The sequence below is a fragment of the Pseudomonas sp. yb_2 genome, from assembly GCF_043103905.1.
Classification (GTDB): domain Bacteria; phylum Pseudomonadota; class Gammaproteobacteria; order Pseudomonadales; family Pseudomonadaceae; genus Aquipseudomonas; species Aquipseudomonas alloputida.
This window is the reverse complement of sequence record NZ_JBICKH010000033.1, coordinates 111,601-167,341: the sequence shown is the minus strand read 5'-3', so window position 1 is coordinate 167,341 and position 55,741 is coordinate 111,601. Positions and strand designations below refer to the sequence as shown.

The following is a 55,741-nucleotide window of genomic DNA, read 5'->3' as shown; positions in this document are numbered from 1 at the left end:
GGTAAACCCGCTCCTACAGGTATTACGCCCATTTCAAATGTGGTGCAGTACCTGTAGGAGCGGGTTTACCCGCGAAAGGGCCGGCGCAGTTTGTAGAGATGCATCATTTTTTCGACGGGCTTTATGACTCTGATTCTAGGTATCGACCCCGGCTCGCGCATCACCGGCTATGGCGTGGTACGCCAGACCGCCCGTGGTTGCGAGTACGTGGCGTCGGGCTGCATCCGCACCGGCAGCGGTGAGCTGCACGAGCGGCTGCAGATTGTTTTTCGTGGTGTCAGTGAAATCATTGCCCAGCACGGCCCGGTGACCATGGGCATCGAACGGGTGTTCATGGCCCGCAACGCCGATTCGGCGCTCAAGCTTGGCCAGGCACGTGGCGCGGCTATCGTCGCCGCCGCCGAGGCCGGCCTGGAGATCGCCGAGTACAGCGCCACCCAGGTCAAGCAGGCCGTGGCCGGCACGGGCGGGGCCAACAAGGAGCAGGTGATGATGATGGTCATGCACCTGCTGAAATTGACGCAAAAACCGCAGATCGACGCTTCCGATGCCTTGGCCATCGCTCTGTGCCACGCCCACACCCGCTCCAGCCTGGTGCCGCATGGCTTGACCACAGCGCGGCGACGCGGCGGGCGCTTGCGTCTGTAAGCGCTTCATGCGCTGATACACATTTTGTTCGGGTGTTACATTCACCCGCTGCATTTGCTGATAGGGTTGAGCGGTCTTTGACCGGCTCCCCGAGAGGAAGGATCGGAACGTGATTGGACGTTTGCGCGGCACCCTGGCGGAAAAACAACCGCCTCACCTGATTATCGACGTCAACGGCGTGGGTTACGAACTGGAAGTTCCCATGACCACGCTGTACCGTCTGCCCAAAGTGGGTGAAACCGTCACGGTGCATACCCACCTGGTCGTGCGCGAAGATGCCCACTTGCTCTACGGCTTTGCCGAAAAGCGCGAGCGCGAGCTGTTCCGCGAGCTGATCCGCCTGAACGGCGTAGGGCCGAAGCTGGCCCTGGCGCTGATGTCCGGGCTGGAAGTGGATGAACTGGTGCGCTGCGTGCAGGCCCAGGACACCTCAGCCCTGGTGCGCGTACCGGGCGTCGGCAAGAAAACCGCTGAGCGCTTGCTGGTCGAGCTCAAGGACCGTTTCAAGGCCTGGGAAACCTCGCCGGCCATGTTCACCCTGGTGTCCGATGGGCCTTTACCGGTCGCCAGCGAGTCCAGTGCCGAGGCCGATGCAGTCAGTGCCTTGGTCTCGCTGGGCTACAAGCCGCAGGAAGCCAGCAAGGCAATTGCCGCGATCAAGGACAAGGCCGGCCTGAGCAGTGAAGAGCTGATCCGCCGCAGCCTGAAAGGGATGATTTCCAAGTGATCGAAGCCGACCGCCTGATCGCCGCCAGTGGCCGCGACCGCGAAGAAGTCCAGGACCGTGCGATTCGCCCGCTGAGCCTGGACGAGTACATCGGCCAGCCGGTGGTGCGCGAGCAGATGGCGCTGTTCATCCAGGCCGCCCGCGGCCGCGGCGAGTCGCTTGACCACACGCTGATCTTCGGGCCGCCCGGTCTGGGCAAGACCACCCTGGCCAACATCATCGCCCATGAAATGGGCGTGTCGGTAAAGAGCACCTCTGGGCCGATTCTCGAGCGCCCCGGCGACCTGGCAGCCATGCTGACCAACCTCGAGCCGCACGACGTGCTGTTCATCGACGAAATCCACCGCCTGTCGCCTGTTGTCGAGGAGGTGCTGTACCCGGCCATGGAGGACTTCCAGCTCGACATCATGATCGGCGAAGGCCCCGCAGCCCGTTCTATCAAACTCGATCTGCCACCCTTCACCCTGGTGGGGGCTACTACCCGTGCCGGCATGCTGACCAACCCACTGCGTGATCGCTTCGGTATCGTCCAGCGCCTGGAGTTCTACAACGACAAGGATCTGAGCACCATCGTCAGCCGCTCGGCCAACATCCTTGGCCTGGCCATCGAAGACCAGGGTGCCTACGAGATCGCCCGCCGTGCCCGTGGCACGCCGCGCATCGCCAACCGCCTGCTGCGCCGCGTGCGTGACTATGCCGAGGTACGCGGCAAGGGCCAGATCACCAAGGCCGTGGCTGACATGGCGCTGAACCTGCTGGATGTCGACGAGCGTGGTTTCGACCATTCGGACCGTCGCCTGCTGCTGACCATGATCGAGAAGTTCGATGGCGGCCCGGTGGGCGTGGACAACCTGGCTGCAGCCATCAGCGAAGAGCGTCATACCATCGAAGATGTGCTTGAGCCGTACCTGATTCAGCAGGGCTACATCATGCGCACGCCACGCGGCCGCGTGGTCACCCGGCATGCCTACCTGCACTTTGGGCTGAATATTCCCGGGCGCTTGGGGGAGGGGGGCGATTTTTCCGAGCCAGGCGATGAATGACAGATCGAAAGCGACTTTTTGTGGTCCTACCGCTGGCATGCCCCTGGTGCGCTGGCAATAAGACATTAATGAAGAAAAAACAGTTGCCACAGCGGATTGGCAAGCTGAGGAGTAAGCACTAGAGTATGCGCGCGCAAAATCAGCTCGAACCGTTCGCACATCGGTGTCGCGTCTATTACGAAGATACCGATGCGGGCGGCGTGGTGTATTACGTCAACTACCTGAAATTCATGGAGCGCGCGCGCACCGAACGCCTGCGGCACCTGGGCTTTTCCCAGTCGCAACTGGCTGAAGACAACCTGCTGTTCGTGGTCCATTCCAGCGAAGCGCGCTATCACGCGCCGGCGCGGCTGGATGACGAATTGCGGGTGACCGCGCAGGTCCTTGAACTCAATCGCGCCAGCTTGCGTTTCGTACAGCAGGTCTGGCGGGAAAAGGATGAAACGCTGCTTTGCGAAGGGCAGTTCCTGGTGGCTGCCGTGCGCGCCGACACTTTCAAACCCCGAGCCCTACCCCCCCAGCTGCGCGACGCCTTTGCGGCGGACGGCTCGGGTAATCAATCGAATGCAGGAGAATAAGCGTGGAAGCTAACGTCGTCGACCATACCTCCATGTGGAGTCTGGTCAGCAATGCCAGCGTGGTGGTACAGCTGGTAATGCTGACCCTGGTGGCCGCCTCGGTCACCTCATGGATCATGATCTTCCAGCGCAGCACCATGCTGCGCGCCGGTCGTCGTGCGCTGGATGCCTTCGAAGAGCGCTTCTGGTCGGGTATCGACCTGTCCAAGCTGTACCGCCAGGCAGGCAGCAACCCAGACCCGGACTCCGGCGTGGAGCAGGTGTTCCGTGCCGGTTTCAAGGAGTTCTCGCGCCTGCGCCAGCAACCGGGTGTTGACCCGGACGCCGTCATGGAAGGTGTTGGCCGTGCCATGCGCGTGGCCATCTCGCGCGAGGAAGAAAAACTCGAGCAGAGCTTGCCGTTCCTGGCCACCGTTGGTTCGACCAGCCCGTACATCGGCCTGTTCGGCACCGTGTGGGGCATCATGAACTCCTTCCGCGGCCTGGCCAGCGCCCAGCAGGCCACCCTGGCTACCGTTGCTCCGGGCATCGCCGAAGCACTGATCGCTACCGCCATCGGCCTGTTCGCGGCAATCCCGGCTGTTATTGCCTACAACCGTTTCGCCGCGCGCAGTGAAGTACTGATCGGCCGTTACTACACCTTCGCCGACGAGTTCCAGGCGATCCTGCACCGCAAAGTGCACACCAGCGAAGAGTAATCAGGTAGAAGCCCATGGCCCGAGTTCGCCACAAACGCAAGCCCGTCGCCGAGATGAACGTGGTGCCCTACATCGACGTGATGCTGGTGCTGCTGGTCATCTTCATGGTGACGGCGCCCATGCTCAACCAGGGCGTGAAGGTCGACCTGCCCAAGGTTTCCAGCGAAGCCTTGCCGCAGGACAACAACGTCCAGATCCTCACCATCTCCATCAAGGCCGATAAAACCTATTACTGGAACCTCGGCAGCGAAGTCGATACCGACAAGCAGATGGACAAAGCCATGACCTTGCCGGCCATGACCGACGCCGTGACCAAGATCATTGCTGCCGGCCGTGACCAGGGCAAGCAGACCCAGGTGTTCATTCGTGGCGACAAGGCTGTCGACTATGGCGCGGTCATGGGTGCCATGGGCGGGTTGCAGAAGGCCGGTGTCGGTAACGTTGGCCTGATTACCGAGGCGCCCTGATGCAACAGCGAGAGCCATCCGCCTCGGAAAGCTACTTCTGGCCCAGTGTCTGGGCCATCGGCCTGCATGTGCTGGTGTTCGCCCTGCTGTTCGTCAGTTTTGCCATGACGCCGGAGCTGCCGCCTTCCAAGCCGATCGTTCAGGCTACCCTGTACCAGCTCAAGTCCAAGAGCCAGGCAACCACCCAGACCAATCAGAAGATTGCCGGGGAGGCGAAGAAAACCGCTTCGCGCCAGACCGAAGTCGAGCAGCTGGAACAGAAGAAGGTCGAGCAGGAGGCCGTGAAGGCCGCGGAACAAAAGAAAGCTGACGCCGCTCAAAAGGCCGAAGAGGCCCGCGAAGCCGCCGAGGCGAAAAAAGCCGAGGATGCTGCCAAGGCCGCTGAAGCCGCCAAGGCTGCCGAGGCCAAGAAAGCTGCCGAAGCCAAGAAGGCCGACGAGGCGAAGAAAGCTGCCGAGAAACAGCAGGCCGACATCGCCAAGAAGAAGGCCGAGGACGAAGCCAAGAAAAAAGCCGAAGAAGAGGCCAAGAAAGCGGCCGCTGAAGAGGCGAAGAAGAAAGCCGCCGAGGACGCCAAGAAAAAGGCAGCCGAAGAGGCCAAGAAGAAAGCAGCCGAGGACGCCAAGAAGAAAGCGGCGGCCGAGGACGCGAAGAAGAAGGCAGCTGAAGAGGCCAAGAAAAAGGCCGCTGCAGATGCCCAGAAGAAGAAGGCACAGGAAGCGGCCCGCAAGGCGGCAGAAGACAAGAAAGCCCAGGCACTGGCCGAGCTGTTGTCCGATACCACCGAGCGGCAGCAGGCGCTGGCCGACGAGCAGGGTGACCAGGTGGCCGGCGACTTCGACGACCTGATCCGCATGCGCGCGGCCGAGGGCTGGGCACGTCCGCCTTCCGCGCGCAAGGGCATGACGGTGGTCCTGCAGATCAACATGTTGCCGGACGGTACCATCACCAGTGTCAGCGTGGCCCGGTCCAGTGGTGACGGCCCGTATGACAGTTCGGCGGTGGCTGCGGTGAAGAACATTGGTCGTTTGACCGAGATGCAGGGTATGAAGCCGAGCGATTTCAACCAATATCGTTCGTTCAAGATGACATTTACACCTGAGGATCTAGCGTTGTGATTAAACGTCTGAGAGGACTGCTGGTCATGCTCTGCTGCGTGGCAGGCATGGCGGTGGCAGAAGAAAAGAACATCCTGGTTACCAGCGGCAGCGACCGGGCCACGCCCATCGCGGTAGTGCCGTTCGGTCTGCAGGGCGGTAGCGTGTTGCCTGAAGACATTGCCGACATCATCGGCAACGACCTGCGCAACTCTGGCTACTACTCGCCAATTCCGCGGCAGAACATGATCAGCCAGCCGTCGCAGGCCAGCGAAGTGATCTTCCGTGATTGGAAAGCGCTGGGTGCACAGTACGTGATGGTCGGCAGCATCGTGCCGTCGGGCGGTCGCCTGCAGGTGCAGTACGCGCTGTTCAACGTCGCCACCGAGCAGCAAGTGCTGACCGGCAGCGTGGCGGGCAGCACCGACCAGCTGCGCGACATGGCGCACTACATTGCCGACCAGTCGTTCGAGAAGCTCACCGGCATCAAGGGCGCGTTCTCTACGCGCATGCTGTACGTGACGGCCGAGCGTTTCTCCACCAACAACACCCGCTACACCCTCCAGCGTTCGGACTACGACGGTGCGCGTGCGGTGACCCTGCTGCAATCGCGTGAGCCGATCCTGTCGCCGCGCTTTGCGCCAGATGGCAAACGTATCGCCTACGTTTCGTTCGAGCAGAAGCGCCCACGTATCTTCGTGCAGAACATCGATACTGGCCGCCGCGAGCAGGTGACCAACTTCGAAGGCCTGAACGGTGCGCCAGCCTGGTCGCCGGACGGTTCGCGCCTGGCGTTCGTACTGTCCAAGGACGGCAACCCGGACATCTACGTGATGAACGTGGCCTCGCGCCAGATCAGCCGTGTTACTGCAGGCCCGGGTATCAATACCGAGCCGTTCTGGGGTAAAGATGGCAACACCCTCTACTTCACTTCCGACCGTGGCGGCAAACCGCAGATCTATAAACAGTCGGTCAGTGGTGGTGGTGCCGAGCGCGTAACGTTCGTAGGTAACTACAACGCCAACCCGAAACTTTCGGCGGACGAAAAGACCCTGGTAATGATTCATCGCCAACAGGGCTTTACCAACTTCAAAGTGGCGGCACAGGACTTGCAACGCGGAAGTGTAAAGATTCTGTCTGAAACAAGTCTTGATGAGTCTCCCACTGTTGCGCCAAACGGCACCATGCTAATCTACGCCACCCGCCAGCAGGGCCGGGGAGTCTTGATGCTCGTGTCGCTGAACGGCCGCGTGAGGCTCCCACTTCCTACCGCTCAAGGCGAAGTCAGAGAACCGTCCTGGTCCCCTTACCTGAACTGATTGCGGCGTAATACATTTTGCTTAACACACTGGGGTTTCATTAGGAGTTTCACGATGGAAATGCTGAAGTTTGGTAAATTTGCTGCGCTGGCTCTGGCCATGGCCGTAGCTGTAGGTTGCTCCTCGAAGGGCGGTGATAACGCAGGCGAAGGCGCTGCTGTAGACCCTAACGCTGGCTACGGTGCCAACACTGGCGCTGTTGACGGCTCCCTGAGCGAAGAAGCCGCCCTGCGCGCAATCACCACCTTCTACTTCGAATACGACAGCTCGGACCTGAAGCCAGAAGCCATGCGCGCTCTGGACGTTCACGCCAAGGACCTGAAAGCCAACGGCAACCGTGTTGTTCTGGAAGGTAACACCGACGAGCGCGGCACCCGCGAGTACAACATGGCTCTGGGTGAGCGTCGTGCGAAAGCCGTTCAGCGCTACCTGGTTCTGCAGGGCGTTTCCCCTGCTCAGCTGGAACTGGTTTCCTACGGCGAAGAGCGTCCAGTTGCTACCGGCAACGACGAGCAGTCCTGGGCTCAGAACCGTCGCGTAGAACTGCGTAAGTAAGTTCTTATGCGTATGTGCCGCCGTGTAGTAACCGTCCTCGCACTCAGCCTGCCGCTTGCGGCCTGGGCTGAGGTCCCTGTAGTAGATGACAACGCAGGCAGCTATCCGCCTGCGGGTTATGGCACGAGCGGCGCCTATGCCGGGTCAGGGGCTTCGGCCCCTGCCTCTGCACAGGGCCAGCTGTTCATGCAGCTGCAACAGATGCAGGATCAGCTTTCCCGCCAGCAAGGCATCATCGAAGAGCTGCAAAACGATGTGTCCCGCATGAAGCAGGAAAACCTGGAGCGTTACCAGGACCTGGACCGTCGCATCAACAGTGGCGCTGCGCCTGCCGCAACCCCTGACAATTCCTCCGGTGGTGGCGCGTCCAATGCCGCCCCCGATGCCGCAGCAGGTGCTGCTGCGCAACAACCGGCCGGCAGTAGCCAGCCCGGTGATCCGGCGAAAGAGAAGCTCTATTACGACGCAGCTTTCGACCTGATCAAACAGAAAGACTTCGACAAGGCCAGCCAGGCGTTCAACGCCTTCCTGCGCAAGTACCCCAACAGCCAGTACGCCGGTAATGCCCAATACTGGTTGGGTGAAGTGAACCTGGCCAAGGGTGACCTGCAAGGCGCCAGCCAGGCCTTTGCCCAGGTCAGCCAAAAGTACCCGAAGCACAGCAAGGTGCCAGATTCGCTGTACAAACTGGCTGATGTCGAGCGCCGTATGGGCCATACCGACAAGGTAAAAGGCATCCTTCAGCAGGTCGTGACCCAGTACCCCGGCACCTCTGCCGCTCAACTGGCCCAGCGTGACCTGCAGAAGCTCTAGGCGTTGTCGCTGTACCGCTCGAAAGAAACCCGCGCCAGTCGCGGGTTTTTTCGTTAGAATCACTGCCCTTTTTTCGTAAACACGCTGCTGCGGATAACGCTATGTCGAGTCCGCGACAGTGCCTGACGGAGGCGGACAGCCTGTTTAGCTGTCACGCCCGTGGCGAGCATGCAAGACACATTACGCATCACCGAAGTCTTTTACTCTTTGCAGGGTGAGACGCGAACGGCCGGGCTGCCCACGGTATTTGTGCGCCTCACCGGTTGCCCCCTGCGTTGCCAGTACTGCGACAGTGCCTATGCCTTCAGTGGCGGTACCGTACGCACCCTTGATTCGATCCTCGAACAAGTGGCCGGCTTCAAACCGCGCTACGTCTGTGTCACCGGTGGCGAACCACTGGCCCAGCCCAACGCCTTGCCGTTGCTGCAGCGGCTGTGTGATGCCGGTTACGAGGTGTCGCTGGAGACCAGCGGCGCGCTGGATATTGCCGGCACCGACACCCGCGTCAGCCGTGTGGTCGACCTGAAAACCCCAGGCTCCGAAGAGTCGCACCGTAACCGCTACGAGAACATCGAGCAGCTGACACGCAACGACCAGGTCAAGTTCGTCATCTGTTCCCGCGAGGATTATGACTGGGCGGTATCCAAGCTGATCCAGTACAACCTGGCAGAGCGTGCCGGTGAGGTGTTGTTCTCACCCAGCCATCATCAGGTGAACGCCAGTGACCTGGCTGACTGGATCGTTGCTGACAACCTGCCTGTACGCTTCCAACTGCAGCTGCACAAGCTGCTGTGGAACGACGAGCCCGGACGTTGATTGAGGAGCACGTACACATGACAGAAAAACGCGCAGTAATCCTGTTGTCCGGCGGCCTGGATTCGGCCACCGTGGTTGCCATGGCCAAGGCCGAAGGCTACAGCTGCTACACCATGAGCTTCGACTACGGCCAGCGTCATCGTGCCGAGCTGAACGCCGCTGCCCGCGTGGCCCGCGACCTGGGTGTGGTCGAGCACAAGGTGATTGGGCTGAACCTCGACGGCATCGGCGGTTCTGCATTGACCGACAGCAGCATCGACGTGCCGGAAGCCCCGGGTGAAGGCATTCCGGTCACTTATGTGCCGGCGCGCAACACCGTGTTCCTTTCGCTGGCCCTGGGTTGGGCCGAAGTACTGGAAGCGCGCGACATCTTCATTGGCGTCAACGCCGTGGATTACTCCGGCTACCCGGATTGCCGACCCGAGTTCGTCGAGGCCTTCGAGCGCATGGCCAACCTGGCGACCAAGGCTGGCGTAGAAGGGCAGGGCTTCCGCATCCAGGCGCCGCTGCAGAACATGAGCAAGGCGCAGATCGTGCAGGCCGGTATGGCCCGTGGTGTGGACTACAGCCTGACCGTTTCCTGCTACCAGGCCGACGATGACGGCCGCGCCTGTGGCAAATGCGACAGCTGCCGCCTGCGCGCCGATGGTTTCAAGGCCGCCGGTATCGAAGATCCGACTCGGTATTTTTGAAAAAATCGTGATGGGGTGTTGAATTCTCGTTAGAAATCAGTATTATACGCGCCATCAAATGGGTCGTTAGCTCAGTTGGTAGAGCAGTTGGCTTTTAACCAATTGGTCGTAGGTTCGAATCCTACACGACCCACCATACGCAGTACGTGAAAGCCCGCTACCAGAAATGGTCGCGGGCTTTTTCGTTTGCGCTACGGGTTTCGGAAAAAGGGCGCAGAGCGCCCACCAATTACTCGGCCCATTCCGGGTCGCCAGTGAACACCACTGTCAGCCAGCGGTCCGGCCCTTCTCCGCCTACCGCGTCGCCAATCTCGTTGCGCCAGGCATCCCATTCATCGATGGTCTTCGCCGCCATGGTTTTGGGCACGATGAAATACAGCTCGATCTCCCGCGAACGCCCGACCTTGGCGACATAGGCGCGGTAAGATTGCAGGCCATGGCGGGCGACGAAGGCCTTGGCCACCTCATCTACGTGCAGCTTGAGGTCGCCAGGGGTGACCAGGAAGATTTCAGACAGCGCCTGACGCACCACCGACATCGGCAACGGCACGATCACCAGGCACACCAGCGCCAGCACCGCCGGGTCAATATAGGGTGATACCCATTCCAGCGCAGTGCCCTGCACGGCATAACCAAAACAGAAGGCAATCAGCAGTGCGGCCGTGATGCTGGCCGACATCACCCAGCCCTTGACGTCCATGCGCACGAAGTCTGACTTCAGTTTGCGGTTGGCGCGGGCCTCGATGACGGCGATGGTCACACAGGTGATCACCGTCAGCGCCGCGTAGACCATGGCAATGCCGAACTCCAGGTGGCGCCCGCCTTGCAGCAGGCTGCTGACGGCGTTGATCAGCGCGTAGATGGCCACGCCGCCGAGCAGAATGCCGTTGAGTGCCAGTACCATGGGCTCCAGGTGCCAGAAACCCATGGTGAAGCGCTCGCGCAGCTTGCGCGACATCTGCACGCTGGTGGTGTGCGAAGTGATCAGCTTGACCACCACCAGCGACAGCCCGCTCATGCTGGCGTCGACCAGCGAGTATACGCCGTCGAAGACGATGGAAAACGAGCCGGAGGCAAGGCCGAAGGCGATGCCGATGGTGGCGATGAACAGGGTGGCGGCGATCGAGGTGCGTAAAAGTCCTTGTTCGCTGGTGATGTCGAAGAAGGTGGATCGGGTTGGATTAGGCATAAGTTGTGCTCAAGAATAACAATGGTGCGGTGCCTGTCAGGGCCTCTTCGCGGGCACGCCCGCTCCCACAGGAACTGCACAGCCCCTTAGGGTTACGCCGAACCTGTGGGAGCGGGCGTGCCCGCGAAGAGGCCCTGACAGGCTAAACGCGAAACTGCTCCATTAGCGCTTGCTGCTGGTTGGCCAGCCGGTTCAGGGCCTGACTGATGCGTGCCGATTCATCGGCCTGCCCGGCCAGTGATTCTGTCACGTCTCGAATGCCGGCCACGTTACGGTTCACTTCCTCGGCTACCGCACTCTGCTCTTCCGCCGCCGAGGCTATCTGCAGGTTCATGTCGCTGATCACCGCCACGGCCTCGCCAATACGCTGCAGTGCCGGTAATGCCTGCTCCATGCGTGCGGCGCTGTCCAGGGCCTGGCGTTGGCCAGCATGCATGGCCCCGACCACGTCCTGTGTGCCTTGCTGAAGGCCTTCGATGACCTGGCGAATTTCCTCTACCGAAACCTGCGTGCGCTGGGCCAGGCCGCGCACCTCATCGGCAACCACGGCGAAGCCACGCCCGGCTTCGCCTGCGCGGGCCGCTTCGATGGCGGCATTCAGTGCCAGCAGGTTGGTTTGTTCGGCAATGGTGCGGATCACTTCAAGCACCGAGCCGATTTGCCCGCTGCGGTCTTCCAGTGCGCGTGCCTCGTCCATGGCAGTGTTCATGCCGGCGGCCAGGCGGTCGATGCCCTGGCGCGTGCTGTCCACCAGTTGCAACCCTTCCTGGCTGGCCTGATCCGCGGCGCGTGCGGCCTGGGCCGCCTGCGATGCGTTGTGGGCGACATCCAGGGCGGTGGCGCTCATTTCGTTGGCAGCTGTAGCCACCTGTTCGATTTCGCGATGCTGTTGCTGCATGCCGTCGCTGGTCTGGCTGGCAATGGCGGCCGATTGGTCGGCGGTATTGCGGGCCTCCTGCAGCGAGCCTTTGACCTGGGCAATGACCGGTTGCAACTTGTCGAGGAAGCGGTTGAACCAGCCGGTGAGCTGGCCCAGTTCATCCTGGTGGGCGTAGTCCAGGCGACGGGTAAGGTCGCCTTCGCCACTGGCAATGTCTTCCAGGCGTGCAGCCACGGCCAGGATTGGCCGGGTAACGCCGCGCGCGGTCAGCCACACCAGCAGCAAACCGGCGATAGCCGTGCCAAGGCCTATCAGCAGGCTGGTGAGGTTGGCGTTCTGGTTATGGGCATCAAGGCGCTGGTTGAGGGCGACAGCAGGGGCCTGCAGCACGCTTTCCGGCAGTTCCAGCACTACCTGCCACGGGGCTGTGTCAGGGATTGGCGTGAAGGGGTGGGCCACGCGCAGCAGGCCGTCGGCTACCGCCTTGTCCATGGGCTTGCCGAGCACGCTGTCGTCGCGACTGTTGCCGGCCAGCAGGCCGGCGGCGGTGGCGATGCTCACCTGGCCCTGGCCGTCGAACAGATCGCGGCGGCCGTTCACGCTCAGTTGCTGCAGGTTGGCCAGGCCGATGTCCACGCCGACCACGCCGACTACCTTGCCGTGTTCCAGCAATGGCAGAGCGATGCTGCTCATCAGCACCTGACGGCCGTTGACCTCGTCGAGGTACGGTTCGAGCATGCAGGTCCTGGCGGTGTCCTGCGGGCAGGTCAGCCAGCGGTTCTTCGCCGCGCCGTTGCTGCCGATGCTGGTGTCGCCGAGCATCGTTTCCGGCATGGCTTCAAGTTCCAGGGTGCCGGGGCTTGGTTGGGACCAGTACAGCGAGAAACGCCCGCTGTCATTGCTGCCCATGGCGTCCTGGCCGAGGTAGTGGCTGTCCTGCTGGTCCAGGGTATTGGGTTGGAACACCAGGTACAGGCCAATCACATCCGGGTTGCCGGCCAGGCTGGCACGCGCCTGGCGGGTCAGTTCGGCGCGCAGGTCGCTACCACCACGGTCCTTCAGCACCTGTACCAGGCGGGCAAAGCCATTGCCGTACTGGTAGGCGTCCATGAAGTAGCGCTGGATACGCAAGGCCTGGGTTTCGGCGTGGGCCTGCAGGCGCTGGCGGGCGCTGTCTTCGAGCATGGCAGTGTTGGCCTGGTTGACCAGGGCGGCGCTGCGATGGGCCTGGGTCAGCGAGGTGGCTACCAGCAAGGCGACAATGGCCAGCAGGCACAGGCCGGCGAGGAGTGTTATCTTCCACTGGATGGAGAGGCGACGCAGCGGCATGGGGGCTTTCCTTTTCGAACAAATGCAACGCCCGCGATCAGGCGCGGGCGTTGTTGGCAGCGTGGGTCATTCGGCGACGTAGTTGGGCGGTGCCGCGCGGAAGGCTTTGGTCAGCCAGCCCAGGTAGACCAGCCCGAGCGCAGCCCAGATACCGCCAAACATCAGCGAATGTGCGTTCAGGTCCAGCCACAGCGAGACGATGATGCAGAAGCCGATGGTCGGCAGTACCAGGTACTTCAGCTGGTTGGCCAGGCCTTTACGGTTGCCTTCGCGCAGGTAGCAGTGGTTGATCACCGACAGGTTGACGAAGCTGAACGCGACCAGGGCGCCGAAGTTGATGATGGAAGTGGCGGTGACCAGGTCGAAGAAGATTGCCGACAGCGAAATCAGCCCTACCACGGCAATGTTCAGCACTGGCGTCTTGTAGCGCGAATGCAGGCGGGCGAAGACGCTGGCCGGGATCACGTTGTCGCGGCCCATTACATACAGCAGGCGTGACACGCTGGTTTGCGAGGCCAGGCCCGAGGCGATGGTGTTGATCACGGTGCAGGCGATGAAGATCGACTGGAAGAGCTTGCCGCCAACGTACAGGGCAATTTCCGGCAGGGCTGCTTCCTGGTCGTGGAAGCGGGCCATGGTCGGGAAGTAGGCCTGGATGAAGTACGACACGGTGATGAACACCACACCGCCAATCAGTGCGGTGAGGAAGATCGCCCGGGGAATGGTCTTGGCCGGATCGCGGGTTTCCTCGGACAGGCAGGTGACTGCGTCAAAGCCCAGGAACGAGAAGCACAGGATGGTCGCACCGGCGGCCAGGGCGCTGAACTGGGTCTGGCTGTCGGCGAACGGTATCAGGCTCCAGGTGGTACCCAGCCCTTCACCCTGGTCCAGGCCGCGTACGCACAGGTAGATGAACACGGCGATGATCGCCACCTGCACACCCACGAACAGCAGGTTGAAGTGCGCCACCAGGTTCACGCTGCGCATGTTGATCAGGCTGATCAGGGTGACGAAGCCGGCCACCCACATCCACTCAGGCACTTCCGGGAACATGGCCGAAAGGTACAGCTTGGCCAGTAGTGCGTTGACCATCGGCAGCAGCAGGTAGTCCAGTAACGAAGACCAGCCCACCAGGAAGCCCACGTGCGGGTTGATCGCGCGCTGGGTGTAGGTGTAGGCCGAGCCCGACTGCGGGAAGCGTTTTACCAGGGTGCCATAGCTCACCGCGGTGAACAGGATGCCAGCCAATGCCAGGATGTAGGCGCTGGGTACATGGCCAGCGGTGATCCCGCTGACGATGCCGAAGGTGTCGAACACGGTCATCGGGGTCAGGTAGGCCAGGCCGATGATGATCACGTGCCAGAGGCGCAGGGTTTTGCGAAGTTGGCCGTTGCCGGAAGCGCTGTGGTCAGGCTGCATGCTGGCATGGCTCCTGCTGCTTGGCGTAAACGACGGGCACGGTGTATTGCGCATGCGGCAAGGGCGAGCGGGTGGGCTCCATGTTGTTCACCTTTTATGTTGGAGCGGCGGAAGGCGCGGTGGGGGCGCGCAAAGTGGTGAAAATAAAAAACGATGGGTAGGTTGGTGTCAAGTTAAACATGACAAGATGTTGCCAGATTGAAATATCTATCGATTAAATACGGGGTTTGTTCGGTTTTTGCGCGTTTTTTTGCGATTATGATCAATTTGTGTGTTCGTAAAAATTAACGATCCCTTTGCTTGCCGCAGCGTGATGTCGGATGTGTCCGAAAAATGGCATTTCTCGACCTGGGCCAGCACTCGGCCCAATCGGGGGTGGTACTCTTCAATTTCTGCGTGGCCTCTGGCCGCCTTCGAAGCCCTTACGGACAGCAATCGGTTCTATTCATGAAGAAATCAGTTGGCATCCTTTCCGGCCTGGCTATCGCCATTGCCGTCGCAACTACCGCAGGCGCCTGGTACACCGGCAAGCAGCTGCCGGCAGAGCTGGACAACGCCCTTGCACGCAGCAACGCCGAACTCAAAAAGGCCCTGGTCAGTACCGGTGGTAGCATGAGCATCGAGCGTGTGTCGCTGGAGCAGCATCTCTTCAGCAGCACTGCCCAGTACCGGCTCAAGGCTCGCGACATCAATGTGGGGCAGGGCGAGGTGATCAATTTTGACGTGGGCGTGACCGACCAGATCGAGCACGGCCCGTTTCCGTGGTCGAGGGTCAGGTCACTGAAGCTGATGCCGGTAATGGCGGTCAGCAACAGCACGCTGCAGAAGGATGACGCCGTTGCGCCATGGTTCGCCGCTGCGGGTGAAAAGGCCCCGATCAGCGCGCAGACCAGCCTGGGTTACGGCGGCAATGTGGTCAGCCAGGTTCAGCTGGCGCCGCTCAAGTTTGACGAAGCGGATGGCAACAGCCTTGACTTCTCGGGCATGCAGTTCGAAGTCAGTGGGGACAAGGAGGGCAAGGCCTCGAAGTTCCACGGCCAGGCCGACAGGCTGGTGATGAAATGGGTGCATGACGACCAGCCGCCGGCCACCTTCGAGCTCAAAGGGCTGACGTTTGGCGGTAACCTCGCAGCCACCGCGCACGATGCCATCTATGTCGGCAACGTCGATATGGCGTTGGCCGAAACCAAGGTCATCCTTGGGCCGAAACAGCAGGTGCTGCTGATCAAGGGCCTGGAACAGAACGCCTTGCAAACCCTCGAAGGCACGGACACCGTAGGTGGTCGCGCGGAGTACAAGGTCGGTGACATCAGCTGGGATGGCCGCGCGGTAGGCAAGGCGCAGATGGCGGTGAGCGTGACCTCGGTCAACGCCCCGGCGCTGCAGGCCTTGTCGAAGTGGTACCAGTCGCACTTGCCGGAGTTCGAGGCCGCCAGTGCGGCTGGCCAGCCGGTACCGCAGATCCAGATGGACGACGCCGAAAAGGCCCGCTTCCAGGGTGACTTGCAGAAATTGCTGGCCGCCAAGCCCAAGCTGGCGGTGGAAAACCTGTCGTTCAAGACCGCCAATGGCGAGAGCCGCTTCAACCTGTCGATGGACCTCGCCGCACCGGCCAGCTTCGACCTGCCGCCGGACCAGCTGAGCAAGCAGATTATCACTGAGGTGAAAGGCAAGCTGTCGCTGTCCAAGCCGATGATCGGTGACCTGGCGACCTTGCAGGCGTTGCTGGATGGCCAGACCGACGCCCAAGCGATTGCCATGCAGTCGAGCCAGGCGGGGGAGATGGTCGGCATGATGGCGCTGCAGAGCGGCATGGCCACCGTGCAGGGCGATGATGTGGTCAGCAGCCTGCACTATGCCGATGGCATGGTCGATTTCAATGGCCGAAAAATGACCGTTGAAGAATTTGCCATGTTCATGGCGGCGCATCTGGGGGCCCTGTCGCCGCAGGGGTGATGGTTTCTCCTGTTGCGGCCTCTTCGCGGGTGAACCCGCTCCTACGAGGATTTCACAGTGTAGGGGCGGGTTCACCCGCGAAGGGGCCCGCACAAGCACTACAAAAACCCCTTTAGTAATCGCTGGATTGTCTGTAGCCTTCGGCCTCCGATAATAATCCGCGCCCGCAGAGGGCCGTGGCGGTCAACATGCCGTCCGGCACCCTTAGCCGATCTGCCAGGGCCGGGTGATACACTCGATTTGACGCGCAAGCGCGCCTGCAGGTCCAGCTATCATGACCCAGATTTCCGAACGCCTTTTGGTTCAGGCCCACCTCGACGCCAAGCAGCCCAACCCGCTGACAGCCGAGCAGGAGGCCGAATACCGTGCGGCCATCGCTGTCGAGCTCAAAGCCCAGAATGCCGTGCTGGTTGCCCATTACTACTGCGACCCGGTCATCCAGGCGCTGGCTGAAGAAACCGGCGGCTGCGTGTCCGACTCGTTGGAAATGGCCCGCTTCGGCAAGAACCACCCGGCCGAAACGGTCATCGTGGCCGGTGTGCGCTTCATGGGCGAGACGGCAAAAATCCTCACCCCGGAAAAGCGCGTGCTAATGCCGACACTGGAGGCCACCTGCTCGCTCGACCTGGGTTGCCCGGTGGAAGAGTTCTCGGCCTTCTGCGACCAGCACCCTGAGCGCACCGTGGTGGTCTACGCCAACACGTCCGCAGCGGTGAAGGCACGCGCCGATTGGGTGGTGACTTCGAGCTGCGCGCTGGAAATTGTCGAAAGCCTGATGGACAACGGCGAAACCATCATCTGGGGCCCGGACCAGCACCTGGGCCGTTACATCCAGAAGCAAACCGGTGCCGACATGCTGCTGTGGGACGGTGCCTGCATCGTTCACGAAGAGTTCAAGTCGCGCCAGTTGGCTGACATGAAGGCGCTGTACCCGGATGCTGCGATCCTGGTGCACCCCGAGTCGCCGGAAGCGGTGATCGAGCTGGCCGACGCGGTGGGTTCCACCAGCCAGCTGATCAAGGCTGCCCAGACCCTGCCGAACAAAACCTTCATCGTCGCCACCGACCGCGGCATCTTCTACAAGATGCAGCAGTTGTGCCCGGACAAGGAATTCGTCGAAGCCCCCACCGCCGGCAACGGCGCGGCATGCCGCAGCTGTGCGCATTGCCCGTGGATGGCGATGAACACCCTGGAGCGGGTGCTGGATTGCCTGCGTAACGGCACCAACGAAATTTTCGTTGACCCGGCGCTGGTGCCCAAGGCGATCAAGCCGCTTAATCGCATGCTGGACTTTACCCAGGCGGCGCGGCTGAAGCTGTCTGGTAATGCCTGACGCCAGACCGCGTCATACTCTTCGCGGGCTCGCCCACTCCCACAGATATTGCACCGTTTACCAAGGCGGTGGAGTACCTGTGGGAGCGGGCTTGCCCGCGAATCGCCTTCAGCGCCCCATCATTTCCTGAACCATGCGCCGCTGCTCCATGATCTCGCGCTGGCGCTGGTCAATCTGTGAGGCCAGCGGGAAGTTACCGCCCGCCCGACGCTTGGCGTAATCCAGCTGCTGGATTGCCTGATCAAAGTCGCCTACAAGGGTGAAGTACTCGGCACGCGCCCGGTGCAAGCCAATGGTATTGCCCGATAAGCCACGCACCTCGGCCATGTCGTACCACACATCCGGGTCATCCGGCCGACTCTTCACCAGCTCGTTCAACACCTTCTCGGCCTCAGCCGGCTTGTTCTGTTTCACCAGCAGGTCGGCACGCACCTGTTTCAACGGGTAGTTGCCCGGGTACAGCCCCTGCATCCGTTCGGCGCGCTGCTGGGCGTCGGCAAGACGGTTGTTGGTGATGTCCAGGTCGATCTGCGCCAGGTTGTAGGTGATGTCGTTGGGCGCCTTGGCCAGCAGCGGCTTGAGCATTTCACGGGCCTCGTTCAATTGCCCGCCCTTGATCTGTGCCAAGGCCAGGCCATAACGTGCGGCGTCCAGCTTTGGGTCTTCGTCCAGTTGGGCGCGGAAGCGCTTGGCGGCAAGCCCCGGTGTGCCCTCGTAGATCAGTGCCACCCGGGCGCGGATCAGTTGGTAGCGCATGCTGTCTTCAATGCCACCCTTGGGCGCCTGGTCGGCGCGGTTACGGGTGTCGGCAATACGTGATTCGGTCACCGGGTGGGTCAGCAGGAATTCCGGCGGTTTGGCGTCATAGCGATACTGGCGTGCCAGGCGCTCGAACATGGTCGGCATGTTGCGTGGATCGTAGCCGGCTTTTTCCAGGTTCTGGATACCGATGCGGTCGGCTTCCTGTTCATTCTGGCGCGAGAAGCGCCGTTGCTCCTGAATGGCCGCTGCCTGGGTGCCGGCAATCATGCCGATGCCCGCATCGCCGGCACCACCTGCGGCCAGCACGATGCCGGCCAGCAGCGCCGCCATCATCGGCAACTGCATGCGCTGCTGGGCCTCGACACCCCGCGCGAAGTGGCGTTGCGACAAGTGCGCCAGTTCGTGGGCCAGTACCGAGGCATATTCGCCCTCGGTCTGGGCGTTGAGGAACAGCCCACCGTTGACCCCGACAATGCCACCCGGGGCGGCAAAGGCGTTCAGCTCGCGGCTGTCGATCAGGATGAATTCCAGGCGCCGGTCCTGCAGCTGGCTGGTTTCGGCCAGCTTGTACACGCTGGTTTCGACATAGTCCTTGAGCTGTGGGTCATTGAGCTGATTGACCTGGCCGCGCAGCAGGCTGAGCCAGGCACGGCCCAGTTGGTGCTCCTGTTGCGGCGAGACGATCGCAGAACTGGCATCACCCAGTGATGGCAGGTCGTCAGCATGGCCGGGAAGGGCCATCAGGCAGGCCAGCGTCAGCAGGGTAGGGCGCAGTAGATTCATGCATGAAGCTCGCGTCGGATCAAAGATACCTACTGTAGCGGGCTCACACGTTGACGACCAGTGGCGCTATCCTAGCCAGCCATGCCAAGAAGCAGCCTGGCGATGCCTTTGGAGACCCTGCGATGAGTAACACCCTGACCTGCGACGCCGAACTGGACGCCAGCGGGCTGAATTGCCCTTTGCCACTGCTCAAGGCCAAGATGGAGCTCAATCGCCTGGCCAGTGGCGCGGTGCTCAAGGTTATCGCCACGGACGCAGGCTCCCAGCGTGACTTCCGCACTTTCGCCCAATTGGCCGGTCATACCCTGCTGCAAGAAACGGCCGAGGCCGGTACCTACACTTACTGGCTGCGCAAGGCCTGAGTCTTTTCCAAGGATCGTCAATGTTCAAAGTGCTTCGCGACTGGGTGCAGCGCTACTTCTCCGATGAGGAAGCGGTGGTGCTGGCGGTCCTGTTGTTCCTGGCTTTTACCGCCGTGCTCACCCTGGGCGGTATGCTCGCGCCGGTGCTGGCGGGCATGGTGCTGGCGTTTCTGATGCAGGGGCTGGTCAACGCCCTGGAGCGCGTGCGCGTACCTACTCGGCTGGCGGTGATGCTGGTGTTCGCCTTGTTCATGGGCGCACTGGCGGTGTTCATGCTGGTGCTGGTACCGCTGCTGTGGCACCAGCTGATCACGCTGTTCAACGAGCTGCCGGGCATGCTCGGCAAGTGGCAGTCGTTGTTGCTGCTGCTGCCGGAGCGCTATCCGCATCTGGTGTCGGACGAGCAGGTATTGCACGCCATTGAGTCGGTGCGCGGTGAAATTGGCAAGTTTGGTCAATGGGCGCTGACCTTCTCGCTGTCCAGCCTGCCACTGCTGGTCAATGCCATGATCTATCTGGTGCTGGTGCCGATTCTGGTGTTCTTCTTCCTGAAGGATCGCGAACTCATTGGCCGCTGGGTCAGCGGCTACCTGCCGCGCCAGCGCACCTTGCTGAACCGGGTGGGCAGCGAGATGAACCGGCAGATCGCCAACTACATCCGTGGCAAGGGTATCGAGATTCTGATCTGCGGCATTGCCACTTACATCGCCTTCATCAGCCTGGGGCTCAATTACGCAGCGCTATTGGCGTTGCTGGTGGGGCTGTCGGTGGTGGTGCCTTACGTGGGCGCGGTGGTCGTGACCGTGCCGGTGACCCTGATTGCGCTGTTCCAGTGGGGCTGGGGTGACCAGTTCATCTACCTGATGACGGTGTACGCGATCATCCAGGCGCTGGATGGCAATGTGCTGGTACCGCTGCTGTTCTCCGAAGCGGTGAGCCTGCACCCGGTGGCGATTATCTGCGCGGTGCTGCTGTTTGGCGGGCTATGGGGGTTTTGGGGGATATTCTTCGCCATCCCGCTGGCGACGCTGATCAAGGCCGTGCTGGATGCGTGGCCCAAGCAGGAGCCTAGCGTTTCACCGATGCTTTGAATGTAATTGGGGCTGCAAGGCAGCCCCATTCAATTTCAAGCCTTGTTCAAGGCTTGGGCGGCCGCCAATACGGCATCCACATGCCCGGGCACTTTCACGCCACGCCATTCCTGGCGCAGCACCCCGTCCTTGTCGATCAGGAAGGTGCTGCGGTCAACGCCCATGTACTCCTTGCCATACAGCTTCTTCAGCTTGATCACGTCGAACAGCTGGCACAGGGCCTCGTCCTTGTCGCTGATCAGCTCGAACGGGAAGCCTTGCTTGGCCTTGAAGTTCTCGTGCGACTTGATGCCATCACGCGACACACCGAATACCACGGTGTTGGCCGCGGCGAAGGCGTCGTGCTGGTCGCGGAAGCCCTGGCCCTCGGTGGTGCAGCCTGGGGTGCTGTCCTTGGGGTAGAAGTACACCACCACCTGCTGGCCCTTGAGTTCGGCAAGGCTGACGGTTTGCCCGCTGGTGGCCTGGGCCTGGAAGTCGGCGACAGGTTGGTCGAGTGCTACAGCCATGATCGGTTTCCTTACATTGGGTTCTGGGGACGCCATGGCTCGATCAGTGCGTCGAGGTTCAGGGCATCGGCAAAGTCCAGGAACTGGTCGCGTAGCCAGCTGATCTGCGTGCCGGCCGGCAGAATCACGGTGAACTGGGCGTTGAGCATGCTGCTACCGGTTTGCGGCGCCAGGTAGGTGTCGCAGGTCATGGCTTCCAGCTCGACGCGGTGGTCAAGGAAGAACTGGCACAGCTCGTTGATGATGTCCGGGCGGTAGGCAGCACTGACGTAGGCTACATACGGAAGGGCCTGCGGGCGCACTTCCTGGTCCGCGCTGCGGACCACGTCGAGGGTCAGGCCGTGCTTCTTGCCCAAGCCTGGTAGGGTGGATTCGAGACGTGCCAGGGCGTCCCAGCTGCCGCCCACCTGCAGCACCAGGGCGCTGGTCTCGCCGTGGCGGCTCAGGCGCGAGGTGACCACCGCGCAGCGGTTTTCGAAGGCAGCGCGGCTGAGGACGTTGGCCAGCTCCATGGGGTTCGGGCCCAGGGCACTGATGACAAGGAATTGTTCGCGGACGGTGGGGGTGGACATGCAGCATTCCTAAAGCGATGAGCGGTCGGCACAGGACGGGCAAATGCCTCCTGTCGGCAGGGCCCGGGGCTCGCATGCGAGGTCTTGGACGCTGGCGGGGAGCAAGGTCGACGGCCCGGCGGGCCGCGCTGCACCGATCAAAGGGCCAAGGGTAGCGAAATAAGCCGCCGAGGGGAATGCTCCACCCGCCTGCTTCGCTTGTGCAAGGTCGATGCCCCCAGTACCATTACCGCTCTCTTTTTCCGGCAGGAGCAGTTACATGATTGCGGGCAGTATGGTGGCATTGGTCACACCCATGGATGCACAAGGGCGTGTTGACTGGGGCAGCCTCGACAAACTTGTAGACTTCCACCTGGAAAACGGCACCCATGCGATCGTCGCTGTCGGCACCACCGGTGAGTCGGCCACGCTGGATGTCGAAGAACACATCCTGGTCATCAAGCACGTGGTCGAGCGCGTCAAACGCAGCGCCAAACCGATTCCGGTCATCGCCGGCACCGGTGCCAACTCCACCGCCGAAGCCGTGCACCTGACCCAGAACGCCAAGAATGCTGGCGCCGACGCCTGCCTGCTGGTTGTGCCGTACTACAACAAGCCAACGCAAGAAGGCCTGTACCAGCACTTCAAGCACATTGCCGAAGCCGTCGACATCCCGCAGATCCTCTACAACGTTCCCGGCCGTACCTCCTGCGACATGCAGGCCGAGACCGTGATCCGCCTGTCGACCGTGCCGAACATCATCGGCATCAAGGAAGCCACGGGCGACCTGGCCCGCGCCAAGGCCATTCTCGATGGCGTCAGCAAGGACTTCATCGTCATGTCCGGCGACGACCCGACTGCCGTCGAGCTGATCCTGATGGGCGGCAAGGGCAACATCTCCGTCACCGCCAACGTCGCTCCGCGCGAAATGGCGGACCTGTGCGAGGCCGCCCTTGAGGGCAATGCCGAGAAGGCCCGCGCAATCAACGAAAAACTCATGCCGCTGCACAAGGACCTGTTCTGCGAGTCCAACCCGATCCCGGTGAAATGGGCGCTCGTCGAAATGGGCCTGATGCAAAAAGGTATTCGCCTGCCACTGACCTGGCTGAGCGAAGGCTGCCACGAAAAAGTCCGTACTGCCTTGCGCCAGTCCGGCGTACTGGTTTAAGAGGAAGTACACCGCATGAAGCGACTGGCTGGTCTTTCCGCCCTTGCCCTGATTATCTCCACCACCAGTGGGTGTGGCTGGCTGTGGGGCGAGGATGGCTATTTCCGCGACCGCGGCAGTGACTACCTGCAGGCGCACCCGACCGCGCCGATGCAGCTGCCGCCGGACGCCAGCAACGTCAAACGCCTTGACCCGCTGCTGCCGATTCCGCGTAACGTCGCTGACGATACCGTCAAGGGTGAGTTTGAAGTGCCTCGCCCGCAACCGTTGACGGGCGGTGCCGCCCAGGTCACCGACTACAGCCTGCAGCGCAGCGGCAGCAGCCGTTGGGTGCTGGCCCAGCATTCGCCAGCCGAAGTGTGGCCGGTAGCCCGGCAGTTCTTCGAGGATAACGGCTTCCGCATTGCTGAAGAGCGCCCGCAGACGGGTGAGTTCAACACCACCTGGCAGCGTTTCGACGAACTGTCGGCATCGCTTGGCCAGCGTCTGGCCAGCACTGCCAGCAGCGGCGACAGCGAGGTGCGTGTCCGTGTGCGCATGGAGCCTGGCGTGCAGCGCAACACCTCCGAAGTGTATGTGGTCAGCGTCGAGCGCCCGGCCGGCAGTACTGCCGAGCCTGCGTTCCCGTCCAGCTCCAGCAATACCGGCACCGATGCCCTGCTGGTCGACGAAATGCTTGCCAGCATGAACCGCAGCGCCGAGAAGGGCGGTTCGGTGTCGCTGCTGGCCGCGCGCGATTTCGACGCCCCAAGCCGCGTCAGCCTGAGCGAAGACGGCAGCGGCAACCCGGTGCTGTACCTGGGCTCCGACCTGGACCGCGCCTGGTCTGGCGTGGGCCGTGCGCTGGAGCAGGGTGGCGAATGGCGTGTTGAAGACATCAACCGCAGCCTGGGGCTGTACTACATCAACCTGTCCGAAAAGCCTGACGACAAGCAGAACCAGCCTGGCTTCTTCAGCCGCCTGTTCGGCAGCGAGCCGACCAAGGAAGAGCGTGAAGCCCGTGCCGAGCGTTACCAGGTTCGCCTGAGCAAGGTGGGTGAGAGCGTGCAGGTCACGGTCGAGAAAAACATCAACACCGTGGCTCCGGCCGATGTCGCCCGCCGTGTGCTGAGCGCCATTCAGGACCACCTGGGCTAAGTGCGCTTCGCGGTACTCGGAAGCGGCAGCCAAGGGAACGGCACGCTGATCGCCAGTGGTGACACGTTCATCCTGGTCGATTGCGGCTTTTCCCTGCGTGAAACCGAGCGGCGCCTGGCGCTGCTCGGGGTTTCTGCCGCTCAGCTCAGTGCAGTGCTGGTCACCCACGAACATGCCGACCACGTGCATGGGGTCGGCTTGCTGTCACGGCGCTACAATGTACCGGTCTACCTCAGCCAAGGGACCTTGCGCGGCATGCGCAAGCCGGTGGAGGTGGCCGGTTTTCTCGCGTGTGGCCAAAGCCTGCGTATCGGCAGCCTGGAAGTAACCGCAGCGCGGGTCGAGCACGACGCCTACGAGCCGTTGCAGTACGTGGTCAGCGACGGCAAGCGGCGCTTTGGCATGCTGACCGACCTGGGCTCTTACGACGCGCTGTTGCTGGAACGTTACCAGGGCCTGGATGCGCTGCTGATCGAGGCCAACCACTGCCGCGACCTGCTGGCACGTGGTCACTACCCGGCTTTTCTGAAGCAGCGGGTGGGTGGCATGCAAGGGCATTTGAACAACCACCAGGCCGCGCGCCTGGTGCACGAGTTGGGCTGGAACAACCTGCAACACCTGGTGCTGGCTCACCTCAGCAGCAAGAACAACCTGCCACACTTGGCCCGCCAGTGCTTTGTCGACACCCTCGGGTGTGACCCGGACTGGCTCCAGGTGGCGAATCAGGAACACGGGCTCGACTGGCGCGAAATCGCCTAGCCCAACACCTCAAGCAAGCGGAGCCCAATCATGGAAAAACGCGAAGAACTTTACCGCGGCAAGGCCAAATCGGTTTACAAGACCGACGACGCCGACCGCTTGATCCTGCTGTTCCGTAACGACACTTCGGCGTTCGACGGCAAGCGTATCGAACAACTCGACCGCAAAGGCATGGTGAACAACAAGTTCAACGCCTTCATCATGCAGAAACTGGAAGAAGCCGGCGTGCCGACCCAGTTCGACAAGCTGCTGGGCGACAACGAGTGCCTGGTGAAGAAGCTGGACATGATCCCGGTCGAGTGCGTGGTGCGCAACTACGCTGCCGGCAGCCTGGTCAAGCGCCTGGGCGTGGAGGAGGGCATCAAGCTGGAGCCGTCCACCTTCGAGCTGTTCCTGAAGAACGACGAGAAGGGCGACCCCTTCATCAACGAATCCCACGTTGTCGCGTTCGGCTGGGGCACCGCCGAGCAACTGGTAGAAATGAAGAAGCTGTCGTTGAAGGTCAACGAAGTGCTGAGCAAGCTGTTCGATGACGCCGGCCTGCTGCTGGTCGACTTCAAGCTGGAGTTCGGCGTGTTCCACGGCCAGATCGTGCTGGGCGACGAGTTCAGCCCGGACGGCTGCCGCCTGTGGGACAAAGAGACCCGCAAGAAGATGGACAAGGACCGCTTCCGTCAGGGCCTGGGCGACGTGATCGAAGCCTACGAAGAAGTTGCCAAGCGCCTGGGCGTGCCGCTGTAAGCGGCACGTTCACGCAAGCGCCTGATACCACGCGATTTTTTTGAAAAAAAGATTTGCGTTTTAAAAGAACGCTGGTATGATGCGCGGCATTGGAGAGATGCCGGAGTGGTCGAACGGGACGGATTCGAAATCCGTTGTACTGGCAACAGTACCTAGGGTTCAAATCCCTATCTCTCCGCCATACAAGATCAAGCCCCTGGAAGCGAAAGCTTTCGGGGGCTTTTTCGTTATGGAAGGCAAAGATTTACAGCCAGCATGCTAATTGCCCGAGCGCTTAAATCAAGAGCCCGGAAGCTTCTCGAGCGGCCTGACCGTGAGCTCTACACCTAAGGCAACCATCAGTTTTTGAATAGTAGCGAAACGGGTCTTTTCTCCGCCCTTCAGCGTTTTATAAAGAGACTCTCGATTGACCCCAGCGTCTTGCACAAACTGATTCACGCCCTTGGCTTTTGCCACTTCACCCAATGCATGCACCAGAGTCTCAGCGTCATTAGCCTTCATCGCTTCTGCCAGAAATGCCGCGATGGTTTCCGGGCTGTCGAGAAACCGGGAGGCCTCGAAGCGTTTTGTTTTGCTCAAATCCAGATCAAGGATTGGCATGTCTTGCGGCGAAATTTTTTTGCTCCTCATTTTTTACCTCGTAAAGCATCAAAAATTTCCTCTGCTCGTTTGAGTGAGCGGCTGTGTCGGCTTGCCGCTTTTTAAACGGAGTGGGTTGCCCATTACGCAACGGGTGTATACGCCTGCAGCGATGTTCGCCTCCCATCGTCGGCGCTTGGTTTGGCCGCGACGTGATGAGACTAGGGCGCGAGCGGAGCGCTGGCAACGGATAGCGCGGGTTTGCTGAGCGTTTGGGAAATGGACTACATGGCGGTAGAGAAGTCGCACTCCAGCTGACAGCGTGGGGGCTCGCTTAGGTGCGCTTGCGACATGATGCGACCGGTGAAGCCCCGGGATATTTTGCGTTTCCAGGGCTTCCTCGCACTTACTTTTTCATCATCCCCAACTCAGCATCATCCAGCAGCGCCTTGGCCATCGCGCTCAGGTAATGCGAGGCCCAGATCAGTTTCTGGTCGCCGTCCATCAGGCCGGTGATGATCAGGTCGCGCACGTAACCCATCAGTTCGGAAGCCTGTTCGCGGGCGTCCTGGCAGGGGATGCCGGGTTCGATGCGGAACAGCGGGTGGGTGTTGTTTTCGCCTTGGTAGAAGCAGGTCTTGCCGACTGTGGTGGGTTCTTTTGTGTTATCGGTGGGCATTGTTTTGTTTCCCTGGATTTTGGGTTGCCTGGGCTGGCCTCTTCGCGGGCTCGCCCGCTCCCACAGGTACTGTGCAGTGCGTGACGGCTGTGGTGACCCTGTGGGAGCGGGCGTGCCCGCGAAGGGGCCTGACCTGCTAATGCAAGGTGTAAGGCTCTGTGGGTAAATGCGGCCGCATCTGCAACTGCATCAACGCCGACTCCACCAGCCCCTGTACCGCTTCCATTTCATGGATTACGGCCTGCATCACGATCGAGCTGTGGGCGGTAGGTTTGAGTTGCACGGATTGGCGGGCCACGGACAGGGCGCAGAGTACGTACTCTGAGGATTGGACCAGGGTGTCTTGCAGGATCTGGGTGGAATCGAGGGCGTAGGGTGGATCAGGGACCATCTTGCGCATACACATCTCCAGGATCATTGGAGCTGCCGCAAGCTTGCTGTCAAACAAGAGGGTGGCAGCTGTACATGGGTTGACAGACCGAGGATCCCGGAGTAACTCGGCGCACACGAGGGTGCCCCACGTACAGCCGCCATAAACAGTGCACGTGTGCGGGATATCGTCGGCCTGTCAAAGCCGGCCGTTGATTTTGCAACGACGAGCCGAGACTAGAGCGCGACCAAATCCGTCGCAACCGTTTGAGCGGGTTGGCAGTATGTTTGGGAAACGCCCTACAAGGAAGGGGAAAATTCTGAGTACAAGCTGTAGGACGGATTTCTACTAATCAATCAGACAGGCTTCCTGCAACATTTTGTCTTGAACTGCCAATGGCACCTTGGGCTACAATGCGGCCCTCTGATACGCCACTCACGCCCAGGCCACACGCCGTAATGATTACGCGCGCTGGGCGATGAACTCTTCCTGACATGGATTCGTTGGATGCTTTGCGCCGTACTGGTCTCCCCCTGCGCCCCTCGCTGGACGGCTGAATTGTCGTCTGCGGCCAGTGCTGCACACTTTCTGAAAACCCCGCACAAACTCGAATGCTGCCGCCAACCATTGGCTGCGGTACGCGGCTGTGCGCCCCACCGAAAATGGAGTGCTCCACTTGCGTAAGAAATTCGTCGCGTCCCTTCTGGCGGTCGCCATCGCCTCTACCACGGCCTGTGCACAGCTCGGGATCAGCAAAGAGCAAGCGGGCACCGTGATCGGTGGCCTGGCCGGTGTGGCCATCGGCTCGACCATGGGCAGTGGCAACGGCAAGATCGCCGCCGCGCTGATCGCAGGTGGCATTGGCGCCTACGTGGGCAACCGCATCGGCCACATGCTCGATGAAAAGGACCAGCAAGCCCTGGCACTGCGTACACAGGAAGTGCTGAGCCAGCAGCAAACCACTGCCAGTGCCCAGCCAGTGACCTGGAAGTCCGACCACTCCGGCGCCACCGCGCAGATCGTGCCGGGCAAGGAATACACCAAGACCAAGCAGGTCGAGGTCAAGCGCGCGCCGAAGATCCAGGCGGTGCCGTCGATGAAGCTGATCAACGAGCCGTATGTGACCATCAGCGACAACCTCAACGTGCGCGCCGCGCCTAACCAGGCTGGCGAGAAGGTCGGCAGCCTGAAGAACCACACCGAATTTACCGCCGTGGGCTCTACCGGTGACTGGATTCTGGTCGGCCGCAAGGGTGTGACCGTGGGCTATGTGCACAAGAACTACGTCGAGCCCAAGGCGCAAGCGGTTGCCAAGCGTGTAACGCCAGCCGTCAACCTGGACGAGCTGGACGTTGCCGCCAGCAAGGAAACCCAAGGCTTCGACCTGGACTCGGTGCAGTCGCTGCCAACCCAGACCGTTGCCGCCGAAGCGGCCTGCCGCCCGGTCACCGTCAGCCTGAAATCGCAAAGCGGCCAGACCGAACAAGAGCAGAACACCTTCTGCAAACAAGCCAACGGCACCTGGGAACTGATCTGAGGAACTCCATGAAAAAGCACGCGCTCGCGCTGGCTGTGATCGGCGCTTGTGGTCTGGTACCGCAGGCGTTCGCCCACGAGCTGGCCTTTTCCAAGAAAGATAACATCAAGGTCGAAGTGCCCGGGGATGCCACCACCTGGTGCAAACCCCAGGTCGACCTGACCATTACCCGCCCGGCCTGGGATAACCAGGAACTGCTGTCGGGCCTGCTGACCAAGCTGCCGTTCGTGTTCGCCAAGGACTGCTCGACCGCCAAGGTGAGCTGGAAGGCGGTCGATGCCAAGGGCAACCTGTACGCCAGCGGCTCGGGCAATGCCAGCAACCTGGGGCTGGTAACTCTGGCTGCTGCGCCTGCCACTGCCGCCCCGGCGCCGGCTGCAGCAGTTGCCCCCGCTCCGGCACCTGCGCAGCCAGAAGCACCGGCTGCTGCTGCACCGACACCGACACCGGCACCTGCTCCGGCCCCAGCCCCAGCCCCTGCTGCTGCAGCGGCCCCGGCAGTGGTCGAAGCCGCACCTGCGCAGGCAGAACCCACTCCAGCCCCCGCGCCAGCCGTAGCCGCAGAGCCAGCCCCAACCCCCGAAGCCCCGGCCGCAGCCCCTGTTGTGCCGCCCGCTCCGGCACCTGCCACAGCAGTCGCCGCAGCCCCCACTTCGGACTTCGGTCGTTCGGTGGTCCTGGAAAACCGCAACCTGATGCAGGTAACGGACGGCACCGGCTGCAAATGGGTGCTCAGTACCTCGATCATCGGCGATGGCGACACCCTGTCGTTCGGCACCACCCCGGCCATGCCGTGCCCAGCGTCCGGCTTTGGTGAAGGCAGCTTCGACAAAATCAGCTGGAAGGCTGTGGGTACCTACCGGGGTGATAACTGGACCCGCGTTTATGCTCACCCGAGTGGTTTGATCTTCAACAAGCACCTTGAGCCTGCGGTAAAGGACAAGGCCGTTTCTTATCTCACGCCGCAAGCTGACCAGGCCGCGTTCCTGGTCGGCGAGATCCCAGGCCGGCAGATGAAGGTGTACCTGACGTTCACGCGCTCCAGCTACGGCGTGCTCCGCCCGTTCGGCAGCGACCCTTACTACGTCGCGGTCACCCCGGACGAGTCGTTTGCCCTGGACGCGACCAAGTACAAGGAAGCTGCGCTGGAAATCTTCGACTTGATCAAGACCACCTCGCCGACCACCACCGATGTGGCCAACCTGTTCATCATCAAAGACCTGTCGGCGATCTCGAACAACATCTGGGGCAACGACGCGCAGAAGATCACCCGCAACCGCATCGGCATCAACCGCCAAGGCCTGTTCTTCGATGTGCGCGACGGTGCCAACTGGGCGGTACAGCGCGAGCAGCAGCGTGTGCGTGAGCAGCGTCAGCGCCAACAGGAGCTGGCCCGCGTGCACACCCGTGTGCTGGAGCGTTACCAGCAGTTGCAGGACGGCATGAGCGACTTCAAGGGGCGCGAAACCGAGGCGTTGGCGCAGATGGCCGGTATCAAGGTGCGCTTCGCTTCGCCACTGGAGCAGCAAAACCCTGCGACCTCGGCCAGCGTAGTGCCGATGATGGTGCACGTCACCGGCAAGAAAGGTGACTTCTACAGCATCGACTTCCCGAGCAACGGCCGCCTGGTTGCGGACGAGGAATACAGCGAAGGCTGGTACGTGACCCAGGTGGCCAACGCCACGCCGTACTACCCGCTGGACGACGGCCGCGCCGTGCCTACCTACCGTGCCTACAGTGCCGGTGAGCCGGAGGCCTGCAAACAGGACCACTGTGCCGACCGCGTGTCGTTCGGCGCTGTGCTGGCCAAGGAATTCCCCAACGCCGGTATCGATTTCAGCTGGACCCCCGAGGTCTCCCAACAGTACGTGAACGACTGGAACAACGCTTCCGCCATGGTCCAGTGAGGCAAACACCATGATCAAACAGATGAACAAGAAGCAGCTGCTGATTGGCGGTGTGGCCGCAGCAGTGCTGGTGCTCGGTGGTGGCTATGCGATGGTCGCCAGCTCGGGCAAGAAGGCTGCGCTGGCCTACTACGACGACTTCAAGGAGCGCTATTTCCTTGAGGATGTGCTGTCTGAGGGGGACATTTCCTACTCGGCGTTTTCCGGCAACCTGACGGTAGCCGACCCGGAGATCCGCGTGGCGGCGGCGCAGACCAATGGCGCCCAGCAGTTCATGCGCGGCCTGTCGGGCTTGATGGAGTCCGTACAGGGTGGTTCGGCTGAAGAAGGCCTGGCGGGCTGGGCCAAGTACCAGCTCAATGTCAGCCGCAATGTGGCCGGGGTGTACCTGAAGGCTGATGCGCTGAAGCTGGCCCATGACGGAGACAGCAAGGATGGCAGCATTCATATCCAGTTGCTGGGCATGCAGATGGGCAACCCTTACGTTGCCAGCAAGGGGGCCGAAGTCGTGCTGGTGGCGGATGTCAGCGACGAAGTTCAGCCACGTGCCGAGCTGGCCGCCAATGGTCGGGCCGCCCCGTCAAACTTCACCTGGGGCGCCAACATGGCGGTGCGCCAGCCAGTAACCGGCGCGTTTCTGGTCAGCAGTACCGGTGACTTTGGTACCACGGTCGACCTGGACTTCACCATCAAGCGCTCCAGCGATGGCGAAGGCTCGATGGCGTTCGTGGTCACCCACCGCAACGACGGCTCCAAGGTGGGGGAGATCGTGCGCAAGGCCGACTTCCAGTCGCTGCCGGAACTGGACGATGTCGAAACCCAGCTCAAGAGTGCCCTGAGCGCGATGCTGATTGGCGCGTACAGCCCGTACACCGGCCAGGCGGTGTTGGCTGAAGCGGTGAGCGGCTTTGCCCGCAAGGCCAAGGTCGAGAACTACTCGGTGAGCTACAGTGGCTTCAAATCGCTGAAAGAGGCTTTCAGCGAATACCAGCAGCAAGTCCCCAAGGCGAAGTTCGCAGCCTTCTGCCAGGAGGTTGGGCTGTCGTCGTGGAGCAGTGACTTTGGCGCCAAGGCCAAGAACCACAGCGACTCGGAGTGCGCCATCGGGCAGAAGCTGGTCGAAGACGGCAGTTTCGAAGAGCAGTACACCTTCAAGGAAGGCAAGAGCCTGTTTGCGGCGTTGTTCGTGAGCAAGGCGTATCAGCTGGAAACCAATTGATTGGCTAATGGCTGAGTGAACAAGCCCCCGGGAACCCTGAGTTGCCGGGGGCTTTTTTTGCTGTCAGGTGTGCCTGGACACTGTCGGGCTTGGGATCAGCGCATCGCCGCCAGTTTGATGCCGAATCCCACCAGGCAAGCCCCCGCCAGCCGCTCGAACATATTGGCAATTCGCGGGTTGGCGCGCATGCGCTCGGCCAGTTGATGGGTCAGCACCACGGCAATCAGCCCATACAGGAAGGTCACCACCGCCACGGTCGCCGCCATGAAACCGAACGTCACCAGCCCTTGGTGCTTCACCGGGTCGACGAACAGCGGGAAAAACGCCATGTAGAACATGATCGCCTTGGGGTTGAGCAGGGTGATCATCATGGTCTGGCGCAGGTAATGGCCGTTGTCCATGCGGCAGGTGTGCGCTGCACCACCGGGTTTGCTCAGCAGCATGCGCAGGCCCAGGTAGGCCAGGTATGCAGCCCCCGCCCACTGCACCATATGAAAGGCGGCAGGGTAGGTGGCCAGCAGGGTGGCGACGCCGGCTACCGCCAGCCACAGCAGCACCTGGTCGCCCACGATCACGCCACAGGTCGCGGCCAGGCCTGCCTTGATACCGCCCTTGCCGGTGGCGGTGATCAGGGCGAAATTGCCCGGGCCGGGGATGGCCAGAAGAATAAGGAAGGCGATGACGAATGCGCCGTAGTCGGTGACGCCAAGCATGGTGAGTTCCTGTTGGGCATTGCGAAGGCAGTGCGCTGAACTATCGTCGCCAACGGCGCGCTTTTCAACCTGTTGTTGCACAGTTGCAAAGAACCTGTGCCAAGTGCGGCTTGGATCCAATGCCTGGAGTCTGTATGATTCCGCGGCCATCAGACGATGGTCGAAGATGATTCATTTAAAGGACTGAGTAATGAAAAAGCTGTTCAAGGCCACCGTTGCCGTTGCTGTCGTTTCGGGTGTTGCCCTGCTGTCGGGTTGCACTGGCCAAGTTTACAACCAACCGAAAAACTGCACCTACGACTACCTGTTCCACCCTTCGGTTTCCATCTCCAAGATCATCGGTGGCTGCGGCCCGATCGATAAACTGCCTCAGCAGCAGTAATCTTGGCGGTACCCTGATCGCGACGCTTGCGGCGTGATCCAAGGCCCCCGGTCATACACATGGCCGGGGGTTTTTGTTTGTGACGTGACAAACTGCCGCTGGGGCAACCGGTCGCCTTGACGCGTCTGCCTGCAATTTGTTTGTGCTGGCATTTCAGATACAATCGGAAAAACGATTCAGCCTTGTCGGTCAATTCGACCAAAGGCCGAGCCGTTTTCTGGTTCTCTGGCTGCTGAACAATGATCAACAAAAAGCCTGCGCTGAAGAACACGCTTTACCGGGGCCAGCCACAGGCCCTCACTCTGTTCTCCTGACTGGAATTGATCAATGTTCAAGAAAGCTGGCAAGACCTTGCTGGGTCTGGCGGTCGCTGCAAGCGTCATGCAAGCGCACGCTGCAGAAACCAAGAAAGTAGACGTGCTGCTGGTCGGCGGCGGCATCATGAGCTCGACCCTGGCCGTGTGGCTGCACGAGCTGGAGCCAAGCTGGTCGATGGAAATGGTCGAGCGCCTGGATGGCGTGGCCGAAGAAAGCTCCAACGGCTGGAACAACGCCGGTACCGGCCACTCCGCGCTGGCCGAGCTGAATTACACCCCGGAAGACAAAGACGGCAACGTCAACATCTCCAAGGCCATCGAAATCAACGAAGCCTTCCAGATTTCCCGCCAGTTCTGGTCGTGGCAGGTACGCCAGGGCGTGCTGAAGAACCCGCACTCGTTCATCAACACCACCCCGCACATGAGCTTCGTGTGGGGCGACGACAACATCAAGTTCCTCAAGAAGCGTTACGACGCACTGCAGGCCAGCCCGCTGTTCCGTCCGATGCAGTACTCCGAGGACCACGCGCAGATCGCCAAGTGGGTCCCGCTGATGATGGAAGGCCGCGACCCGAACCAGAAGCTGGCCGTGACCTGGACGCCAATCGGCACCGACGTCAACTTTGGCGAGATCACCCGCCAGTTCGTTGGCCACCTGCAGACCCAGAAAGGCTTCGAGCTGAAGCTGTCCAGCGAAGTGCAGGACATCACCCGCAACAAGGACGGCTCCTGGCACGTCGAGTACAAGAACCTGAAGGACGGTACCGAGTCGGCCACCGACGCCAAGTTCCTGTTCATCGGTGCCGGCGGCGGCGCGCTGAAGCTGCTGCAGAAGTCGGGCATCCCGGAAGCCAAGGAATACGCAGGCTTCCCGGTGGGCGGCTCGTTCCTGGTGACCGAGAACCCGACCGTGGCCATGCAGCACATGGCCAAGGCCTACGGCATTGCTTCGACCGGTGCGCCACCCATGTCGGTCCCGCACCTGGATACCCGCGTGCTGGACGGCAAGCGCGTCATCCTGTTTGGCCCGTTCGCTACCTTCTCGACCAAGTTCCTGAAGAACGGTTCTTACCTGGACCTGCTGAGCAGCACCACCACCCACAACGTGTGGCCGATGACCAAGGTGGGTATCGACCAGTATCCGCTGGTCGAGTACCTCGCTGGCCAGCTGATGCTGTCTGACGATGACCGCTTCGAAGCCCTGCGCACCTACTTCCCGAATGCCAAGAAGGAAGACTGGCGCCTCTGGCAGGCCGGCCAGCGTGTGCAGATCATCAAGCGTGATGCCGACAAGGGCGGCGTGCTGAAGCTGGGTACCGAAGTGGTGGCTTCCGAAGACCGCACCATCGCGGGTCTGCTGGGTGCCTCGCCAGGTGCTTCGACCGCTGCGCCGATCATGCTGAACGTGCTGGAAACCGTGTTCAAGGACAAGGTCGCTTCCCCGGAGTGGCAGGCCAAGATCAAGGAAATCGTACCGAGCTACGGCACCAAGCTGAACGACTCGGCAGCGGCCACCCAGAAAGAGTGGAACTACACCGCTGAAGTGCTGCAGCTGGGTAAACCGCCGGTGATCGACGCCAGCGTTGAATTCGGTGGTGCGGCAAGCAAGCCGGTCGAGAGCAAGCCTGAGAACGACATGGCGCTGTAACCGGCCATTGTTGTGAAAGAAAGCCACGGGGGAGACCTCGTGGCTTTTTTGTTGGCAAGCCCAGCACAACACTCAGGCTTATCGCCATCCCTGGTAGGAGCGGGTTCACCCGCGAAGAGGCCTGCACAGGTATCACTGCTGGCGCAGTATGCACTCCAGCAACCCCGGGAACCGCTTATCCAGCATCTCGCTACGCAGCGAATTCATATGGGTAGTCCCCACATTGCGGGTTTGCACCAGCCCTGCATCACGCAACACACGGAAGTGGTGGGACATGCTCGACTTCGGCCGGCCTCCGTCCAGCTCGCCACAGCTGGCCTCGGCCACGCCGGCCAGGTGGCGGACGATTTCCAGGCGCACGGGGTCGCTGAGCGCATAGAGCAGGCGTTCAAGAATGAGGTCGTCGGGGTTGGGATGTTTATAGGCTCGCATGGTTGACATGATAACGGGGGTTTCATTAATTGCCATAGTTCGATTATGATCGAACAACAGTATTCAAATGAACCCGGAGTTTCCCATGTCCGCACTGTTCGAACCCTACACCCTCAAAGACGTCACCCTGCGTAACCGGATTGCCATTCCGCCGATGTGCCAGTACATGGCCGAAGACGGCATGATCAACGACTGGCACCACGTTCACCTGGCCGGCCTGGCCCGTGGTGGTGCCGGCTTGCTGGTGGTCGAGGCCACTGCTGTGGCGCCGGAAGGGCGTATCACCCCCGGTTGCGCCGGTATCTGGAGCGATGCCCACGCTCAGGCGTTCGTACCGGTGGTGCAGGCCATCAAGGCTGCCGGTTCCGTGCCGGGTATCCAGATCGCCCACGCCGGGCGCAAGGCCAGCGCCAACCGCCCGTGGGAGGGTGACGACCACATTGCCGCCGACGACGCGCGCGGCTGGGAGACCATTGCCCCGTCTGCGATTGCCTTTGGCGCGCATCTGCCGAAAGTGCCACGCGAAATGACGCTGGACGATATCGCCCGGGTCAAGCAGGACTTCGTCGATGCCGCCCGCCGTGCGCGTGATGCCGGCTTCGAGTGGATAGAACTGCATTTCGCCCATGGCTACCTGGGCCAGAGCTTCTTCTCCGAGCACTCCAACAAGCGCACCGATGCCTACGGTGGCAGCTTCGACAACCGCAGCCGCTTCCTGCTGGAAACACTGGCCGCCGTGCGCGAAGTGTGGCCGGAGAACCTGCCGCTGACCGCGCGCTTTGGTGTGTTGGAGTACGATGGCCGCGATGAGCAGACCCTGGAAGAGTCGATCGAACTGGCCCGCCGCTTCAAGGCCGGTGGGCTCGACCTGCTGAGCGTGAGTGTCGGCTTCACCATTCCCGACACCAACATCCCCTGGGGGCCAGCGTTCATGGGGCCGATTGCCGAGCGCGTGCGCCGCGAAGCGAAGCTGCCCGTGACGTCGGCGTGGGGCTTTGGTACGCCGCAGTTGGCGGAGGCCGCATTGCAGGCCAACCAGCTGGATCTGGTTTCTGTAGGGCGCGCGCACCTGGCCGACCCGCACTGGGCTTACTTTGCGGCCAAGGAGCTGGGGTTGGAAAAAGCGTCCTGGACCTTGCCAGCGCCTTATGCGCACTGGCTCGAGCGTTATCGCTGAGGCTTGAAGGGGCTGCTTTGCAGCCCATTCGCGGGCAAGCCTGTCCCCACAGAGACACCACAGGTGTCAGATGCTGCACCCTCTCTGTGGGAGCGGGCTTGCCCGCGAATAGGCCGGTAGAGGCTAAAACCGATCCAGTCGATATGCACCCATCTCAGGCCCACCCGCCTGCTCAGCCAACCGCCCCACCCATTCCGCCGTCACCGCCGCCTGGGTCAACCCCAGGTGCTGATGCCCAAACGCCAACAGCACCCGCCCATCGCACACCCTGTCGATCACTGGCAATGAGTCCGGCAACGAAGGCCTGAAACCCATCCACGGCGTTGCCCCTTCGACGCTCAAGTCCTGCCGGAACAACCCCTTGCTCAACCGGTGCAACTGCCAAGCCCGTTGCATGCTCGGTGGTGCCTGCAGCCCTGCAAACTCCACTGTGCCAGCCAGGCGCAAGCCTTCGGCCATGGGTGTCATGATGAACTTGCGCTCAAGCGAGGTGACTGCAAACGGCAGGCGCTGGTGCTCACCCGGCAACATCAGGTGGTAGCCGCGTTCGGTATCCAGCGGCACCCGCTTGCCTGTCAGCGCGGCGGTCAGTTTCGCAGAATGGGCGCCACAGCTGACAAGCACCTGGCGGGCTTTGAGCGTGCCCCGGTCGCTGGCAAGGCTCACGCCGGCACTGTGCAAATGCCCGCCATCGACCTGCGCCTGGACAAAGCGCACCCCGCAGGCCTTGGCCGCTTCGAACAGTTCGCACACCACCCGATAAGGGTCGATGAAGTGCCCGGTGCGCGGGAAGAACAGGCCGCCCAACAGTGACGGGCTGAGTTGCGGCGCCGCTTCGCGCACGGTTTCGGCCGACCAGAAGTCCACCGGCACCGCCTGCTGTTGCATGCGTGTGCGCAACGCCTCCAGCGCCTGGCGTGACTCAGGCTTCTCGAACACCAGCAACGAACCATCCTCTTGAAACAACTCGCTGCGCCCGATCGAGCCCAACAGCCGTTGCCAGGCGCCCAGGCTGCCTTCGTTCAGCGTGCGGATGCCCGCCACGCTGCGCTGGAACGGCGCCGGGCGCAGGTTGAGCAGCAGCCGGGTGAACCACGGCATGGCCTTGGGCAGGTATTTCCAGTCCAGGCGCAGCGGGCCCATCGGGTCGAGCAGCATGCGAGGCAGGCGCTTGAGGATCGACAGGTCGGCAATCGGGAACACTTGCTCGGTTGCCAGGTGCCCGGCATTGCCGAAGGACGCGCCCAGGCCGGGCGCCTGGCGGTCGACCAGGGTTACCCGACGGCCCTGGCGGGCCAGTTGCAGGGCACAGGCGACGCCGACAATGCCGGCGCCCACCACGGCGATATCGGTTTCAGCGGTTTCGAGCATGCTCAGCCTTCCCGTTTACCATCAAGCAGGCGCCGCAGCTGCAGCGGGTTGCCGTGTTTCAATGCCTGCGGCAGCAGCGCATCGGGGAAGTCCTGATAGCAAACCGGGCGCAGGAAACGCAGGATCGCCGCGGTGCCCACCGAGGTGGTGCGGGCATCGGAAGTGGCCGGGAACGGCCCGCCGTGGACCATGGCATCGCACACCTCTACGCCGGTCGGCCAGCCATTGACCAGAATGCGCCCGGCCTTGCGCTCAAGGGTGGGGAGCAGGGCGCGAGCGCTGTCGATGTCGGCCTCGTCCAGTTGCAGGGTGGCGGTCAGCTGACCTTCCAGGTGTTCGGCTACCTGGCGGATCTGCTCATCGTCGGTGCAGGCAACGACCAGCGACGCTGCACCGAACACTTCAGCCTGCAACGCCGGGTCGGCGAGAAACGCTTCGGCCTGGGTCACGAACAACTGTGCCTGGCACTGGTTGGGGCCCTGACCGGCTTGGCCACTGGCGATGGCCTGGGCACAGGGGTTGTCTGCCAGGGCTGCGATACCGGCCTGGTAGGCACTGAAAATGCCAGGGGTGAGCATGGTTTGGGCGGCGGCCTGCTGCACGTACCCGGCGGCTGCAGTGATGAACCGCTGCAGTGCCGGCCCCTGCCGGGCGATTACCAGGCCAGGGTTGGTGCAGAACTGGCCGGCGCCCTGGGTCAGCGAGGCGACGAAACCTTGTGCCAGTGCTTCGGCACGGGCTTGCAGGGCGGCGTCGAACAGGAACACCGGGTTGATCGAACTCATTTCGGCATACACCGGGATGGGCTCCGGGCGCGCCTGGGCGGCTTGGCACAGTGCCATGCCACCGCTGCGCGAGCCGGTGAAACCAACGGCCTTGATACGTGGGTCGCTGACCAGAGCAATGCCCACTTCGCGGCCGGAGCCATAAAGCAGCGAGAACACACCCTCCGGTAAGCCGCACTGCTTCACTGCTTGCGCCACTGCCTGGCCGACCAGCTCACTGGTGCCGGGGTGGGCACTGTGGGCCTTGACCACCACGGGGCAGCCAGCGGCCAATGCCGACGCGGTGTCACCACCGGCTACCGAGAAGGCCAGCGGGAAATTGCTGGCGCCGAACACGGCGACTGGCCCCAGGGCCACCTGGCGCTGGCGCAAATCAGCGCGGGGGAGGGGCTGGCGCTCAGGCAGGGCGCTGTCGACCCGCGCGTCCAGCCATTCGCCGGCCCGCACTGTACGGGCAAAGGTGCGTAGCTGGGTGCAGGTACGGCCACGCTCGCCCTGAATGCGCGCCTTGGGCAGGCCGGTTTCGGCCACGGCGCGGTCGATCAGGGCATCGCCGAGGGCCTCGATCTGTGTGGCGATGGTTTCAAGGAACTCTGCTCGTTGTTCGAGCGATGTTTCGCGGTAGGCATCGAATGCCGCCCAGGCCAGCGCGCAGGCCTGGGCCACGTGTTCGCCTGTGCCGCCGAGGTAGGCCGGTTCCAGCGCCTGGCCGGTGGCCGGGTCGATCGCGCGGATGGCCTCGCGGCTGCCGGTTACCGGCTTCTGGCCGATCAGCAGGTTGCCTGTGAGGGTCATGGAGCCTCCTTGGAAATCTAATGCAGATGCATGGGGGGATTACGACCCCTGTAGGAGCGGGTTCACCCGCGAACACCGGCGAAGCCGGTGCCATGCACCGGGTCGCCTGATTCGCGGGCACGCCCGCCCCCACAGGGAGAGCAGTGGCTGCTCAGGCGATGTTCTGCTCAGCCGACCAGCTGGCGTACCAGCTGCGGAACAGCGCGTACTGCTGTTCGGCATAGTTGCGCTGAGCGTCGGTCAGGACGTCGGTCTCGTTGAAGTGCAGGCTGTACTCGGTGTCGCCGTTGAGCACCATCAAGTGCTTGTAATACAACACCAGGTCGCAGCCTTCATCGAACGACGACAGTACCGCCAGCGCCGCTTCCAGCTCGCGCGCCAGGCGCCGGGCCCGGGCGTCGCCTTTGGCGGCCTGTTTGCTCAGGCTCACCAGTTGCAGCACTTCGCGCGGCAGCGCGTTGCCGATGCCGGTGATGGCGCCGGTGGCGTTGCAGTTGACGAAGCCATGCACCACCTGGGTGTCGACACCGACCATCAGGGTGACATCGTCATCCTTGGAGGTGATGTGCTCGGCGGCGTAGCGCAAGTCGGCGCCACCGCCAAACTCCTTGAAGCCGATCAGGTTGGGGAACTGGCTGCGCAGTTCGAAGAATAGGTCGGCGCGAGTGGCAAAGCCGTAGTAAGGGCTGTTGTAGATCACCGCCGGCAGTTTCGGTGCGGCAGCGAGGATGGCCGAGAAATGGTGCTTCTGGGCGATCAGCGAAGCACCGCGGCTGAGCACGCGGGGGATGACCATCAGGCCGGCGGCGCCAACCTTGGCGGCGTGTGCAGCATGCGAAACCGCCTCACGGGTGTTCACTGCGCCCGTGCCGACGATGGTCGGGATGCCGGCCGCCACCAGGCGCGCCACGCCCTCCTGGCGCTCGGCCTCTGTCAGCAGCGGCCAGTCACCCATCGAGCCGCAGTACACCACCGCGCTCATGCCGGCCTCGATCAGCTCGCGGCCCTTGCGCACCAGGGCGTCGAAGTCCGGTTTGCGCTCGGCGGTGCACGGGGTCATCAGGGCAGGCATGGTGCCGGTGAAGATGTTGTCATTCATTGTTGTCACTCCTGGCAAAGTTCAGTCGGGAAAAGACCGGGGTCAGATGCCCCAGGCGAAAGGGTCTTGTTCGTCGATCAGCAGGGTGCTGTCGGCGGTCATGTAGGCGCGGCCGGTGATGAACGGGCGAATGCGTTCGCCGTCGCGCGCGTAGCGGCCATGGAACTGGCTGCCGGTGATGCTGGCCTGCACCCAGGTCTGGCCTTCGGCAAGCTTGCCGTCGGCGGCCAGGCAGGCCAGCTTGGCGCTGGTGCCTGTGCCGCACGGGGAGCGGTCGTAGGCCTTGCCGGGGCACATCACGAAGTTGCGGCTATCGGCGTTGGGGTCGTCGGCGAACAGCTCGATGTGGTCGATGGGCGCGCCGTTTTCGCCGGTGACGCCCTGGGTTTCCAGGGCCTTGAGCATGGCCCAGGTGTACTCGGTCAGCGCCTCGCGGTTATCCAGCTCGATGCGCTGGCCGTGTTCGGACACAAGGAAAAACCAGTTGCCGCCCCAGGCGATGTCGCCGCGCACCACGCCATGACCGGGCACGTCCACCGCCACATGCTGGCGGTAGCGGTAGGAGGGCACGTTGGCGACAGTGATGGCGCCATCTTCGTGCAGGGTGGCGCTGACCTGGCCGACCGGGGTGTCGATCTTGTGCACACCCGGTGCGATCAGGCCCAGGTACTGCAACGAGGCGACCAGGCCGATGGTGCCGTGGCCGCACATGTTCAGGTAACCGGCGTTGTTGAAGAAGATCACCCCGCAGGTGGCGTCGGCCGACACTGGCGGGCAGTACAGTGCGCCAACCAGCACATCGTTGCCGCGTGGCTCCAGCAGGCAGGCGCGGCGCCACCGGTCGTGCAGCTCGCGCAGTTCGTCACGCTGTTGGGCCATGCTTCGGCCGTGCAGTTGCGGAAAGCCCTTCATCACCAGGCGGGTCGGTTCGCCGCCAGTGTGGGAGTCGATGACGTGAATCTGTTTCATGGGCTTGTCCCTTGCGTAAAAGATCAGGAAGCGACGGCAGCAGGGCGGCCGGTAGTGGTTTCAGCGCAGGCTTCGCTTTCGTCCTCGCCTTCCAGGCGCACCAGGTGGGCAGGCACGCCAGTGGCCGCGCCCCAGTAGTAGATGCCCAGCGCGCAGGCCGCCACGACCACGGTGTCGAATGGGTGGCCGATGACGCCCAAGCCGCCGAAGCTGCCCAGCCACGACAGCAGGATGGTCAGCGCATAGAACCCGATCAGCCATGCCGACGAGCGAACTTGCTGGGCCAGTGAAAGGTGCTGGGTGGGTACGAAACGGCTGCACAGCAGGTACAGCACGAACATCACGATCTGCAGGGCCAGCAGCCACGACACGGTGTTCCAGCCCGACCAGTACACGATCAGCGCGGCGATGATGAACGACAGCGGGCCGAGTACGGCCATGCCCTTGACCCGGAACGGGCGCGGCATGTGTGGTGCATTGCGGCGCAGGGCGGCGACGCTCACCGGGGCCACGGCGTAGCTCAGCACCAGGGCGGCGGACACCACGTTGATCAGCGCTTCCCACGACGGGAACGGCAGGGTCCAGAACACCGACAGGCCAAATGTCAGCCACAGGGCCGGGCGCGGGATGCCGGACTCTGCATCGATGCGGGTGAAGTACTTGAAGAAGGTGCCGGTCTGCGCCCAGCCATAGATCACGCGCGGGGTGGCGTTCATGTAGATGTTGCCGCAGCCGCTTGGCGAGATCACTGCGTCGGCCACCACCAGGTAGGCCAGCCAGCCCACACCCAGCGCCAGGGCGATGTCACGGTAGGGCAGGGCCAGTTCCTTGGTCACGCTGGCCCAGCCGTTGGCCAACATTTCGGTCGGCACGCTGCCAAGGAAGGCCAGTTGCAGCAAGGCGTAGATCGCGGTGGACAGCAACACCGAAAGAATCAGCGCAATCGGGATGGTGCGCTGCGGGTTCTTGACCTCGCTGGCCACCGAAATGATCGGCGTCAGGCCCAGGTAGGCGAAGATGATGCCGCCGGCGGATACGGCCATTTCCACCCCGGACAGGCCGAACGGGGCAAAGCCCTGGACCTCGAAGTTTTCCGGTTTGAAGAAGGTGAACAGTACGCCGATCACCAGCAGCGGCACGATGAACTTGAACACGCTGACCAGGTTGTTGGCCTTGGCGAAGGTTTTCACGCTGCGGTAGTTGAGGAAGAAGAACAGCCCCAGCAGGGCGAACTGCACCAGCCAGCCGAGCACGGTTGGGTCGCTGGAGCCGGCCTTGGTCAGCCCAGGGAACCAGGCGGCGGCGTATTGGCGTGAGGCGACCACTTCGATGGCGATCAGGCTGGAAAAGGCGATCAGGGTGATGAAACCCATCAGGTAGCCGAGCAGTGGGCCGTGCGAGTACACCGGGTAGCGCACCACGCCACCGGCACGTGGCAGGGCGGCGCCCAGCTCGCAGTAGACGATGCCCAGCAGCAGTACGGCGAACCCGCCAAGGAACCAGGAGAGGATGCCGGCCGGGCCGGCGATGGCCGAGACGTGGCTGGCGGCAAACAGCCAGCCGGAGCCGAAGATGGCGCCTAGGCCGATGAAGGTGAGGTCCAGCAGTGATAACTGTTTTTTGAATTTGCCTGACATGGGTTCGCCTTTTTGTTGGTTATTGGATAGGCAGGTCTGATGTCACGAGATGCGGCTTTTTGGGCCGCGCTCTTGTAGGACTTGGGCGGCTTGCGTGGGACATAGAGTGGACCGATCAGGGCGGCGGTTCTTGATGGTTTTCTGCAAGGGGGATGACGAAATCGGCACAGTTGCAGAAAAACAGTGGTAAGGCGCAAAGCGTGGGGATAGGCTCAAAGCCATACCGGATAAGGGTTTGAGAGATGCAGTGCTAGTGCCGGCCCTTTCGCGGGTGAACCCGCTCCTACAGGTACGGCGCAGAATTCGAAATCTGTGGGGGCCCTGTAGGAGCGGGTTCACCCGCGAAGAGGCCGGCCCAGCCAGCAGAGAACCGACAGATGACCGACACCCCCCTGGCAACCCTCTACCAGTCCCTCGACCAGCACCGCCCCGCCACCCTCGAGGCCCTGCTCGCCGGCGTATCGCTGTTGCTGCCGATGCTCGACGCCATCCCCAACGCCGCAATCTTCATCAAGGATTCTGCCGCCCGCTATGCGTTGGCCAACAACACACTGGTCCAGCGCTGTGGCCTCAAGCGCCTGCAACCGCTGCTGGGCAAGACCAGCGCCGAAGTGTTTCCGGCACAGTTTGGCCCCGGCTATACCGAGCAGGATCGACGTGTTCTCAAGGAAGGCCTGGTGCTGGAGGACCAGTTGGAGCTGCACCTCTACGGCAGCCGTGAGCCCGGCTGGTGCCTGACCCACAAGCGCCCGCTGTACAACCCTGCCGGCGAAATCATCGGCCTGGTCGGCATCTCGGTCGACTTGCAGTCAGCCGCTGACAGCCACCCCGCCTACCAGCGCCTGGCCGCAGTGGACGAGCACATTCGCCAGCATTTTCACCAGCCGATCAGCATGAGCGAGCTGACCCGCATTGCCGGTATTTCCGTGGCCCAGCTGGAGCGCTATTGCAAGCGGGTGTTCCACCTCACGCCCCGGCAGATGATCCACAAGGCGCGCCTGGAGCATGCCCATCGCCTGCTGCATTCGGAGCTGCCGATCACTGAAGTGGCGATGCGCTGCGGCTACACCGACCACAGCGCCTTCAGCCGCCAGTTCAAGCAGCTGACCGGCTTTACGCCGCGCCAGTACCGCCAGGCTACCGCCGATCAGCTGGCCTGAAACAGCCCCCGCGCCTCGGCAAAGCATTGCTCGGCAATCGCCGAGCGCGGCTCGCTGCGGCGCAGCAGCAGCCCGACCGGGCTGTGGATGGCGGCGTCTGCCACCGGTACGATGCGCAGGTGCTCGCTGAGGTCTTCCAGGCCGCAGTCCAGTGGCATGATCGCGCAGCATATGCCGGTGTTGATGGCCTGGATAAGCTGGAAGCTCGAGTCGCTCTCAAGCACCGCATTGGGCTCCAGACCACGGCTGCGGAAGCTCAGGTCCAGCGACTGGCGGTAGTGCATGCCTTTGCTCAGCAGCCCCAGCGGAATATCGCCGAGCTCGTCCCAGCGCAGCCGGTCGCTGGTGAACTGGAAGTGCCGCGTATCGTGCAGCAGGCCCATGGTGGTGGTGCCCAGTTCGATCACTTCGAAAAAGCTGGTGTTGACCTGGTCCAGGTAGCAGATACCCAGGTCGAGCTGGTTGCGGCTGAGGCCGTCGATGACCTGTTCCGAGCTCAGCGAGCTGAGCTGAAAGTGCAGTTCGGGGTATTTTTCGCGCAGGGGCAGCAGCAGGTGCATGGGGTTGAAACTGGCCAGCGGCACCGTGCCCAGGCGCAGGCTGCCGACCACCTGGCCACGGCAACTGGCAGCCTCGGCCTGCAGGCCGTCATGGGCGGCGAGCAGGGTACGGGCCCAGGCCAGGATGCGCTCGCCGGCCTCGGTGAAACCTTCGAAGCGCTGGCCCCGCTTGACCAGCACCAGGTCCAGTTCGTCTTCCAGGTTGCGCAGGCGCATGGACAGCGTCGGCTGGGTGATATGGCACAGCGCCGCCGCCTGGCCGAAGTGGCGGGTCTGGTCGAGGGCGATGAGGAACTTGAGCTGCTTGATGTCCATGGAAGTGCCTGGCGTCTGGTTATGCAGACCTTAACCCACGTCTGCGATAGATGTCATTGATCGGCCGGTACGTCATATCGATTGGACGCCTCTGGGGGTATGCCTCTAGCGTGGTGAAAATGCCCTTCAAGGAGCTTCACCGTGCGCGTCCAACTTGATGCGGTCTTCGTACCGCTGAACATCGCCGTGCTGACTGTCAGCGACACCCGTACCTACGACAACGATACTTCCGGCGCGCTGCTGGCCAACCGCTCGGTCGAGGTCGGTCACCGGCTGGTGGCGCGAGCGCTGCTCAAGGACGACCTGTACAAGATCCGCGCTCAGGTGGCCAGCTGGATTGCCGATGAACAGGTGCAGGTGGTGCTGATCACCGGAGGTACCGGCTTTACCGGGCGCGACAGCACACCCGAAGCGGTCGAGTGCCTGCTGGACAAGCGTATCGATGGGTTCGGCGAGTTGTTCCGGGCATTGTCGATTCTCGATATTGGCAGCTCGACCGTGCAGAGCCGGGCGTTGGCCGGGTTGTCCAACCGCACGTTGGTATGTTGCCTGCCGGGCTCGACCGGAGCCTGCCGCACCGCCTGGGAAGGCATTCTGGCCGAGCAGCTGGATGCACGGCACCGGCCATGCAACTTCGTCAAACACCTGTTGCCGATGTAGGAGCGGGTTTACCCGCGAAGAGGCCAGAACAGGCAACCACCCACCGTCAGCTCAACACATACCCCACCGGCAACAAGGCGGGAGGCAGCTGCTGTTCCCCCAATCCGGCCAGCACATCGCGCTCCACAGTCCGCACCATGGCATCGGTCGGCAGGTCGTTCTCATCGCGCCCGAACGGGTCTTCCAGCTCGTTGCCGATCGCATCCAGCCCGAAGAACGTGTACCCCACGATGGTGGTGAACAGCGGTGCCAGCCAGCCCAGCGGCTCGGCCAGGGCAAACGGCAGCAGCAGGCAGAAAATGTAGATAGTACGGTGCAGCAGCAGCGTGTAGGGGAACGGCAAGGGAGTGCCCTTGATCCGCTCACAGGTGGCTTGCACTTCGGTCAGGCCCGCCAGGCGCTGCTCCAGCAGGTTGTAGCGCCATTCGCTGATCTGTTGCTTTGCGGCCAACCGTGAACAGTGTTCGCCGATTTCACGCAGGATGCCGTCGCACACATTGTGCGGGCTGATCGCATCGGCCCGGGCCAGCCACGGCCTGGCAGCTGCCCGTTCGTCCTCGTTACGCAGCCGGGCATTTAGTGCATGGGCGAAACCACACAGGTTGCGCAGCAGTTCGGTGCGCAGTGTTTCGTCGGCAATCACCACGCTTTCCCGCACGAACGAGCGGGTTTCGATAATCAGTTTGCCCCAGGCCTTGCGCCCCTCCCACCAACGGTCGTAGCACGCATTGTTGCGAAAGCTCATGAAGATCGACAGCGACAGGCCCAGCAAGGTGAACGGCGTGGCGCTGACCGGGTAGAAATACGCCGGGTAATGCCGCTCGACCAGCACGATCAGCGCGGCCAGCAGTGTCACCATCAGGCAACGCAGGGCAATGCGTTTGACGATCGACCCCTTGAGGGTGAACAGCACGCGCAACACATCGGTGGAGGGTGGGACGATCATGGAAGTCCAGAGACGGCTGCTCAGCCGCCGGTCATGTTCATGAAGCGCAGGATCTGCACATCGCCACCGACTTCGAAATGATGGCGATAGGGCTTGAGGTGCAGCGAGTCGCGAATGGCCTTTTCCAGGCGTTCGGGGTTGCCCGGGTGGGCGCGCAGCACGTGCTTGAGGTCTACCGAGTGTTCGTTGCCCAGGCACAGCAGCAGGCGGCCTTCGACGGTGAGGCGCACGCGGTTGCAGGTGGCGCAGAAGTTGTGGCTGTGTGGGGAAATGAAGCCGACCCGGGTGTTCGCGGCTTCGGCCAGGCGCCAGTAGCGGGCCGGCCCCATGGACGACTCGGTCGATTCGACCAGCGTGAACTGCTCGGCCAGGCGTGCCCGTACTTCATCGCTGGAGCAGAACGATTCGCCACGTTCATGCTCGCTTATCACCCCCAGCGGCATTTCCTCGATGAAGGTGATGTCCAGCTCGCGTTCGATGGCAAAGCGCACCAGATCGACCAGTTCATGGTCGTTGCGGCCTTTGAGTACCACGCAGTTGAGCTTGGTGCGTTTGAAACCGGCCTGGCGTGCGGCGTCGATGCCGGCGATTACCTGGGCTAGGTCGCCGGTGCGGGTCAGTTGCTTGAAACGGTCGGCATCCAGGCTATCCAGGCTGATGTTCAGGCGTGTCACCCCGGCGTCGAACAGCGGCTGAGCCAGGCGCCCGAGTTGCGAGCCGTTGCTGGTCAGGCACAGCTCGCGCAGGCCGGGCAGGGCGGCGATACGCCCGCACAGGTCGACGATGCCCTGGCGTACCAGTGGCTCGCCACCCGTCAGGCGGATCTTGCGGGTGCCCAGCGCGACGAAGCGCTCGGCCACCTGGAACAGTTCTTCGAGGCTGAGGATTTGCTGGCGCGGCAGAAACTGCATGTCTTCGGCCATGCAGTACACGCAACGGAAGTCACAGCGGTCGGTGACCGACATCCGCAGGTAGTCGATTTTCCGGTTGAAGCCGTCGATCAGGGCCCGGCTGTTCTGTTCCACGTTCGCACTCGAATGGGTTGGGACATGACTCCAAGCTATAACCTGGCCGCAAGGCCGTCAAATTGCTTTGCCTGACCGGTTGATCGATGGCCTCTATCGCCTGGGACAGCCCCTGGCAGCCATGATCGAAACCGCTTATCACGCCGTAAGATCTTTCGATTGGACGCCCCTTCCCACGCTCCATAGGCTGGAAAAAAGCATCGAAGCGTGAGGATTCATCGCATGAGCCAGGACGAACACATCAGGGACTACAAGGGCGCCGCTGCCGGCTGGGGGGCGCTCAAAAGCGTGACCAAGAGCTGGCTGGGCAGCGACAACGCCTTCAAGAACCTGCGGGCCATGCTCAAGACCAACCAGAACGGCGGCTTCGACTGCCCCGGCTGTGCCTGGGGCGAGTCGCCGGAAAGCGACATGGTCAAGTTCTGCGAAAACGGCGCCAAGGCGGTCAACTGGGAAGCCACCGGCCGCTCGGTCGACCCGGCTTTCTTCGCCAGATACAGCGTCAGCGCGCTGAAAGAGCAGACCGACTACTGGCTTGAATACCAGGGCCGCCTCACCCACCCGATGCGCTACGACGCCGCCACCGACCACTATGTCGAAACCACCTGGCAGGAGGCCTTCGAGCTGGTCGCCAGGCACCTGCGTGCGCTGCAGTCGCCGGATGAAGCCGAATTCTACACCTCGGGCCGGGCCAGCAACGAAGCGGCGTTCCTTTACCAGCTGTTCGTGCGTGCCTACGGCACCAACAACTTCCCGGATTGCTCGAACATGTGCCACGAAGCCAGCGGCGCGGGCATGTCGGAAACCCTCGGGGTGGGCAAGGGCACCGTGGTGTTCCACGATCTGGAGCTGGCCGACGCGATATTCGTCATCGGGCAGAACCCCGGCACCAACCACCCGCGCATGCTCGAACCCCTGCGCGAAGCGGTCAAGCGTGGCGCTCAGGTCGTCTGCTTCAACCCGCTGAAAGAGCGAGGCCTTGAGCGCTTCCAGCACCCGCAGCACCCGTTCGAAATGCTCAGCAACGGCTCCGAACCGACCTCCAGCGCCTACTTCCGCCCGGCCTTGGGTGGGGACATGGCAGCAATGCGCGGTATTGCCAAGTACTTGTTGCAATGGGAGCGCGAGGCACAGGCCAAGGGCGAGCCGGCGGTGTTCGACCATGCCTTCATCGCCGAGCACACCAGCGGCGTCGACGATTACCTGGCGGCGGTGGATGCCACGTCCTGGGAGCACATCGTCAAACAGTCGGGCTTGACCCTGGCCGAGATCGAGCTGGCCGCCCGCATGTACCGCAAGGCCGAGCGGGTCATCATGTGCTGGGCCATGGGCGTCACCCAGCACCGCCATTCGGTGCCGACCGTGCAGGAAATCGTCAACCTGCAGCTGCTGCGTGGCAACGTCGGCAAACCCGGCGCAGGCCTGTCGCCGGTGCGTGGCCACAGCAACGTGCAGGGTGACCGTACCATGGGCATTGACGAGAAGCCGTCGGCGGCGCTACTCGATGCCATCGAACAACGCTTCCAGTTCAGTGTGCCGCGTACCCATGGGCACAACGCGGTGTTGGCCATCAAGGCTATGGAAGAGGGGCGGGCCAAGGTGTTCATCGGCCTGGGCGGCAACTTTGCCCAAGCCACCCCGGACACCGCGCGCACCCACGCGGCGCTGCAGAACTGCGCGTTGACCGTGCAGATTTCCACCAAGCTCAACCGCTCGCACCTGGTCACCGGCCGCGATGCGCTGATCCTGCCGTGCCTGGGCCGTACCGAAATCGACCTGCAGGCCGAAGGGCCGCAAGGCGTGACCGTGGAGGACACCTTCAGCATGGTGCACATCTCCCACGGCCAGTTGCGCCCGCGCTCGCCGCATATGCGCTCGGAACCTTGGATCATTGCCGGTATGGCCAAGGCCACGCTGGGCAACCAGCCGATCGACTGGGAGCATGCGGTGGCCGATTACAACCGCATTCGCGACATGATCGCTGACGTGATTCCGGGCTTTACCGGTTTCAATGAACGTTTGAACAGCCCCGGCGGGTTCCACCTTGGCAACAATGCCGCCGATCGCAACTTCCGCACGGCCACGGGCAAGGCCCGCTTCATGCCCCACGCGCTGCCCGAGGAACTGGTGAACGCCAAGGTACTGGCCCGTGGTGACAAGCCCGACCTGATTTTGCAGACCCTGCGTTCGCACGACCAGTACAACACCACCCTGTATGGCCTGGACGACCGTTACCGTGGGGTGTTCGGCCTGCGTGAGGTGGTGTTCGTCAATGAGGCGGACATCCGTCGCCTGGGCTTCGAACCGGGTGAGCAGGTGGACCTTGTGTCGTTGTGGGAGGATGGCGTGGAGCGGCGGGTGTCGGGGTTCCGCCTGGTGGCGTATGACGTGCCCGAGGGGCAGGCGGCGGCGTATTACCCGGAAACCAACCCGTTGGTACCGCTGGAAAGTTATGGTGAGGGGACCTATACCCCGACCTCGAAATTCGTGGCGATCAAGGTCGAAAAGGCCAAGGCGGGGAACCGCATTGCGGCGGTGCTGGCCTCGGATTGATGGGGGGGCTGTACCGGCCTCTTCGCGGGTGAACCCGCTCCTACGGGACCCCACAGCGCTTGAGGTTGAGGTGATCCTGTGAGGTTGCCCGCGAAGAATCCAGCACCGGTCAGGCGCGATGCACCGGGTAAGCCGTGGTGTACTTCATCTGCTCCATGGCAAAACTGGAGGTGATGTTCGATAGCCCTTCGGTACGGGTAATCAGCTTTTTGTAGAACCGGTCATACGCCGCAATATCACCCACCACCACCCGCAGCATGTAGTCCCAGTCCCCGGACATGCGGTAGCACTCCATCACTTCCTCGAACCCGGTCACGGTCGCAGCAAACTGCTCCAGCCAGGCGCTGTCGTGGCGTTGGGTCTTGAGCTGGACGAACACGGTGAGCCCCAACCCCAGCCGTTCGGGGTCCAGCAGGGCGACGCGGCCGAGGATGTAGCCGTATTCTTCCAGGCGCTTGACCCGCTTCCAGCACGGTGTGGTGGACAGGTTGACGGCCTCGGCCAGGTCCTTCAGCGAGATCGAGGCATCACGCTGTAGCAGGGTAAGAATGTGCTGGTCGAAACTGTCCATATCGCGCGCTGGCCGTGCAGAAAAATATTTCACAGATTACCCCAAGGCCAGATGATTTGGGTTGTGCGATAGTTGCAGCTTTCATTCTGCCAATGGGCCTGACCATGTCCGACAAGCCGCGCAATTTCGCCACCCGTACCATTCACGCCGGCGAGCAGTTCAGCGTTGCCGATAACGCCATTTTTCCGGCCATCGTCACCGCCAGTTCGTTCACCAAGCGCAGCCTGGACGATAAGCCGGAATATTCCTACAGCCGCGTCGGCAACCCCACCCGGCATGCCTACGAAACCTGTGTCGCTGCCTTGGAAGAAGGCGTGGGCGCTGTGGCCTGCGCCTCGGGGGTCAATGCCACCGCAACCGTGCTTGAGCTGCTGCCCAAGGATGCCCACGTGGTGGTGATGAACGGCGTGTACGGTGGCACGTTCCGCATCATGGAAGATTACCGCAGCCGCACCTCCGGGCTGACCACCACCTATGTCGATCTCAACGACATTGAAGCCGTAGCGGCTGCGATCAAGCCGGAAACCCAGCTGATCTGGATCGAGTCGCCAACCAACCCGTTGCTGCACCTGGTCGACATCAAGGCGGTGTGCGACCTGGCCAAGGCCAAGGGCATCCTCACCTGCATCGACAACACCTTCTGCTCGCCGTGGAACCAGCGCCCGATCACCCTGGGCGTGGACTTGGTGATGCACTCGGCCAGCAAGTACATCGGTGGCCACTCCGACCTCACCGGCGGTGTGGTGGTGGCGGCCAACGATGCGTTGCTGGCACGCCTGCGCCGTATCAGCATGGCGATTGGTGCGGTGCAGGGGCCGTTCGACTGCTACCTGGCCCTGCGCGGTCTGAAGACCCTGGATGTGCGCATGGAGCGCCAGTGCGCCAATGCCCTGCAGGTGGCGCGCTTCCTGGAAGGTCACGCGCAGGTCGAGCAGGTGTATTACCCGGGGCTGGAAAGCCACCCGCAGCATGAACTGTGCAAACGCCAGATGCGCAGTGGCGGGGCGGTGGTGGCGATGAAAGTGAAAGGCGACCGCGCCGCGCTCAACCGCCTGGTGGAGGCGCTGCAGATTTTTGTGCTGGCCGACTCGCTGGGCGGGGTGGAGAGCATGATCAACCACTCCTGGAGCATGTCGCACTGCTCGCTGAGCCCAGAGCAGAAAGGGGTGATGGGGATCAGCGAGAACCTGCTGCGGTTGTCGGTAGGTATCGAGGATTACCGTGACCTGGTCGAGGACCTGGATGGGGCGTTGAAAGCGCTGGTTGCTGTGTGAGGGCCGCAGGCCCTTTCGCGGGTAAACCCGCTCCTACGACGGTGTAGGAGCGGGCTTGCCCGCGAAGAGGCCGGTGGATTCAATAGATGCCTGTCAGGGTTTGGGCGGATGAATGATCCGTTCGATCTTGTCCTTGATCAGCAACCTTTCCTTGCGCAGGCGGTTGACGGCCTCGTCGTTGGTGCCGTTGCCTTCGGCGGCTACCACCTCCTTGTCCTTGGCGTTGTACTCCTTGTGCAGTTTGTGCAGGTCCTGATCCTTCTCTATGAGTGCCTGGAATGCATCAGCGGTAACGTGCAGGTCAGCGAGCAGATCGTGCGGAACTGGCATTTCTTCACCTCTGTCAGGGTTGTCGGTAAGGTCCTGACCATTGAGGATAGCTGTCTTTGCGCAGGCTTGTGACGGCGGTTCAGGCTGAATGGCAGCTGAATGGTTTTGAGATAATTGGTAAAAGACGCGCCCTCACGAAATTGTTACCGACTTTTTCACAAAAAATTGATGACCTGCTTTCTAGAGTTCGCCCAACTTTCCCACAGTGCCATTTGGCCTGGGGGTGATAATAACTCTTGATTGCGAACGCTAATGCTCAACTTCAAATCCCTGCGGACTGAATGGGTCACGCTGCTGGCCAGTCTTTACCTGCTGATCGGCTTCAACATGTTCCTCTGGGAGCATCTGCAAGCGGCGGTTCCTGCCGGCCTGTCGGGGTTGTGGCTGAGTCTGGCGTTTGCTGTGCTGATGCTTTTCGCCTTCAATCTTGTCCTCACGTTACTTGCCTTCCGGTATGTATTGAAGCCGGTACTTATCGTGTTGTTCATGAGTGGCGCGGGCGTGGCTTACTTCATGAACCAGTACGGCGTACTTATTGACGCCGGCATGTTCCGTAATATGGCCGAGACCAATATTGCGGAGGTGCGCGACTTGATGTCGTTCAAGTTTGCCGCGTATATCCTGCTGCTGGGTGTGCTGCCATCGGTGCTGCTGTGGAAGGCGCAGATCGCCTACCGCCCGTGGCACCGCGAGCTGCTGGGCAAGTTGGTGGTCAGTGGTGCCTGTGTGGTGACCATCGGCTCGGTCGCGTTGGTCAATTATCAAGGGCTGTCGTCGCTGTTTCGCAATCACCATGAACTGCGTCTGATGCTCACCCCCAGCAATATCGTCGGGGCCTCCATTGGTTATGTCGACGAACGTGTCGGTACGGCCTCGCGCCCGTTCCAGCATTATGGCGAAGATGCCAAGCGTGATGCGGCCTGGCTAAAACATGAGCGCAAGTCGCTGACCGTGCTGGTGGTCGGGGAAAGTGCCCGGGCAGACCATTTCGGCGTGTTGGGCTATGACCGCGATACCACGCCCAATCTCGCCAGGGAGCAGGGCCTGCTGGCGTTTTCCGACGTGCACTCGTGCGGTACGGAAACGGCGGTTTCGGTACCTTGCATGTTCTCGGGCATGAAGCGCAAGGACTACGATGCCCGCGTAGCGAAGAACCGCGAAGGGCTGCTGGACATCCTGCAGCGTGCCGGCCTGGCCGTGCAGTGGCGTGACAACCAGTCGGGCTGCAAAGGCACCTGCGATCGCGTGCAGTTCATCGACGTCAGCAACCTCAAGGACCCGCAGCTGTGCGCCGATGGCGAATGCCATGACCAGATCCTGCTGCAAGGCCTGGACGCGTTGATCGACAACCTCGACAAGGACACCGTGCTGGTGCTGCACCAGATGGGCAGCCACGGCCCCGAGTACTTCAAGCGCTACCCCAGTGATGGCGAGCGCTTCACCCCGGTGTGCCAGAGCAACGCGTTGAACCAGTGCAGCGAGGAGGAAATCATCAACGGGTACGACAACACCCTGGCCTATACCGACAAGGTGCTGGCCTCGCTGATCGATACCCTGCGCAGCAAGCAAGACAAGGTCGATACCGCGATGATCTACCTGTCCGACCACGGCGAGTCGCTGGGCGAGTACAACCTGTTCCTGCACGGCACGCCCTACGCCATCGCTCCCGAGCAGCAGAAGCACATACCACTGCTGACCTGGTTCTCCGACAGCTACAAGGAGGACTTCGGCGTCGATACCGACTGCCTGGCACGGCTCAGCGATGCCCCGCTGTCCCAGGACAACCTGTTCCACTCGATGCTTGGCCTGTTGCAGGTACATACCGAGCTCTACCAGCAGTCGCTGGACATGTTTGCCGGTTGCCGGCCTTGGCTGGCGGCCAAGCGCTGAAGCCCTGTGGGAGCGGGCACGCCCGCGAACCCGGGCAAACCCGGGCCATACACCGTGTTGCCTTCATTCGCGGGCGCGCCCGCTCCCACAGGGTGGACTGCCCCCGAAAAGCGGGACAGTTTCACCCGCAGTGCCCGCGCCGTATATACTGCGCGCCAATGTTAGTGGGAGAGCCTTGTGGCCATCGAAATTCACTGGATCCGTGACGACCAGAGCCTGGCCGAACACTGCCGCGACTGGCACCAACTGCCCTTCGTCGCCGTCGACACCGAATTCATGCGGGTAGACACCTTCTACCCGAAAGCCGGGCTGATCCAGATCGGCGACGGCCAACGCGCCTTCCTGATCGACCCGCTGCTGATCGGCAACTGGCAACCCTTGGCCGACCTGCTGGAAGACAGCGCTGTGGTCAAGGTGCTGCACGCCTGCAGCGAAGACCTCGAAGTGCTGCTGCGCCTGACCGGCAAGCTGCCTCAGCCGCTGTTCGACACTCAGCTGGCCGCCGGTTACCTGAACCTGGGCTTCTCGATGGGCTATTCGCGCCTGGTGCAGGAAGTGCTGGGCATCGAATTGCCCAAAGGCGAAACCCGTTCCGACTGGCTGCAACGCCCGCTCTCGGAAACCCAGGTCAGCTACGCTGCCGAAGATGCCGTGCACCTGGCCGAGCTTTTCACCGTGCTGCGCCCGCGGCTGAGTGACGACAAGTATGCCTGGGTGCTGGAAGACGGCGCCGAGCTGGTGGCTGCGTTGCGCCGTGAAGTCGAGCCCGAAAGCCTGTACCGCGACGTCAAGCTGGCCTGGAAGCTGGCGCCTCAACAACTGGCAGTGCTACGTGAGCTGTGCGCCTGGCGCGAACGCGAAGCGCGCAACCGCGATGTGCCGCGTAATCGTATCCTCAAGGAGCACTCGCTGTGGCCCATGGCCAAAAGCCAGCCGAACAACCTGTCGGCCTTGGCCAAGATCGACGAGATGCACCCGCGCACCATTCGTCAGGACGGTGAGTTCCTCATCCAGCTGATCAAGCGCGCCGCCAGCCTGCCGGCCGAGCAATGGCCTGCGCCCTTGCCTGAGCCGCTGCCGATCGAGGCTGCTGGCCTTCTCAAGCAGCTGCGTGCCATCGGCCAGGCCGAAGGCGAGCGCCTGGGGATTGCACCCGAGCTGATGCTGCGCAAGAAAGCCCTGGAGGCGCTGCTCAAGAGCGGATACCCCAATGGCCCTTATCAACTGCCCGATTCGCTGCGCGGCTGGCGCCGTGAGCGCATGGGCCAGGCCCTGCTGGACAACCTGGCAGGTGCCGGAGAAACCCGATGAAACGCATTTGCTCGATCTACAAGAGCCCACGCAAGAACGAAATGTACCTGTACGTACTCAAGGCTGACGGCCTGGAACGCGTGCCTGAAGGCCTGCTGCCGTTCTTCG

At 62.2% G+C, this 55,741-nt stretch carries 54 protein-coding genes, 2 tRNA genes and 1 pseudogene (1 of these 57 cut by a window edge); 35 read left to right on the top strand and 22 right to left on the bottom strand.

Going from position 1 to position 55,741, the window contains the following annotated elements; translation table 11 throughout:
* Positions 1-123 precede the first annotated feature (123 nt).
* From ruvC to ACF8FB_RS07735, 13 genes are all read left to right on the top strand, one after another.
* Positions 124-648: a crossover junction endodeoxyribonuclease RuvC gene (gene ruvC, locus ACF8FB_RS07795; protein WP_010952366.1), complete on the top strand. Its 525-nt coding sequence runs from the start codon at positions 124-126 to the stop codon at positions 646-648.
* Between the two features lie 109 nt (positions 649-757).
* On the top strand, positions 758-1,375 hold the full coding sequence (gene ruvA, locus ACF8FB_RS07790) for a Holliday junction branch migration protein RuvA (RefSeq protein ID WP_003254768.1): 618 nt from the start codon (positions 758-760) through the stop codon (positions 1,373-1,375).
* Positions 1,372-2,418: a Holliday junction branch migration DNA helicase RuvB gene (ruvB, locus tag ACF8FB_RS07785; RefSeq protein ID WP_003254766.1), complete on the top strand. Its 1,047-nt coding sequence runs from the start codon at positions 1,372-1,374 to the stop codon at positions 2,416-2,418. The genes ruvA and ruvB overlap by 4 nt, the downstream gene beginning before the upstream one ends.
* Before the next feature lie 125 nt (positions 2,419-2,543).
* Positions 2,544-2,996, top strand: a complete 453-nt coding sequence (gene ybgC, locus ACF8FB_RS07780; RefSeq protein WP_003254764.1) for a tol-pal system-associated acyl-CoA thioesterase — start codon at positions 2,544-2,546, stop codon at positions 2,994-2,996.
* 2 nt (positions 2,997-2,998) lie between these two features.
* Positions 2,999-3,694 carry a protein TolQ gene (tolQ, locus tag ACF8FB_RS07775; protein ID WP_010952367.1) on the top strand — a complete coding sequence of 232 codons (696 nt, stop codon included), beginning with the start codon at positions 2,999-3,001 and terminating at the stop codon, positions 3,692-3,694.
* Between the two features lie 14 nt (positions 3,695-3,708).
* Positions 3,709-4,161 carry a protein TolR gene (gene tolR, locus ACF8FB_RS07770; protein WP_003254760.1) on the top strand — a complete coding sequence of 151 codons (453 nt, stop codon included), beginning with the start codon at positions 3,709-3,711 and terminating at the stop codon, positions 4,159-4,161.
* The gene (gene tolA / locus ACF8FB_RS07765) at positions 4,161-5,279 is read left to right on the top strand and encodes a cell envelope integrity protein TolA (RefSeq protein ID WP_014755591.1); all 1,119 of its coding nucleotides are present in this window, start codon (positions 4,161-4,163) and stop codon (positions 5,277-5,279) included. Before tolR ends, tolA begins: the two co-directional genes overlap by 1 nt.
* 26 nt (positions 5,280-5,305) lie before the next feature.
* On the top strand, positions 5,306-6,577 hold the full coding sequence (tolB, locus tag ACF8FB_RS07760) for a Tol-Pal system beta propeller repeat protein TolB (RefSeq protein WP_012051477.1): 1,272 nt from the start codon (positions 5,306-5,308) through the stop codon (positions 6,575-6,577).
* Between the two features lie 54 nt (positions 6,578-6,631).
* Positions 6,632-7,132, top strand: coding sequence for a peptidoglycan-associated lipoprotein Pal (pal, locus tag ACF8FB_RS07755; protein ID WP_003254755.1), 501 nt, complete (start codon positions 6,632-6,634; stop codon positions 7,130-7,132).
* A 6-nt stretch (positions 7,133-7,138) separates the two neighbouring features.
* Complete coding sequence (gene ybgF / locus ACF8FB_RS07750; protein ID WP_003254754.1) at positions 7,139-7,945, top strand: tol-pal system protein YbgF; 807 nt, start codon at positions 7,139-7,141, stop codon at positions 7,943-7,945.
* 168 nt (positions 7,946-8,113) lie between these two features.
* Positions 8,114-8,761 (top strand): 7-carboxy-7-deazaguanine synthase QueE, encoded by a 648-nt coding sequence (gene queE / locus ACF8FB_RS07745; RefSeq protein WP_003254753.1) that lies wholly within the window; start codon positions 8,114-8,116, stop codon positions 8,759-8,761.
* The gene (gene queC, locus ACF8FB_RS07740; protein WP_076403786.1) at positions 8,761-9,453 is read left to right on the top strand and encodes a 7-cyano-7-deazaguanine synthase QueC; all 693 of its coding nucleotides are present in this window, start codon (positions 8,761-8,763) and stop codon (positions 9,451-9,453) included. The genes queE and queC overlap by 1 nt, the downstream gene beginning before the upstream one ends.
* Before the next feature lie 60 nt (positions 9,454-9,513).
* Positions 9,514-9,589 (top strand) — tRNA-Lys (locus tag ACF8FB_RS07735).
* 93 nt (positions 9,590-9,682) lie between these two features.
* Here the strand turns inward: ACF8FB_RS07735 and ACF8FB_RS07730 are convergent.
* From ACF8FB_RS07730 to ACF8FB_RS07715, 4 genes and pseudogenes are all read right to left on the bottom strand, one after another.
* The gene (locus tag ACF8FB_RS07730; RefSeq protein WP_010952370.1) at positions 9,683-10,642 is read right to left on the bottom strand and encodes a cation diffusion facilitator family transporter; all 960 of its coding nucleotides are present in this window, start codon (positions 10,640-10,642) and stop codon (positions 9,683-9,685) included.
* Positions 10,643-10,784: 142 nt separating this feature from the next.
* Positions 10,785-11,540, bottom strand: a complete 756-nt coding sequence (locus tag ACF8FB_RS07725) for a methyl-accepting chemotaxis protein (protein ID WP_371920531.1) — start codon at positions 11,538-11,540, stop codon at positions 10,785-10,787.
* Between the two features lie 102 nt (positions 11,541-11,642).
* Positions 11,643-12,632 (bottom strand): annotated as a pseudogene (gene mcpU, locus ACF8FB_RS07720) (methyl-accepting chemotaxis protein McpU); the annotation flags it as partial.
* A gap of 285 nt (positions 12,633-12,917) precedes the next feature.
* Positions 12,918-14,270: an APC family permease gene (locus ACF8FB_RS07715; RefSeq protein WP_010952372.1), complete on the bottom strand. Its 1,353-nt coding sequence runs from the start codon at positions 14,268-14,270 to the stop codon at positions 12,918-12,920.
* 447 nt (positions 14,271-14,717) lie between these two features.
* On the opposite strand from ACF8FB_RS07715, the gene ACF8FB_RS07710 reads away from it, so the two are divergent.
* A complete protein-coding gene (locus tag ACF8FB_RS07710) occupies positions 14,718-16,226 on the top strand; it encodes a YdgA family protein (protein WP_392509825.1) in 1,509 nt (502 codons plus the stop codon).
* A 274-nt stretch (positions 16,227-16,500) separates the two neighbouring features.
* The gene (gene nadA / locus ACF8FB_RS07705) at positions 16,501-17,559 is read left to right on the top strand and encodes a quinolinate synthase NadA (protein ID WP_392511171.1); all 1,059 of its coding nucleotides are present in this window, start codon (positions 16,501-16,503) and stop codon (positions 17,557-17,559) included.
* Between the two features lie 108 nt (positions 17,560-17,667).
* Here the strand turns inward: nadA and ACF8FB_RS07700 are convergent, their stop codons facing one another.
* Positions 17,668-19,104, bottom strand: a complete 1,437-nt coding sequence (locus tag ACF8FB_RS07700) for a M48 family metalloprotease (protein ID WP_101196315.1) — start codon at positions 19,102-19,104, stop codon at positions 17,668-17,670.
* 122 nt (positions 19,105-19,226) lie between these two features.
* Here ACF8FB_RS07700 and ACF8FB_RS07695 point away from each other — a divergent pair, with 122 nt between their 5' ends.
* Positions 19,227-19,466: a sulfurtransferase TusA family protein gene (locus ACF8FB_RS07695; RefSeq protein ID WP_003254745.1), complete on the top strand. Its 240-nt coding sequence runs from the start codon at positions 19,227-19,229 to the stop codon at positions 19,464-19,466.
* Between the two features lie 20 nt (positions 19,467-19,486).
* Positions 19,487-20,557, top strand: coding sequence for an AI-2E family transporter (locus ACF8FB_RS07690; protein ID WP_003254744.1), 1,071 nt, complete (start codon positions 19,487-19,489; stop codon positions 20,555-20,557).
* 35 nt (positions 20,558-20,592) lie between these two features.
* On the opposite strand, the gene ACF8FB_RS07685 is transcribed toward ACF8FB_RS07690, so the two are convergent.
* A complete protein-coding gene (locus ACF8FB_RS07685; RefSeq protein WP_003254742.1) occupies positions 20,593-21,066 on the bottom strand; it encodes a peroxiredoxin in 474 nt (157 codons plus the stop codon).
* An 11-nt stretch (positions 21,067-21,077) separates the two neighbouring features.
* The gene (locus tag ACF8FB_RS07680) at positions 21,078-21,638 is read right to left on the bottom strand and encodes a glycine cleavage system protein R (protein ID WP_003254741.1); all 561 of its coding nucleotides are present in this window, start codon (positions 21,636-21,638) and stop codon (positions 21,078-21,080) included.
* Positions 21,639-21,897: 259 nt separating this feature from the next.
* On the opposite strand from ACF8FB_RS07680, the gene dapA reads away from it, so the two are divergent.
* The 5 genes from dapA (at position 21,898) to ACF8FB_RS07655 (ending at position 25,603) form a co-directional block, all read left to right on the top strand.
* Positions 21,898-22,785, top strand: coding sequence for a 4-hydroxy-tetrahydrodipicolinate synthase (gene dapA / locus ACF8FB_RS07675; RefSeq protein ID WP_003254739.1), 888 nt, complete (start codon positions 21,898-21,900; stop codon positions 22,783-22,785).
* Between the two features lie 15 nt (positions 22,786-22,800).
* The gene (bamC, locus tag ACF8FB_RS07670; protein ID WP_003254738.1) at positions 22,801-23,922 is read left to right on the top strand and encodes an outer membrane protein assembly factor BamC; all 1,122 of its coding nucleotides are present in this window, start codon (positions 22,801-22,803) and stop codon (positions 23,920-23,922) included.
* Positions 23,923-24,681: an MBL fold metallo-hydrolase gene (locus ACF8FB_RS07665; protein ID WP_003254735.1), complete on the top strand. Its 759-nt coding sequence runs from the start codon at positions 23,923-23,925 to the stop codon at positions 24,679-24,681.
* Positions 24,682-24,711: 30 nt separating this feature from the next.
* Positions 24,712-25,422, top strand: coding sequence for a phosphoribosylaminoimidazolesuccinocarboxamide synthase (purC, locus tag ACF8FB_RS07660; RefSeq protein WP_003254733.1), 711 nt, complete (start codon positions 24,712-24,714; stop codon positions 25,420-25,422).
* A 91-nt stretch (positions 25,423-25,513) separates the two neighbouring features.
* Positions 25,514-25,603: transfer RNA gene (locus tag ACF8FB_RS07655), tRNA-Ser, on the top strand.
* A 98-nt stretch (positions 25,604-25,701) separates the two neighbouring features.
* On the opposite strand, the gene ACF8FB_RS07650 is transcribed toward ACF8FB_RS07655, so the two are convergent.
* From ACF8FB_RS07650 to ACF8FB_RS07640, 3 genes are all read right to left on the bottom strand, one after another.
* Entirely contained in the window at positions 25,702-26,052 is a 351-nt protein-coding gene (locus ACF8FB_RS07650) for an addiction module antidote protein (RefSeq protein ID WP_350298196.1), read from the bottom strand.
* A 355-nt stretch (positions 26,053-26,407) separates the two neighbouring features.
* Positions 26,408-26,680: a DUF3077 domain-containing protein gene (locus ACF8FB_RS07645; protein ID WP_014590008.1), complete on the bottom strand. Its 273-nt coding sequence runs from the start codon at positions 26,678-26,680 to the stop codon at positions 26,408-26,410.
* Positions 26,681-26,816: 136 nt separating this feature from the next.
* Positions 26,817-27,080, bottom strand: coding sequence for a hypothetical protein (locus ACF8FB_RS07640; protein ID WP_020193081.1), 264 nt, complete (start codon positions 27,078-27,080; stop codon positions 26,817-26,819).
* Positions 27,081-27,726: 646 nt separating this feature from the next.
* On the opposite strand from ACF8FB_RS07640, the gene ACF8FB_RS07635 reads away from it, so the two are divergent.
* The 3 genes from ACF8FB_RS07635 to ACF8FB_RS07625 are packed head-to-tail and all read left to right on the top strand — an operon-like array spanning position 27,727 to position 31,713.
* Entirely contained in the window at positions 27,727-28,587 is an 861-nt protein-coding gene (locus ACF8FB_RS07635) for an SH3 domain-containing protein (protein ID WP_003254727.1), read from the top strand.
* Positions 28,588-28,595: 8 nt separating this feature from the next.
* Positions 28,596-30,494, top strand: coding sequence for a hypothetical protein (locus ACF8FB_RS07630; protein ID WP_392510795.1), 1,899 nt, complete (start codon positions 28,596-28,598; stop codon positions 30,492-30,494).
* A 10-nt stretch (positions 30,495-30,504) separates the two neighbouring features.
* Positions 30,505-31,713: a hypothetical protein gene (locus ACF8FB_RS07625; RefSeq protein ID WP_392510793.1), complete on the top strand. Its 1,209-nt coding sequence runs from the start codon at positions 30,505-30,507 to the stop codon at positions 31,711-31,713.
* 95 nt (positions 31,714-31,808) lie between these two features.
* Here ACF8FB_RS07625 and ACF8FB_RS07620 read toward each other — a convergent pair whose 3' ends face one another.
* Entirely contained in the window at positions 31,809-32,426 is a 618-nt protein-coding gene (locus tag ACF8FB_RS07620) for a LysE family transporter (protein WP_392510792.1), read from the bottom strand.
* Positions 32,427-32,616: 190 nt separating this feature from the next.
* On the opposite strand from ACF8FB_RS07620, the gene ACF8FB_RS07615 reads away from it, so the two are divergent.
* Positions 32,617-32,808, top strand: a complete 192-nt coding sequence (locus ACF8FB_RS07615) for a YhfL family protein (protein ID WP_003254720.1) — start codon at positions 32,617-32,619, stop codon at positions 32,806-32,808.
* A gap of 327 nt (positions 32,809-33,135) precedes the next feature.
* Entirely contained in the window at positions 33,136-34,773 is a 1,638-nt protein-coding gene (mqo, locus tag ACF8FB_RS07610) for a malate dehydrogenase (quinone) (protein WP_392510791.1), read from the top strand.
* 132 nt (positions 34,774-34,905) lie between these two features.
* On the opposite strand, the gene ACF8FB_RS07605 is transcribed toward mqo, so the two are convergent.
* The gene (locus tag ACF8FB_RS07605) at positions 34,906-35,241 is read right to left on the bottom strand and encodes a helix-turn-helix transcriptional regulator (protein ID WP_221101109.1); all 336 of its coding nucleotides are present in this window, start codon (positions 35,239-35,241) and stop codon (positions 34,906-34,908) included.
* Between the two features lie 49 nt (positions 35,242-35,290).
* On the opposite strand from ACF8FB_RS07605, the gene xenA reads away from it, so the two are divergent.
* Positions 35,291-36,382: a xenobiotic reductase XenA gene (gene xenA, locus ACF8FB_RS07600; RefSeq protein WP_392511170.1), complete on the top strand. Its 1,092-nt coding sequence runs from the start codon at positions 35,291-35,293 to the stop codon at positions 36,380-36,382.
* Positions 36,383-36,505: 123 nt separating this feature from the next.
* Here xenA and ACF8FB_RS07595 read toward each other — a convergent pair whose 3' ends face one another.
* From ACF8FB_RS07595 to ACF8FB_RS07575, 5 genes are all read right to left on the bottom strand, one after another.
* Positions 36,506-37,753, bottom strand: coding sequence for an NAD(P)/FAD-dependent oxidoreductase (locus tag ACF8FB_RS07595; protein ID WP_392511169.1), 1,248 nt, complete (start codon positions 37,751-37,753; stop codon positions 36,506-36,508).
* Positions 37,754-37,755: 2 nt separating this feature from the next.
* A complete protein-coding gene (locus ACF8FB_RS07590) occupies positions 37,756-39,333 on the bottom strand; it encodes an aldehyde dehydrogenase (NADP(+)) (protein WP_392511168.1) in 1,578 nt (525 codons plus the stop codon).
* A gap of 151 nt (positions 39,334-39,484) precedes the next feature.
* Complete coding sequence (locus ACF8FB_RS07585) at positions 39,485-40,432, bottom strand: dihydrodipicolinate synthase family protein (protein WP_010952391.1); 948 nt, start codon at positions 40,430-40,432, stop codon at positions 39,485-39,487.
* A 42-nt stretch (positions 40,433-40,474) separates the two neighbouring features.
* Positions 40,475-41,401 carry a 4-hydroxyproline epimerase gene (locus ACF8FB_RS07580; RefSeq protein ID WP_392510785.1) on the bottom strand — a complete coding sequence of 309 codons (927 nt, stop codon included), beginning with the start codon at positions 41,399-41,401 and terminating at the stop codon, positions 40,475-40,477.
* 23 nt (positions 41,402-41,424) lie between these two features.
* Complete coding sequence (locus tag ACF8FB_RS07575) at positions 41,425-43,038, bottom strand: APC family permease (RefSeq protein WP_392510784.1); 1,614 nt, start codon at positions 43,036-43,038, stop codon at positions 41,425-41,427.
* Between the two features lie 377 nt (positions 43,039-43,415).
* On the opposite strand from ACF8FB_RS07575, the gene ACF8FB_RS07570 reads away from it, so the two are divergent.
* On the top strand, positions 43,416-44,198 hold the full coding sequence (locus ACF8FB_RS07570) for an AraC family transcriptional regulator (protein WP_049588297.1): 783 nt from the start codon (positions 43,416-43,418) through the stop codon (positions 44,196-44,198).
* Here the strand turns inward: ACF8FB_RS07570 and ACF8FB_RS07565 are convergent.
* Positions 44,186-45,073, bottom strand: coding sequence for a LysR family transcriptional regulator (locus tag ACF8FB_RS07565; RefSeq protein ID WP_010955266.1), 888 nt, complete (start codon positions 45,071-45,073; stop codon positions 44,186-44,188). The two genes, ACF8FB_RS07570 and ACF8FB_RS07565, sit on opposite strands and share 13 nt — an antisense overlap.
* Positions 45,074-45,214: 141 nt before the next feature.
* Here ACF8FB_RS07565 and moaB point away from each other — a divergent pair, with 141 nt between their 5' ends.
* Positions 45,215-45,733, top strand: a complete 519-nt coding sequence (gene moaB, locus ACF8FB_RS07560) for a molybdenum cofactor biosynthesis protein B (RefSeq protein WP_003254698.1) — start codon at positions 45,215-45,217, stop codon at positions 45,731-45,733.
* A 46-nt stretch (positions 45,734-45,779) separates the two neighbouring features.
* On the opposite strand, the gene ACF8FB_RS07555 is transcribed toward moaB, so the two are convergent.
* Positions 45,780-46,679, bottom strand: coding sequence for a bestrophin family protein (locus ACF8FB_RS07555; protein ID WP_392511167.1), 900 nt, complete (start codon positions 46,677-46,679; stop codon positions 45,780-45,782).
* 20 nt (positions 46,680-46,699) lie between these two features.
* Positions 46,700-47,704: a GTP 3',8-cyclase MoaA gene (gene moaA, locus ACF8FB_RS07550; RefSeq protein ID WP_003254695.1), complete on the bottom strand. Its 1,005-nt coding sequence runs from the start codon at positions 47,702-47,704 to the stop codon at positions 46,700-46,702.
* A 222-nt stretch (positions 47,705-47,926) separates the two neighbouring features.
* Here moaA and ACF8FB_RS07545 point away from each other — a divergent pair, with 222 nt between their 5' ends.
* The gene (locus ACF8FB_RS07545; protein WP_392511166.1) at positions 47,927-50,257 is read left to right on the top strand and encodes an FdhF/YdeP family oxidoreductase; all 2,331 of its coding nucleotides are present in this window, start codon (positions 47,927-47,929) and stop codon (positions 50,255-50,257) included.
* Positions 50,258-50,366: 109 nt separating this feature from the next.
* On the opposite strand, the gene ACF8FB_RS07540 is transcribed toward ACF8FB_RS07545, so the two are convergent.
* The gene (locus tag ACF8FB_RS07540) at positions 50,367-50,828 is read right to left on the bottom strand and encodes an Lrp/AsnC family transcriptional regulator (RefSeq protein ID WP_392510778.1); all 462 of its coding nucleotides are present in this window, start codon (positions 50,826-50,828) and stop codon (positions 50,367-50,369) included.
* 92 nt (positions 50,829-50,920) lie between these two features.
* Between ACF8FB_RS07540 and ACF8FB_RS07535 the strand changes: the two genes are divergently transcribed.
* Positions 50,921-52,102: a PLP-dependent aspartate aminotransferase family protein gene (locus ACF8FB_RS07535; RefSeq protein WP_010955262.1), complete on the top strand. Its 1,182-nt coding sequence runs from the start codon at positions 50,921-50,923 to the stop codon at positions 52,100-52,102.
* 93 nt (positions 52,103-52,195) lie between these two features.
* On the opposite strand, the gene ACF8FB_RS07530 is transcribed toward ACF8FB_RS07535, so the two are convergent.
* A complete protein-coding gene (locus ACF8FB_RS07530; protein WP_392510776.1) occupies positions 52,196-52,432 on the bottom strand; it encodes a YdcH family protein in 237 nt (78 codons plus the stop codon).
* A gap of 252 nt (positions 52,433-52,684) precedes the next feature.
* On the opposite strand from ACF8FB_RS07530, the gene ACF8FB_RS07525 reads away from it, so the two are divergent.
* From ACF8FB_RS07525 to ACF8FB_RS07515, 3 genes are all read left to right on the top strand, one after another.
* Entirely contained in the window at positions 52,685-54,322 is a 1,638-nt protein-coding gene (locus ACF8FB_RS07525) for a phosphoethanolamine transferase (RefSeq protein ID WP_392510774.1), read from the top strand.
* A 177-nt stretch (positions 54,323-54,499) separates the two neighbouring features.
* Positions 54,500-55,633, top strand: a complete 1,134-nt coding sequence (gene rnd / locus ACF8FB_RS07520; RefSeq protein ID WP_010955259.1) for a ribonuclease D — start codon at positions 54,500-54,502, stop codon at positions 55,631-55,633.
* On the top strand, positions 55,630-55,741 hold the 5' end (the start) of the coding sequence (locus tag ACF8FB_RS07515) for a YcgL domain-containing protein (protein WP_010955258.1). 182 nt of this gene lie beyond the right edge of the window; only the first 112 of its 294 coding nucleotides appear in the window; it begins with the start codon at positions 55,630-55,632; its stop codon lies off the right edge, out of view. Before rnd ends, ACF8FB_RS07515 begins: the two co-directional genes overlap by 4 nt.

What these genes read in the sequence shown, in the direction of transcription:
- ACF8FB_RS07695 (WP_003254745.1), top strand. Translation starts at nt 19,227, where the DNA reads ATGAGTAACACCCTGACCTGCGACGCCGAACTGGACGCCAGCGGGCTG.
- ACF8FB_RS07595 (WP_392511169.1), bottom strand. Translation starts at nt 37,753, where the DNA reads ATGCTCGAAACCGCTGAAACCGATATCGCCGTGGTGGGCGCCGGCATT.
- ACF8FB_RS07620 (WP_392510792.1), bottom strand. Translation starts at nt 32,426, where the DNA reads ATGCTTGGCGTCACCGACTACGGCGCATTCGTCATCGCCTTCCTTATT.
- ACF8FB_RS07650 (WP_350298196.1), bottom strand. Translation starts at nt 26,052, where the DNA reads ATGAGGAGCAAAAAAATTTCGCCGCAAGACATGCCAATCCTTGATCTG.
- purC (WP_003254733.1), top strand. Translation starts at nt 24,712, where the DNA reads ATGGAAAAACGCGAAGAACTTTACCGCGGCAAGGCCAAATCGGTTTAC.
- ACF8FB_RS07580 (WP_392510785.1), bottom strand. Translation starts at nt 41,401, where the DNA reads ATGAAACAGATTCACGTCATCGACTCCCACACTGGCGGCGAACCGACC.
- pal (WP_003254755.1), top strand. Translation starts at nt 6,632, where the DNA reads ATGGAAATGCTGAAGTTTGGTAAATTTGCTGCGCTGGCTCTGGCCATG.
- ACF8FB_RS07625 (WP_392510793.1), top strand. Translation starts at nt 30,505, where the DNA reads ATGATCAAACAGATGAACAAGAAGCAGCTGCTGATTGGCGGTGTGGCC.
- ruvC (WP_010952366.1), top strand. Translation starts at nt 124, where the DNA reads ATGACTCTGATTCTAGGTATCGACCCCGGCTCGCGCATCACCGGCTAT.
- ybgC (WP_003254764.1), top strand. Translation starts at nt 2,544, where the DNA reads ATGCGCGCGCAAAATCAGCTCGAACCGTTCGCACATCGGTGTCGCGTC.
- xenA (WP_392511170.1), top strand. Translation starts at nt 35,291, where the DNA reads ATGTCCGCACTGTTCGAACCCTACACCCTCAAAGACGTCACCCTGCGT.
- mqo (WP_392510791.1), top strand. Translation starts at nt 33,136, where the DNA reads ATGTTCAAGAAAGCTGGCAAGACCTTGCTGGGTCTGGCGGTCGCTGCA.
- ACF8FB_RS07615 (WP_003254720.1), top strand. Translation starts at nt 32,617, where the DNA reads ATGAAAAAGCTGTTCAAGGCCACCGTTGCCGTTGCTGTCGTTTCGGGT.
- ACF8FB_RS07590 (WP_392511168.1), bottom strand. Translation starts at nt 39,333, where the DNA reads ATGACCCTCACAGGCAACCTGCTGATCGGCCAGAAGCCGGTAACCGGC.
- bamC (WP_003254738.1), top strand. Translation starts at nt 22,801, where the DNA reads ATGAAGCGACTGGCTGGTCTTTCCGCCCTTGCCCTGATTATCTCCACC.
- ybgF (WP_003254754.1), top strand. Translation starts at nt 7,139, where the DNA reads ATGCGTATGTGCCGCCGTGTAGTAACCGTCCTCGCACTCAGCCTGCCG.
- ACF8FB_RS07565 (WP_010955266.1), bottom strand. Translation starts at nt 45,073, where the DNA reads ATGGACATCAAGCAGCTCAAGTTCCTCATCGCCCTCGACCAGACCCGC.
- ACF8FB_RS07690 (WP_003254744.1), top strand. Translation starts at nt 19,487, where the DNA reads ATGTTCAAAGTGCTTCGCGACTGGGTGCAGCGCTACTTCTCCGATGAG.
- ACF8FB_RS07525 (WP_392510774.1), top strand. Translation starts at nt 52,685, where the DNA reads ATGCTCAACTTCAAATCCCTGCGGACTGAATGGGTCACGCTGCTGGCC.
- tolA (WP_014755591.1), top strand. Translation starts at nt 4,161, where the DNA reads ATGCAACAGCGAGAGCCATCCGCCTCGGAAAGCTACTTCTGGCCCAGT.
- ACF8FB_RS07730 (WP_010952370.1), bottom strand. Translation starts at nt 10,642, where the DNA reads ATGCCTAATCCAACCCGATCCACCTTCTTCGACATCACCAGCGAACAA.
- ACF8FB_RS07645 (WP_014590008.1), bottom strand. Translation starts at nt 26,680, where the DNA reads ATGCCCACCGATAACACAAAAGAACCCACCACAGTCGGCAAGACCTGC.
- ACF8FB_RS07540 (WP_392510778.1), bottom strand. Translation starts at nt 50,828, where the DNA reads ATGGACAGTTTCGACCAGCACATTCTTACCCTGCTACAGCGTGATGCC.
- nadA (WP_392511171.1), top strand. Translation starts at nt 16,501, where the DNA reads ATGACCCAGATTTCCGAACGCCTTTTGGTTCAGGCCCACCTCGACGCC.
- ACF8FB_RS07685 (WP_003254742.1), bottom strand. Translation starts at nt 21,066, where the DNA reads ATGGCTGTAGCACTCGACCAACCTGTCGCCGACTTCCAGGCCCAGGCC.
- ACF8FB_RS07555 (WP_392511167.1), bottom strand. Translation starts at nt 46,679, where the DNA reads ATGATCGTCCCACCCTCCACCGATGTGTTGCGCGTGCTGTTCACCCTC.
- ACF8FB_RS07715 (WP_010952372.1), bottom strand. Translation starts at nt 14,270, where the DNA reads ATGCAGCCTGACCACAGCGCTTCCGGCAACGGCCAACTTCGCAAAACC.
- ACF8FB_RS07680 (WP_003254741.1), bottom strand. Translation starts at nt 21,638, where the DNA reads ATGTCCACCCCCACCGTCCGCGAACAATTCCTTGTCATCAGTGCCCTG.
- ACF8FB_RS07575 (WP_392510784.1), bottom strand. Translation starts at nt 43,038, where the DNA reads ATGTCAGGCAAATTCAAAAAACAGTTATCACTGCTGGACCTCACCTTC.
- ACF8FB_RS07630 (WP_392510795.1), top strand. Translation starts at nt 28,596, where the DNA reads ATGAAAAAGCACGCGCTCGCGCTGGCTGTGATCGGCGCTTGTGGTCTG.
- ACF8FB_RS07545 (WP_392511166.1), top strand. Translation starts at nt 47,927, where the DNA reads ATGAGCCAGGACGAACACATCAGGGACTACAAGGGCGCCGCTGCCGGC.
- tolR (WP_003254760.1), top strand. Translation starts at nt 3,709, where the DNA reads ATGGCCCGAGTTCGCCACAAACGCAAGCCCGTCGCCGAGATGAACGTG.
- ACF8FB_RS07640 (WP_020193081.1), bottom strand. Translation starts at nt 27,080, where the DNA reads ATGCGCAAGATGGTCCCTGATCCACCCTACGCCCTCGATTCCACCCAG.
- ACF8FB_RS07700 (WP_101196315.1), bottom strand. Translation starts at nt 19,104, where the DNA reads ATGAATCTACTGCGCCCTACCCTGCTGACGCTGGCCTGCCTGATGGCC.
- ACF8FB_RS07535 (WP_010955262.1), top strand. Translation starts at nt 50,921, where the DNA reads ATGGGCCTGACCATGTCCGACAAGCCGCGCAATTTCGCCACCCGTACC.
- ACF8FB_RS07725 (WP_371920531.1), bottom strand. Translation starts at nt 11,540, where the DNA reads ATGCAGCAACAGCATCGCGAAATCGAACAGGTGGCTACAGCTGCCAAC.
- ACF8FB_RS07570 (WP_049588297.1), top strand. Translation starts at nt 43,416, where the DNA reads ATGACCGACACCCCCCTGGCAACCCTCTACCAGTCCCTCGACCAGCAC.
- tolB (WP_012051477.1), top strand. Translation starts at nt 5,306, where the DNA reads ATGCTCTGCTGCGTGGCAGGCATGGCGGTGGCAGAAGAAAAGAACATC.
- ACF8FB_RS07710 (WP_392509825.1), top strand. Translation starts at nt 14,718, where the DNA reads ATGAAGAAATCAGTTGGCATCCTTTCCGGCCTGGCTATCGCCATTGCC.
- queE (WP_003254753.1), top strand. Translation starts at nt 8,114, where the DNA reads ATGCAAGACACATTACGCATCACCGAAGTCTTTTACTCTTTGCAGGGT.
- ACF8FB_RS07530 (WP_392510776.1), bottom strand. Translation starts at nt 52,432, where the DNA reads ATGCCAGTTCCGCACGATCTGCTCGCTGACCTGCACGTTACCGCTGAT.
- ACF8FB_RS07585 (WP_010952391.1), bottom strand. Translation starts at nt 40,432, where the DNA reads ATGAATGACAACATCTTCACCGGCACCATGCCTGCCCTGATGACCCCG.
- dapA (WP_003254739.1), top strand. Translation starts at nt 21,898, where the DNA reads ATGATTGCGGGCAGTATGGTGGCATTGGTCACACCCATGGATGCACAA.
- ACF8FB_RS07605 (WP_221101109.1), bottom strand. Translation starts at nt 35,241, where the DNA reads ATGGCAATTAATGAAACCCCCGTTATCATGTCAACCATGCGAGCCTAT.